This is a genomic window from Streptomyces guryensis, assembly GCF_021261325.1.
Classification (GTDB): domain Bacteria; phylum Actinomycetota; class Actinomycetes; order Streptomycetales; family Streptomycetaceae; genus Streptomyces; species Streptomyces guryensis.
Genome location: NZ_JAJSBI010000024.1, coordinates 56,242 through 112,815 on the forward strand (window position 1 = coordinate 56,242; position 56,574 = coordinate 112,815).

General features: G+C 70.5%; 53 protein-coding genes and 2 pseudogenes (1 of these 55 only partly in view). 26 read left to right on the forward strand and 29 right to left on the reverse strand.

Annotated elements, in window-relative coordinates; translation table 11 throughout:
- Positions 1-40: 40 nt before the first annotated feature.
- From LJ657_RS35665 to LJ657_RS35690, 6 genes are all read left to right on the forward strand, one after another.
- Positions 41-1,852, forward strand: a complete 1,812-nt coding sequence (locus LJ657_RS35665; protein ID WP_232653061.1) for a phosphatidylglycerol lysyltransferase domain-containing protein — start codon at positions 41-43, stop codon at positions 1,850-1,852.
- Positions 1,853-1,968: 116 nt separating this feature from the next.
- A complete protein-coding gene (folP, locus tag LJ657_RS35670) occupies positions 1,969-2,865 on the forward strand; it encodes a dihydropteroate synthase (protein WP_232653062.1) in 897 nt (298 codons plus the stop codon).
- A complete protein-coding gene (locus LJ657_RS35675) occupies positions 2,862-3,365 on the forward strand; it encodes a nuclear transport factor 2 family protein (RefSeq protein ID WP_232653063.1) in 504 nt (167 codons plus the stop codon). Before folP ends, LJ657_RS35675 begins: the two co-directional genes overlap by 4 nt.
- Positions 3,366-3,613: 248 nt before the next feature.
- Complete coding sequence (gene folB / locus LJ657_RS35680; RefSeq protein ID WP_232653064.1) at positions 3,614-3,973, forward strand: dihydroneopterin aldolase; 360 nt, start codon at positions 3,614-3,616, stop codon at positions 3,971-3,973.
- Positions 3,970-4,581 (forward strand): 2-amino-4-hydroxy-6-hydroxymethyldihydropteridine diphosphokinase, encoded by a 612-nt coding sequence (gene folK, locus LJ657_RS35685; protein WP_232653065.1) that lies wholly within the window; start codon positions 3,970-3,972, stop codon positions 4,579-4,581. The genes folB and folK overlap by 4 nt, the downstream gene beginning before the upstream one ends.
- A gap of 68 nt (positions 4,582-4,649) precedes the next feature.
- Positions 4,650-5,135 carry a DUF3180 domain-containing protein gene (locus tag LJ657_RS35690; protein WP_232653066.1) on the forward strand — a complete coding sequence of 162 codons (486 nt, stop codon included), beginning with the start codon at positions 4,650-4,652 and terminating at the stop codon, positions 5,133-5,135.
- Between the two features lie 201 nt (positions 5,136-5,336).
- On the opposite strand, the gene folE is transcribed toward LJ657_RS35690, so the two are convergent.
- The 6 genes from folE to dacB all read right to left on the reverse strand — a co-directional run bounded on the left by folE (position 5,337) and on the right by dacB (position 13,108).
- Complete coding sequence (gene folE, locus LJ657_RS35695) at positions 5,337-5,942, reverse strand: GTP cyclohydrolase I FolE (RefSeq protein WP_232653067.1); 606 nt, start codon at positions 5,940-5,942, stop codon at positions 5,337-5,339.
- 143 nt (positions 5,943-6,085) lie between these two features.
- Positions 6,086-8,125, reverse strand: a complete 2,040-nt coding sequence (gene ftsH / locus LJ657_RS35700; RefSeq protein ID WP_232653068.1) for an ATP-dependent zinc metalloprotease FtsH — start codon at positions 8,123-8,125, stop codon at positions 6,086-6,088.
- Positions 8,126-8,319: 194 nt separating this feature from the next.
- Entirely contained in the window at positions 8,320-8,880 is a 561-nt protein-coding gene (hpt, locus tag LJ657_RS35705; protein ID WP_030043337.1) for a hypoxanthine phosphoribosyltransferase, read from the reverse strand.
- Between the two features lie 54 nt (positions 8,881-8,934).
- Entirely contained in the window at positions 8,935-9,978 is a 1,044-nt protein-coding gene (gene tilS / locus LJ657_RS35710; protein WP_232653069.1) for a tRNA lysidine(34) synthetase TilS, read from the reverse strand.
- A 192-nt stretch (positions 9,979-10,170) separates the two neighbouring features.
- Positions 10,171-11,310 carry an Rv3626c family coenzyme F420 biosynthesis-associated protein gene (locus tag LJ657_RS35715; RefSeq protein ID WP_232653070.1) on the reverse strand — a complete coding sequence of 380 codons (1,140 nt, stop codon included), beginning with the start codon at positions 11,308-11,310 and terminating at the stop codon, positions 10,171-10,173.
- A 169-nt stretch (positions 11,311-11,479) separates the two neighbouring features.
- The gene (gene dacB, locus LJ657_RS35720; protein WP_232653071.1) at positions 11,480-13,108 is read right to left on the reverse strand and encodes a D-alanyl-D-alanine carboxypeptidase/D-alanyl-D-alanine endopeptidase; all 1,629 of its coding nucleotides are present in this window, start codon (positions 13,106-13,108) and stop codon (positions 11,480-11,482) included.
- Between the two features lie 79 nt (positions 13,109-13,187).
- On the opposite strand from dacB, the gene LJ657_RS35725 reads away from it, so the two are divergent.
- Entirely contained in the window at positions 13,188-13,679 is a 492-nt protein-coding gene (locus LJ657_RS35725) for an inorganic diphosphatase (RefSeq protein ID WP_030942583.1), read from the forward strand.
- 104 nt (positions 13,680-13,783) lie between these two features.
- Complete coding sequence (locus LJ657_RS35730; protein WP_232653072.1) at positions 13,784-15,454, forward strand: threonine/serine exporter family protein; 1,671 nt, start codon at positions 13,784-13,786, stop codon at positions 15,452-15,454.
- Positions 15,455-15,543: 89 nt separating this feature from the next.
- On the opposite strand, the gene LJ657_RS35735 is transcribed toward LJ657_RS35730, so the two are convergent.
- Positions 15,544-16,422, reverse strand: coding sequence for a DedA family protein (locus tag LJ657_RS35735; RefSeq protein WP_232653073.1), 879 nt, complete (start codon positions 16,420-16,422; stop codon positions 15,544-15,546).
- A gap of 183 nt (positions 16,423-16,605) precedes the next feature.
- Positions 16,606-17,388, reverse strand: coding sequence for a MerR family transcriptional regulator (locus LJ657_RS35740; protein WP_232653074.1), 783 nt, complete (start codon positions 17,386-17,388; stop codon positions 16,606-16,608).
- Between the two features lie 356 nt (positions 17,389-17,744).
- Between LJ657_RS35740 and gad the strand changes: the two genes are divergently transcribed.
- The gene (gad, locus tag LJ657_RS35745) at positions 17,745-19,145 is read left to right on the forward strand and encodes a glutamate decarboxylase (protein ID WP_232653075.1); all 1,401 of its coding nucleotides are present in this window, start codon (positions 17,745-17,747) and stop codon (positions 19,143-19,145) included.
- A gap of 146 nt (positions 19,146-19,291) precedes the next feature.
- Here the strand turns inward: gad and LJ657_RS35750 are convergent, their stop codons facing one another.
- The 4 genes from LJ657_RS35750 to LJ657_RS35765 all read right to left on the reverse strand — a co-directional run bounded on the left by LJ657_RS35750 (position 19,292) and on the right by LJ657_RS35765 (position 23,014).
- Positions 19,292-19,933 (reverse strand): PadR family transcriptional regulator, encoded by a 642-nt coding sequence (locus LJ657_RS35750; RefSeq protein ID WP_232653076.1) that lies wholly within the window; start codon positions 19,931-19,933, stop codon positions 19,292-19,294.
- A gap of 24 nt (positions 19,934-19,957) precedes the next feature.
- Positions 19,958-20,497: a DinB family protein gene (locus tag LJ657_RS35755; RefSeq protein WP_232653077.1), complete on the reverse strand. Its 540-nt coding sequence runs from the start codon at positions 20,495-20,497 to the stop codon at positions 19,958-19,960.
- Positions 20,498-20,601: 104 nt separating this feature from the next.
- Positions 20,602-22,065 (reverse strand): aldehyde dehydrogenase family protein, encoded by a 1,464-nt coding sequence (locus tag LJ657_RS35760; RefSeq protein ID WP_232653078.1) that lies wholly within the window; start codon positions 22,063-22,065, stop codon positions 20,602-20,604.
- A 112-nt stretch (positions 22,066-22,177) separates the two neighbouring features.
- Positions 22,178-23,014: a Sco1979 family transcriptional regulator gene (locus tag LJ657_RS35765; protein WP_505016527.1), complete on the reverse strand. Its 837-nt coding sequence runs from the start codon at positions 23,012-23,014 to the stop codon at positions 22,178-22,180.
- 343 nt (positions 23,015-23,357) lie between these two features.
- On the opposite strand from LJ657_RS35765, the gene LJ657_RS35770 reads away from it, so the two are divergent.
- Positions 23,358-23,852, forward strand: a complete 495-nt coding sequence (locus LJ657_RS35770) for an ATP-binding protein (protein WP_232653079.1) — start codon at positions 23,358-23,360, stop codon at positions 23,850-23,852.
- Between the two features lie 93 nt (positions 23,853-23,945).
- Here the strand turns inward: LJ657_RS35770 and LJ657_RS35775 are convergent, their stop codons facing one another.
- Positions 23,946-24,164 carry a DUF397 domain-containing protein gene (locus tag LJ657_RS35775; protein ID WP_232653152.1) on the reverse strand — a complete coding sequence of 73 codons (219 nt, stop codon included), beginning with the start codon at positions 24,162-24,164 and terminating at the stop codon, positions 23,946-23,948.
- Positions 24,165-24,464: 300 nt separating this feature from the next.
- Positions 24,465-24,647, reverse strand: coding sequence for a 30S ribosomal protein S18 (gene rpsR / locus LJ657_RS35780; RefSeq protein ID WP_232653080.1), 183 nt, complete (start codon positions 24,645-24,647; stop codon positions 24,465-24,467).
- Here rpsR and LJ657_RS35785 point away from each other — a divergent pair.
- From LJ657_RS35785 to LJ657_RS35800, 4 genes and pseudogenes are all read left to right on the forward strand, one after another.
- Positions 24,619-24,786: pseudogene (locus LJ657_RS35785) on the forward strand (large ribosomal subunit protein bL28); the annotation flags it as partial. The gene rpsR and the pseudogene LJ657_RS35785 sit on opposite strands and share 29 nt — an antisense overlap.
- Positions 24,786-25,090, forward strand: a pseudogene (rpsN, locus tag LJ657_RS35790) (30S ribosomal protein S14). The pseudogenes LJ657_RS35785 and rpsN, both read left to right, overlap by 1 nt.
- Positions 25,091-25,237: 147 nt before the next feature.
- Positions 25,238-25,753 (forward strand): hypothetical protein, encoded by a 516-nt coding sequence (locus LJ657_RS35795; protein ID WP_232653081.1) that lies wholly within the window; start codon positions 25,238-25,240, stop codon positions 25,751-25,753.
- 107 nt (positions 25,754-25,860) lie between these two features.
- A complete protein-coding gene (locus LJ657_RS35800; RefSeq protein WP_232653082.1) occupies positions 25,861-26,385 on the forward strand; it encodes a DUF4232 domain-containing protein in 525 nt (174 codons plus the stop codon).
- Between the two features lie 133 nt (positions 26,386-26,518).
- On the opposite strand, the gene LJ657_RS35805 is transcribed toward LJ657_RS35800, so the two are convergent.
- Both LJ657_RS35805 and LJ657_RS35810 read right to left on the reverse strand, forming a co-directional pair.
- The gene (locus tag LJ657_RS35805) at positions 26,519-27,676 is read right to left on the reverse strand and encodes a DUF2786 domain-containing protein (protein WP_232653083.1); all 1,158 of its coding nucleotides are present in this window, start codon (positions 27,674-27,676) and stop codon (positions 26,519-26,521) included.
- 144 nt (positions 27,677-27,820) lie between these two features.
- Positions 27,821-28,768, reverse strand: coding sequence for a S41 family peptidase (locus LJ657_RS35810; RefSeq protein ID WP_232653084.1), 948 nt, complete (start codon positions 28,766-28,768; stop codon positions 27,821-27,823).
- 111 nt (positions 28,769-28,879) lie between these two features.
- Here LJ657_RS35810 and LJ657_RS35815 point away from each other — a divergent pair, with 111 nt between their 5' ends.
- The 3 genes from LJ657_RS35815 to LJ657_RS35825 all read left to right on the forward strand — a co-directional run bounded on the left by LJ657_RS35815 (position 28,880) and on the right by LJ657_RS35825 (position 32,053).
- Positions 28,880-29,506, forward strand: a complete 627-nt coding sequence (locus LJ657_RS35815; RefSeq protein ID WP_232653085.1) for a LysE family translocator — start codon at positions 28,880-28,882, stop codon at positions 29,504-29,506.
- A 72-nt stretch (positions 29,507-29,578) separates the two neighbouring features.
- A complete protein-coding gene (locus LJ657_RS35820) occupies positions 29,579-30,313 on the forward strand; it encodes a Clp protease N-terminal domain-containing protein (RefSeq protein ID WP_232653086.1) in 735 nt (244 codons plus the stop codon).
- Positions 30,314-30,361: 48 nt separating this feature from the next.
- Positions 30,362-32,053, forward strand: coding sequence for a bifunctional 3'-5' exonuclease/DNA polymerase (locus LJ657_RS35825; protein WP_232653087.1), 1,692 nt, complete (start codon positions 30,362-30,364; stop codon positions 32,051-32,053).
- A gap of 229 nt (positions 32,054-32,282) precedes the next feature.
- Here the strand turns inward: LJ657_RS35825 and LJ657_RS35830 are convergent, their stop codons facing one another.
- The 4 genes from LJ657_RS35830 to LJ657_RS35845 all read right to left on the reverse strand — a co-directional run bounded on the left by LJ657_RS35830 (position 32,283) and on the right by LJ657_RS35845 (position 37,639).
- On the reverse strand, positions 32,283-35,378 hold the full coding sequence (locus LJ657_RS35830; RefSeq protein WP_372488016.1) for an AfsR/SARP family transcriptional regulator: 3,096 nt from the start codon (positions 35,376-35,378) through the stop codon (positions 32,283-32,285).
- Between the two features lie 346 nt (positions 35,379-35,724).
- Positions 35,725-36,627, reverse strand: coding sequence for a glycosyltransferase family 2 protein (locus LJ657_RS35835; protein ID WP_372488017.1), 903 nt, complete (start codon positions 36,625-36,627; stop codon positions 35,725-35,727).
- 88 nt (positions 36,628-36,715) lie between these two features.
- Positions 36,716-37,153, reverse strand: coding sequence for a DUF3052 domain-containing protein (locus LJ657_RS35840; RefSeq protein WP_232653088.1), 438 nt, complete (start codon positions 37,151-37,153; stop codon positions 36,716-36,718).
- Between the two features lie 288 nt (positions 37,154-37,441).
- Complete coding sequence (locus tag LJ657_RS35845) at positions 37,442-37,639, reverse strand: hypothetical protein (RefSeq protein WP_232653089.1); 198 nt, start codon at positions 37,637-37,639, stop codon at positions 37,442-37,444.
- Between the two features lie 516 nt (positions 37,640-38,155).
- Here LJ657_RS35845 and LJ657_RS35850 point away from each other — a divergent pair.
- The 3 genes from LJ657_RS35850 (at position 38,156) to LJ657_RS35860 (ending at position 41,020) form a co-directional block, all read left to right on the forward strand.
- Complete coding sequence (locus tag LJ657_RS35850) at positions 38,156-39,085, forward strand: ABC transporter ATP-binding protein (protein ID WP_232653090.1); 930 nt, start codon at positions 38,156-38,158, stop codon at positions 39,083-39,085.
- Positions 39,082-40,320 (forward strand): ABC transporter permease, encoded by a 1,239-nt coding sequence (locus tag LJ657_RS35855; RefSeq protein ID WP_232653091.1) that lies wholly within the window; start codon positions 39,082-39,084, stop codon positions 40,318-40,320. Before LJ657_RS35850 ends, LJ657_RS35855 begins: the two co-directional genes overlap by 4 nt.
- Positions 40,321-40,603: 283 nt before the next feature.
- Positions 40,604-41,020, forward strand: coding sequence for a hypothetical protein (locus LJ657_RS35860; protein WP_232653092.1), 417 nt, complete (start codon positions 40,604-40,606; stop codon positions 41,018-41,020).
- Here the strand turns inward: LJ657_RS35860 and LJ657_RS35865 are convergent.
- The 5 genes from LJ657_RS35865 to LJ657_RS35885 are packed head-to-tail and all read right to left on the reverse strand — an operon-like array spanning position 40,962 to position 44,801.
- On the reverse strand, positions 40,962-42,227 hold the full coding sequence (locus LJ657_RS35865) for an MFS transporter (RefSeq protein ID WP_269787297.1): 1,266 nt from the start codon (positions 42,225-42,227) through the stop codon (positions 40,962-40,964). The genes LJ657_RS35860 and LJ657_RS35865 overlap by 59 nt on opposite strands.
- 40 nt (positions 42,228-42,267) lie before the next feature.
- Entirely contained in the window at positions 42,268-43,617 is a 1,350-nt protein-coding gene (locus tag LJ657_RS35870) for a condensation domain-containing protein (protein WP_232653093.1), read from the reverse strand.
- Positions 43,583-43,846 (reverse strand): acyl carrier protein, encoded by a 264-nt coding sequence (locus tag LJ657_RS35875; protein ID WP_232653094.1) that lies wholly within the window; start codon positions 43,844-43,846, stop codon positions 43,583-43,585. The genes LJ657_RS35870 and LJ657_RS35875 overlap by 35 nt, the downstream gene beginning before the upstream one ends.
- A 35-nt stretch (positions 43,847-43,881) precedes the next feature.
- The gene (locus LJ657_RS35880; protein ID WP_232653095.1) at positions 43,882-44,532 is read right to left on the reverse strand and encodes an O-methyltransferase; all 651 of its coding nucleotides are present in this window, start codon (positions 44,530-44,532) and stop codon (positions 43,882-43,884) included.
- Positions 44,533-44,585: 53 nt separating this feature from the next.
- Complete coding sequence (locus LJ657_RS35885; protein ID WP_232653096.1) at positions 44,586-44,801, reverse strand: hypothetical protein; 216 nt, start codon at positions 44,799-44,801, stop codon at positions 44,586-44,588.
- 68 nt (positions 44,802-44,869) lie between these two features.
- Between LJ657_RS35885 and LJ657_RS35890 the strand changes: the two genes are divergently transcribed.
- The 6 genes from LJ657_RS35890 to gatA all read left to right on the forward strand — a co-directional run bounded on the left by LJ657_RS35890 (position 44,870) and on the right by gatA (position 53,477).
- Positions 44,870-45,691: a thioesterase II family protein gene (locus tag LJ657_RS35890; protein WP_232653097.1), complete on the forward strand. Its 822-nt coding sequence runs from the start codon at positions 44,870-44,872 to the stop codon at positions 45,689-45,691.
- Between the two features lie 484 nt (positions 45,692-46,175).
- Positions 46,176-49,178, forward strand: a complete 3,003-nt coding sequence (locus LJ657_RS35895) for a non-ribosomal peptide synthetase (RefSeq protein ID WP_232653098.1) — start codon at positions 46,176-46,178, stop codon at positions 49,176-49,178.
- 33 nt (positions 49,179-49,211) lie between these two features.
- Positions 49,212-50,240, forward strand: coding sequence for a class I SAM-dependent methyltransferase (locus tag LJ657_RS35900; RefSeq protein ID WP_232653099.1), 1,029 nt, complete (start codon positions 49,212-49,214; stop codon positions 50,238-50,240).
- A 196-nt stretch (positions 50,241-50,436) separates the two neighbouring features.
- The gene (locus LJ657_RS35905) at positions 50,437-50,970 is read left to right on the forward strand and encodes a 4'-phosphopantetheinyl transferase family protein (protein ID WP_232653100.1); all 534 of its coding nucleotides are present in this window, start codon (positions 50,437-50,439) and stop codon (positions 50,968-50,970) included.
- An 821-nt stretch (positions 50,971-51,791) separates the two neighbouring features.
- Positions 51,792-51,965: an Asp-tRNA(Asn)/Glu-tRNA(Gln) amidotransferase subunit GatC gene (locus LJ657_RS35910; protein ID WP_232653101.1), complete on the forward strand. Its 174-nt coding sequence runs from the start codon at positions 51,792-51,794 to the stop codon at positions 51,963-51,965.
- A gap of 6 nt (positions 51,966-51,971) precedes the next feature.
- Positions 51,972-53,477, forward strand: a complete 1,506-nt coding sequence (gene gatA / locus LJ657_RS35915; protein ID WP_232653102.1) for an Asp-tRNA(Asn)/Glu-tRNA(Gln) amidotransferase subunit GatA — start codon at positions 51,972-51,974, stop codon at positions 53,475-53,477.
- Positions 53,478-53,562: 85 nt separating this feature from the next.
- On the opposite strand, the gene LJ657_RS35920 is transcribed toward gatA, so the two are convergent.
- The 4 genes from LJ657_RS35920 to LJ657_RS35935 form a co-directional block, all read right to left on the reverse strand.
- The gene (locus LJ657_RS35920) at positions 53,563-54,225 is read right to left on the reverse strand and encodes a YczE/YyaS/YitT family protein (RefSeq protein WP_232653103.1); all 663 of its coding nucleotides are present in this window, start codon (positions 54,223-54,225) and stop codon (positions 53,563-53,565) included.
- Positions 54,226-54,295: 70 nt separating this feature from the next.
- On the reverse strand, positions 54,296-55,612 hold the full coding sequence (locus LJ657_RS35925) for an Nramp family divalent metal transporter (RefSeq protein WP_232653104.1): 1,317 nt from the start codon (positions 55,610-55,612) through the stop codon (positions 54,296-54,298).
- Between the two features lie 11 nt (positions 55,613-55,623).
- Positions 55,624-56,340: a M24 family metallopeptidase gene (locus LJ657_RS35930; RefSeq protein ID WP_232653105.1), complete on the reverse strand. Its 717-nt coding sequence runs from the start codon at positions 56,338-56,340 to the stop codon at positions 55,624-55,626.
- Between the two features lie 2 nt (positions 56,341-56,342).
- Positions 56,343-56,574: the 3' end of a ketopantoate reductase family protein gene (locus LJ657_RS35935; protein WP_232653106.1), read on the reverse strand. It continues 716 nt past the right edge of the window; the window shows 232 of its 948 coding nt (coding positions 717-948); the start codon falls outside the window, past its right edge; it ends in the stop codon at positions 56,343-56,345.

Below are 56,574 nucleotides of genomic sequence, written 5' to 3' on the forward strand. Positions count from 1 at the left end.
AGAACTACGGGATGCGATGTCTGTCAGGACAGATGAGGAAATGTCGGGTGGGGTTCCCTCCCGAACACGTAGCGCGCGGCGCGTATTCCGTGGTCCGCGCCCCGAGGCCGTACCCGTCCTCGTCGCCAGAGCCTGCGCAGTCGTAGGCGTTCTGGACATCGCCGCGGGCGTCTTCCCGCGCTTCAGGCACAGCCGTATGCACACGATCGCCGAGGTGCTGCCCGGGTCGTTCGGCCCGTTCGCGGCCGCGCTCTCGCTCAGCGCCGGCATCCTGCTGCTGCTGCTCGCACACGGCCTGAGGCGCGGCAAACGCCGGGCGTGGCGCGCCGCGGTGGCGCTGCTCCCGGCGGGCGCGGTGGCGCAGTTCACATACCGCCACTCCCTCCTCGGAGTGATCATCTCGCTGGCGCTGCTCGCACCCCTGCTGCGCCATCGCGACCAGTTCGCGGCGCTGCCCGACCCGCGCAGCCGGTGGCGCGCGCTGGCCAACTTCGTCCTCATGGGCGCGGGTTCCCTGACCCTCGGGCTGATCATCGTCAGCGTCCACCCGAACCGGATGGTCGGCGACCCGAGCCTGGCCGACCGCATCACGCATGTGCTGTACGGCCTGTTCGGCTTCGAGGGCCCGGTCGAGTACCAGGGCAACACCTCGTGGACGGTCGGCTTCTCACTGGGCGCCCTCGGCCTGCTGACGGCGGTCACCACGATCTACCTGGCCTTCCGGCCCGAGCACCCGGCCGCGCGCCTCACGGAGGAGGACGAGGCACGCCTGCGTTCCCTGCTGGAGAAGCACGGCCGCCGTGACTCCCTCGGCCACTTCGCGCTGCGCCGCGACAAGGCGGTCGTGTTCTCGCCCAGCGGCAAGGCGGCGGTGACGTACCGGGTCGTGTCCGGCGTGATGCTCGCCAGCGGTGACCCCGTCGGCGACGTCGAGGCCTGGCCGGGCGCCATCGAGCGGTTCATGGACGAGGCCAGGGCGCACTCCTGGACGCCGGCCGTCATGGGCTGCTCGGAGACGGGCGGCGAGGTGTGGACCCGCGAGACCGGCCTCGACGCCCTGGAACTGGGCGACGAGGCGGTGGTGGACGTAGCGGATTTCTCCCTCGCCGGCCGCGCGATGCGCAACGTGCGCCAGATGGTCAAGCGCATCGAGCGCGCCGGTTACGAAACCCGGGTACGACGTATTCGTGATCTCGGCGAGGCCGAGCTGGAGCGGATCCGCAACGCCGCCGAGGACTGGCGCGGCACCGACACCGAGCGCGGGTTCTCCATGGCGCTGGGCCGCATCGGCGACGCCGCCGACGGCGACTGCCTGATCGCCACCGCCCACAAGGCGGACGACCAGCCCGGGGAGTACGGCGACCTGAAGGCGATCCTGCACTTCGTCCCGTGGGGCACCGACGGCGCCTCCCTGGACCTGATGCGCCGCGACCGCTCGGCCGACCCCGGCATGAACGAACTCCTCATCGTCGCGGCCCTCCAGGCGGCACCGAAACTCGGCATCGCGCGCGTGTCGCTCAACTTCGCGATGTTCCGCTCGGCACTCGCGCGTGGCGAGAAGATCGGCGCGGGCCCGGTGCTGCGAGCCTGGCGCGGCCTCCTGGTCTTCCTCTCCCGCTGGTTCCAGATCGAGTCCCTGTACAAGTTCAACGCGAAGTTCCAGCCCCGCTGGGAGCCCCGCTTCGTCGTCTACCGCGCACCGGCCGACCTGCCGCGCATCGGCTTCGCCGCCATGCAGGCGGAGGGCTTCGTCAACCTCGCCCTGCCGCTGCCGCGCTTCCTGCGCCGCCGCAGGACCACCCCGCGCGTGTGCACCCACTCCGTCGCGGAGCGCGACGTACGCGCGGCGTGAGCGCCTGACCGGGACACCATGCAGGACAGGCCCGGGCGGAAGCCCCCTCCGGCTGGAGGGGGCTTCCGCCCGGGCCGCGGCGTCTCCCGGCCACGGCCGGGGCCTACGCTGAACGTATGAGCAAGCAGAGCGGACGCGGGCGCGTCGCGGGCCTTCCGGAGTGGGACCGGTGCGCGGTCATGGGAGTGGTGAACGTCACGCCCGATTCCTTCTCCGACGGCGGCCGCTTCTTCGACACCACCAACGCCGTCAAACACGGCCTCGACCTGGTCGCCGAGGGCGCGGACCTGGTCGACGTCGGCGGCGAGTCCACCCGGCCCGGCGCCACCCGCGTCGACGAGGCCGAGGAGCTCAAGCGCGTCATCCCGGTCGTCCGCGGCCTCGCCTCCGAGGGCGTCACCGTCTCCGTCGACACCATGCGCGCCTCCGTCGCCGAACGGGCCCTCGCCGCCGGCGCCGCCCTCGTCAACGACGTCAGCGGCGGCCTCGCCGACCCCGAGATGATCCCGGCGGTGGCAGCGGCCGGCGCCCCCTTCGTCGTCATGCACTGGCGCGGCTTCCTGGAGGGCGGCAACGTCAAGGGCGCGTACGACGACGTCGTCGCCGAGGTCGTCGACGAACTGCACGCGCGCGTGGAGGCCGTCCTGGCCGGCGGCATCACCGCCGACCGCATCGTCGTCGACCCCGGTCTCGGCTTCTCCAAGGACGCCGAGCACGACCTGGTCCTGCTCGCCCACCTCGACCGCCTGCTCGCCCTCGGCCACCCCGTGCTCGTCGCCGCCTCCCGCAAACGGTTCCTCGGCCGCGTCCTGGCCGGACCGGAGGGCGCGCCCCCGCCCGCGCGCGAGCGCGACGCCGCCACGGCCGCCGTCTCCGCACTCGCCGCGCACGCCGGAGCGTGGGCGGTGCGCGTGCACGAGGTGCGCGCAACGGCGGACGCCGTACAGGTCGCGCGCGCCGTCGAGGGCGCACGCGCTACCGAAGGCGCACGCGCTGCCGAAGGAGCCCGGTGAGCGCCCCCCACACCGACGTCGAGCAGGTGGAGGCCGCCAACGCCGCCTTCTACGAGGCCATGGAGCGCGGCGACTTCGAGGACCTGTCCGCACTCTGGCTCGCCCCGTCCGACCTCGGCGTCGACGAGGAGTACCACGACCCGGCCGACACCGGCGTGATCTCCTGCGTGCACCCCGGCTGGCCCGTGCTCACCGGCCGCGGCGAGGTCCTGAGGTCGTACGCGCTGATCATGGCGAACACCGACTACATCCAGTTCTTCCTCACCGATGTGCATGTCTCCGTCACCGGGGACACCGCCCTGGTGAACTGCACCGAGAACATCCTCAGCGGCGGCCCCGCCCCCACGGGCAGCGAGGAACTCGGCCCTCTCGTCGGCCAGCTGGTGGTCGCCACGAACGTGTTCCGCCGCACCCCGGAGGGCTGGAAACTCTGGTCCCACCACGCCTCCCCGGTGCTGACCCAAAACGACGAGGGCGAGGACGAGGACACACCCTCCTGAGTGGGTAGGCGCCTCCTTGAGGACCAAGAAGTGGTTGGAATCACGGACCCCTGGGTAGGGGCGGCTACCAACCCGTGAGCCGCCGGGTTCCCCAGGGGAAACACGCGATGAACCCTCCTGGTCCCGGCATGGCCCGCGCCCCCGTGGCCCGGTCCTGTCAGTGCCCGCAGGTAGATTCGTTCGAGGCCGGTGTGCCGCCCGCACACGGCATCGACCGGCCGTCACCGACGATTGCAGGAGTGATTCGCGTGGATCGTGTCGCGCTGCGCGGCCTCAAGGCCCGCGGGCACCACGGGGTGTTCCCCAAGGAGCGCGAGGAGGGCCAGACCTTCATCGTGGACCTCGCCCTCGGCCTGGACACCCGCCCGGCCGCCGCCGACGACGACCTGGCGAAGACCGTGCATTACGGCATCGTGGCGGAGGAGGTCGTGGCGGTCGTCGAGGGCGAGCCCGTCGACCTCATCGAGACGCTCGCCGAGCGCATCGCCCAGGCCTGTCTGAAGCACGACGGGGTCCAGGAAGTCGAGGTCTGCGTCCACAAACCGGACGCCCCGATCACGGTCCCCTTCGACGACGTGACCGTCACCATCACCCGGAGCCGAGTATGACCGCGTCCTTCGCCGCGGGTCCGAGCGACCCGACCGTACAGCCGGTACCCGCCTCCGTCGTGGCACAGGTGGACGCCGCCGACACGACGCTCCACAACCCGAAACGGGCGGTGATCTCCCTCGGCGCGAACCTGGGCAACCGCCTGGAGACCCTCCAGGGCGCCATCGACGCCCTGGAGGACACCCCGGGCGTCCGCATCAAGGCGGTGTCCGGGGTGTACGAGACGGAGCCGTGGGGCGTCGAGCCCGGCAGCCAGCCCGCGTACTTCAACGCGGTCGTCGTCCTGAAGACCACTCTGCCGCCGTCCTCACTGCTGGAGCGGGCCCATGCCGTCGAGGAGGCGTTCCATCGGGTGCGGGACGAGCGCTGGGGCGCGCGCACGCTCGACGTCGACATCGTCTCGTACGCGGACGTCATCGACGACGACCCACACCTCACGCTGCCGCACCCGCGCGCGCACGAGCGTGCCTTCGTCCTCGCCCCCTGGCACGACATGGAACCCGAGGCGCAGCTGCCCGGGCGCGGCGCGGTCGCCGTTCTCCTCGACGCCGTCACCCGCGACGGCGTGACACCGCGCAAGGACCTGGAACTCCACCTGCCCGACTAGTCGTTAAGGTCAGGACGACCACTGTCCGCGGGACGGTCCGCAGGACCCGGGGGAGCTGAAGGGACACCGTGAGAGAGCTGCGCATCAGGGTGCTGGCCGGCGTTTTCGTCGTGGCCGGAATCCTGTCCTGGGCGGGCGCCCGCCTCTGGAACTCGATCGGGACCCTCCCCAGCGTCCCCCTCGCCGCCCCCATCGTCCTCGCCCTGATCGCGGTGGTGCTGACGGCCACGGCGCTCTCCCTGCGCGGCCGTTTCAAGGCCCAGCGCGAGCGCCTCCCCGAGGCCAAGGGCGTCGACCCGCTGATGGCGGCCCGCGCGGTCGTCTTCGGTCAGGCCAGCGCCCTGGTCGCCGCCCTGGTCGCCGGCATGTACGGCGGCACGGGCGTCTTCCTCCTGGAGCTCCTCGACATCCCGGCCCGCCGTGACCAGGCCATCTACGCCGGCTTCGCGGTCGTGGCGGGCATCGCGGTGATAGTGGCGGCCATCTTCCTGGAGCGGGTGTGCCGGCTCCCGGAGGACGACGAGAACAACAACGGGGCGGCGTCGGCGGCCTGACCCTGACGTGGGCGCCGTCTCGATGTCTCGGTGAACCACCCGCGGAAATCGGTGCCGCATGTGATGCGCGTCGCCGCCCGCGTATTGCCGCATGGCGTCGGCGAGGTACGACGAAGCCACCCGCACTCGAAAGCCCGGCACGTCTCGCGAGGCACCCGGAAGGGCGGGGCACTGGCTCCAGTCGAGCGGGCGGCAATCGGGTTATCGAGCCATGATCAGGCTCATTGCCTCATTGCGGGTAGCAGGATCGCGCAGCTGGCCACGCACGGCCGACGTTATGGTCTTCGCCCCGGGCTTCCGGACACCCCGCATCGACATACACATGTGCTCGCACTCGACGACGACGATGACCCCACGCGGTTCCAGGATCTGCATGAGCGAGTCGGCGATCTGCGTGGTGAGTCGTTCCTGCACCTGAGGCCGACGAGCGTAGACGTCCACGAGCCGGGCCAGCTTCGAGAGACCCGTGATCTTGCCGTCAATGGACGGAATGTACCCAACATGGGCAACTCCGACAAATGGCACGAGATGGTGTTCACAGCTGCTGAGGACTTCGATGTCCTTCACGAGCACCATCTCGTCGTGCCCGAGGTCGAACGTCGTCGTCAGCACGTCCTCGGGCTTCTGCCACAGGCCCCCGAAAATCTCCCGGTACGCCCGCGCCACCCGCGCAGGTGTCTCCCGCAGGCCCTCCCGGTCAGGGTCCTCGCCTACCGCGATCAGCAGTTCGCGTACGGCGTTCTCGGCGCGCTTCTCGTCGAACTCACCGATCGGGCCCTCGCCGTTCAGCGTCACGGGGTCGGTCATGTGGTGCCTCGTTCCTGTGCGGGTCACGCGTGCGGGCCACGCGCCTCGTCTGCGATCTGGCTGAAATGCCGCACCCCCCAGGCTAGAACCTGGGGGGCGCGGCATTCATTCCGGGCCTGGTGCGGCCGTCGGGAGAGCGGTGATCAGCTCTCCGGGCGGTCCTCCGGGGCCGTCTCGATCGCCGGGGCGGACTCCGCCGCCGTCGACTTGGCGGTGCTGATCGCCGGGGTCGCGCCGTTGGCGCCGTTCGTCAGTGCGAGTTCCTTCGGGGAGAGCACCGGCGGACGGGTGGACGGCGTGCGGCGGGAGGAGCCGGTCCAGGCGGGCCTGGCGGGGCGCTTGACGATGGCGGAGAAGACCTCGGCGATCTCCTCCTTGCCCAGCGTCTCCTTCTCCAGCAGCTGCAGCACGAGGTTGTCGAGGACGTCGCGGTTCTCGACCAGGATCTCCCAGGCCTCGTTGTGCGCGTTCTCGATGAGCTTCTTGACTTCCTCGTCCACCAGCGCGGCGACCTCTTCCGAGTAGTCGCGCTGGTGAGCCATCTCACGTCCGAGGAACGGCTCGGTGTTGTCGCCGCCGAACTTGATGGCGCCCAGGCGCTCGGTCATGCCGTACTGCGTGACCATCGCGCGGGCCGTGGCGGTGGCCTTCTCGATGTCGTTCGCGGCGCCCGTGGTGGGGTCGTGGAAGACCAGTTCCTCGGCCGCCCGGCCACCCAGCATGTAGGCGAGCTGGTCCAGCATCTCGTTGCGGGTGGTCGAGTACTTGTCCTCGTCCGGCAGCACCATCGTGTAGCCGAGGGCACGGCCTCGCGACAGGATCGTGATCTTGTGGACCGGGTCGGAGTTGGGGGAAGCCGCCGCGACCAGGGCGTGGCCGCCCTCGTGGTACGCGGTGATCTTCTTCTCCTTGTCCGACATGATCCGGGTCCGCTTCTGCGGGCCCGCGACCACGCGGTCGATCGCCTCGTCCAGCATGGAGTTGTCGATCAGCTTCTTGTCGCTGCGGGCCGTGAGCAGTGCGGCCTCGTTGAGGACGTTGCTCAGGTCGGCACCGGTGAAGCCCGGGGTGCGGCGGGCGACGGCCGAGAGGTCGACGTCCGGGGCGACCGGCTTGCCCTTCTGGTGGACCTTGAGGATCTCCAGACGGCCCTGCAGGTCCGGCGGGTCGACCGCGATCTGGCGGTCGAAACGGCCCGGGCGCAGCAGCGCCGGGTCGAGGATGTCCGGCCGGTTCGTCGCGGCGATGAGAATCACACCGCCCTTGACGTCGAAGCCGTCCATCTCGACGAGCAGCTGGTTCAGCGTCTGCTCGCGCTCGTCGTGACCGCCGCCGAGGCCGGCACCACGGTGGCGGCCGACCGCGTCGATCTCGTCGACGAAGACGATCGCCGGGGCGTTCGCCTTGGCCTGCTCGAACAGGTCGCGGACCCGGGAGGCACCGACACCGACGAACATCTCGACGAAATCGGAACCGGAGATCGAGTAGAAGGGGACCCCTGCCTCGCCGGCCACGGCACGCGCGAGCAGCGTCTTGCCGGTACCGGGACGGCCGTAGAGGAGCACGCCCTTGGGGATCTTGGCGCCGACGGCCTGGAACTTCGCCGGCTCCTGCAGGAACTCCTTGATCTCGTGGAGCTCCTCGACGGCCTCGTCACAGCCCGCGACGTCCGAGAACGTCGTCTTGGGGGTGTCCTTGGTGATGAGCTTGGCCTTTGACTTGCCGAAGTTCATGACCCGGGAGCCGCCGCCCTGCATCTGATTCATCAGGAACAGGAAGACGACCACGATCAGGACGAAGGGGAGCAGGGAGAGCAGGATGCCCAGGAAGGGGTTCTGCTTGGACGGCGACACGGTGTAGCCGTCCGGGATCTGCTTGTCCTGGTACTTGGTCTGCAGCGTGTTGGCGAGGTTCACGCCCTGGTCGCCGATGTAGCTCGCCTCGATCTTCGAGCTGCCCTCGACCTTTTCGCCGTTCTTGAGCTGGACCTTGATGGTCTGCTCGTCACCGGTGGTCAGCTTGGCCGACTCCACCTTGTTGTCGTTGATCGCTGCCACGACCTGGCCGGTGTCCACCGTCTTGTAGCCGCCGGACGAGCCGACGACCTGCATCAACACGACCACGGCAAGGACGGCCAGCACGATCCACATGACCGGCCCACGGAAGTATCGCTTCACGTCCATCCATACGGAGCGGTGTCGCCCCGTCCCTCCTGCCACAGTGAGTTTGATAAGACAGTTCTTCTGACGGTACCCCAGCATTGTGGCCCGAAGCCGCACGGAGCCGCTCGGACGGCTGTCGTTCCCGTCTCTGCATGCTCCAACGGCGCGAGACCCGCTGGGGTTCCCGATCGTCCTACAAAGACGGCCCTGCTGGCTCAGCCGCCGTAGACGTGGGGCGCGAGCGTACCGACGAACGGGAGGTTGCGGTACTTCTCGGCGTAGTCGAGGCCGTAGCCCACGACGAACTCGTTCGGGATGTCGAAGCCCACCCATTCGACGTCGATGGCGACCTTGGCGGCGTCCGGCTTGCGCAGCAGTGTGCACACCTTGAGCGACTCGGGCTCGCGGGAGCCGAGGTTGGACAGCAGCCAGGACAGGGTCAGGCCGGAGTCGATGATGTCCTCGACGATGAGGACGTGCTTGCCCTTGATGTCGGTGTCGAGGTCCTTGAGGATCCGCACCACACCGGAGGACTGGGTGCCCGCGCCGTACGACGACACGGCCATCCAGTCCATGGTGACGGGGGTGGACAGCGCTCGGGCGAGGTCGGCCATGACCATCACCGCGCCCTTGAGGACGCCGACGATGAGCAGGTCCTTGCCCGCGTACTCCGCGTCGATCTTCGCGGCCAGCTCCACCAGCTTCGCGTCGATCTCTTCCTTGGTGATGAGCACCTCTTTGAGGTCGGTGCCCATGTCTTTCGCGTCCACCCGCATCACTTTCGGTCGTCCCACCGCGGCCGCCCATCACCCCCCAAAGGGGGCAAGGTTTCAGCCTTGCCGAATCACCAGTCTGCCACCCTGGCGCTGGGCGACGACTTTGCCCGGGAGATTGATGACTCCCTGGCCGCGCCAGCCGGTGATCAGCCGGTCGACTTCCTCGATGTGGCGGGCGAAGAGGGAACCGGCGGGAGCCCCGGCCTCGATGGCCGCGCGGCGCAGGATGCGGCGGCGCACGGCGGGCGGCAGGGCGTAGAGCTTGGCGCACTCCAGGAGGCCCGCGCCGTCGCGTACGGAGGCTTCGGCCTGCCCGGCCCAGGAGTCGAGGGCGTCGGCGTCGTCGCGGGAGAGCTGGGCGGTGCGGGCGAGTGCCTCGACGACGCCCTTGCCGAGCGCCTTCTCCAGGGCGGGAAGGCCCTCGTGGCGCAGCCGGGAGCGGGTGTACGCGGGATCCGCGTTGTGGGGGTCGTCCCAGACGGGGAGCGACTGGACCATGCAGGCCTTGCGGGCGGTCTGCCGGTCGAGCTGGAGGAACGGGCGGCGGTAACGGCCGTCGGCCCCCGAGACCGCGGCCATTCCGGACAGGGAGCGGATGCCCGAGCCGCGGGCGAGGCCCAGCAGGACCGTCTCGGCCTGGTCGTCGCGGGTGTGGCCGAGCAGGACCGCGGCGGCGCCGTGGCGGACGGCCGCGGCGTCGAGGGCGGTGTACCGGGCGTCGCGGGCGGCGGCTTCGGGTCCCCCTTCGCGGCCCACGGTCACGGCGACGGAGTCCACCGGGTCGAAGCCCAGTTCGCGTAGGCGCAGGGCGACTTCGTCGGCCCGAAGGTCGGAACCGGGCTGCAGCCCGTGGTCGACGGTGATGCCGCCGGCCCGGATGCCCAGCTTGGGGGCCTCGAAGGCGAGGGCGGAGGCGAGGGCCATCGAGTCGGCGCCGCCGGAGCACGCCACGAGCACGAGCGGCGGCGAGGGGCGCTCGTGCGGGGTCGGTCGCGAGAGCCCGGGGGCCTCGGAGGTGGTCCGGTGGTCGTTGAGGATGTCGTGGAGGACGCGGCGGACCGCCAGGCGTATCGCCGCGACCGCAGGATGGGGACCCATGTCCGGTTCCCTTCATGAAGTTTTCGGGGGGTGAGCCCGAGTTCGGTCACTCAGAGTGTGTAGATGGTGACAGAACCGGGCCGTTCCCCGAGCATCGCACGCCTACCCATGGCTCACGGTCCCTCGGACGGGTGATTGGAGGGGCGTTCGCCTGCCGTCGGCCGGATTCGTTTCACGACCTTCCCACGGGGTTCACGACTCACTCTTGCGGTGCACCCGCGCGACCCAGTCCGCCGGTTTGGCGATCTCCGCCTTGGTGGGCAGGGTGTTGGGGGAGGTCCACACTCGGTTGAAGCCGTCCATGCCGACCTGGTCCACGACGGCCCGTACGAAGCGTTCGCCGTCGCGGTACTGCCTGAGTTTGGCATCCAGACCCAGCAGCTTGCGCAGGGCCATGTCCAGTCGGGAGGCGCCCTTCGCCCGGCGCTGCTGGAACTTCTCGCGGATCTCGGAGACGGACGGCACGACGGCCGGGCCAACCCCGTCCATCACGAAGTCCGCGTGGCCCTCCAGGAGCGACATTACGGCGGTGAGGCGGCCGAGGATCTCGCGCTGCGCCGGGGTCTGCACGATCTCGACGAAGGACCGCCCGCCGTCGTCCTCCTCGCCCTCGGGGCGACCGCCGGCAAGCGACTGGGCCGCCTCCCGGATGCGCTCAAGGACGGTCATGGGGTCCACTTCGGTCTCCCCCAAGAACGACTGGATTTCGCCCTCGAGGTGGTCGCGCAGCCACGGCACCGCGCTGAACTGGGTGCGGTGTGTCTCCTCGTGCAGGCAGACCCAGAGGCGGAAGTCGTGGGGCTGTACGTCGAGTTCGCGCTCCACGTGCACGATGTTCGGGGCGACGAGGAGCAGTCGGCCGCCGCCACTCGGTGGATCAGAGGGGCTCCCCGCGGGAAGTTCACGGGTGGCCGGCGCGAAGGTCTCGTACTGGCCCAGCACGCGGGAGGCCAGGAACGACAGCAGCATGCCCAGTTCCACGCCGGTGACCTTGCCGCCGACCGCGCCGAGGACCGCGCCCCCGGGGGTGTTGCCGCGCCGCTCCTGCATCTTCTCCAGCAGCGGCTTGAGGATCTCCCGGAAGCCCGCGACGTTCGCCCGGACCCAGCCGGGGCGGTCGACGACGAGGATCGGGGTGTCGTGGGTCTCCTCCGTGCCCATCCGGGTGAAGCCCCTGACGTGCTCCTCCGAGGCCTTGGCATGCCGGCGCAGTTCCGCGACGACGGCCCGGGCCTCGTCGCGGCTCACGTCGGGGCCCGGCCGCACGAGCCGGGTCGCGGTCGCGACCGCGAGATTCCAGTCGACCATCTCGGCACCACCGATGCTCGTCATGCGTCAACGGTACGTGAGCGTTCCCACTTGGGGCAGGCCGCGGAGGTCGGCTGCAGCGTGCGGCGGCTGTGGCTGCGCCCGGGGGTGGAGGCCGTGCCCACCCGTTCCGCCCCAGCGGAACGACTGCCCACGGCGGTAACAGCGGTAGCGTCAGGCCGACGGCAAGGCATCAGCTGCAGCCGCACGCCGCCAGTGCCGTGGCCGTCCGGTCCAGTGCCGACTGGGCTTCCAGGGCATTGGTCGTGTTCGAGGCCAGGAAGGCGAAAGCCAGCAGTCGGCCGTCCTGGTCGACGACCGTTCCGGCCAGGGTGTTCACGCCCGTCAGGGTGCCCGTCTTCGCTCGTACGACTCCTGCCGCTCCGCCTGTGTAGCGGCTGGTCAGGGTGCCGGTGAAGCCGGCCACCGGCAGGCCCGTCAGGACCGGGCGCAGTTCGGGCTGGGAGGGGTCGCCGGCCTTCACCAGCAGGGCGGTGAGCAGGTCGGCGGTGAGTCTGTCGTCCCGGTCGAGGCCGCTGCCGTCGTGGAACTCGGCGCCCTTGAGCGGGAGTTCGAGCTTCTGCAGGGCGCCGGCGATCGCGGACGCACCGCCGTCGAAGCTCACGGGCTTCCCCGATGCGGCGGCCGTCTGGCGGGCCAGGGCCTCCGCGATGTCGTTGTCGCTGTTGGTCAGCATGCGCTCGACCAGGGACGAGAGCGGGGGCGACGACACTGCGGCGAGGTTCTCGGCGCGGGTCGTCGCCTTGGACGGGCCGGGGGACGTGGTCCTGACGCCGTGGGCCTCCAGGAACGAGGCGAACTTGCGGGCCGCGTCCGCCGCCGGGTCCGGCACGCGGTCGACGGGGCCGCTGGTCGAGTCGTCCGTACGGCCCTCGTCGGCCATCAGGGCGCTCACGGGCGCGAGGTTGGGGTTGACGCCGATGGAGTGCAGTTCGGGCCCTGCGTACAGGGTGGTGTCGTAGGACAGCGTGACCTCCTTGATGCCGCGCTTCTTCAGGGCGGCCGCCGTCTTCTCGGCCAGGTCCGGCAGGCTCGCCCAGCCGTCGGCCTCCCCGTGCGCCGTCAGGGTCGGGTCGCCGCCGCCGACCAGGATGAGCTCCTTGGTGTCCGGTTCCAGGGCGGTGCGGGTGGTCAGGCGGTGGTCGGCGCCGAGCGTCGACAGCGCGGCGACCGCGGTGGCGATCTTCGTCACGGAGGCGGGGGTCTGCGCGATGTCGGCGCCCGAGCCGTAGAGGCGCCTGCCGGTGGCGACGTCGACGACCGCGGCGGTGTGCCGGGTGCCGAGCGCCGTGTCCTGCAGCAGGGGGCCAAGGACGCCGGAGAGGGCCGGGCCGGCCGGGGCCGACTTGACGGTGCTCATGGCGCCGCCCAGGCCGGTCAGGACGGATGCGGCGCTGGGGGCGGGGCGCGGTCCCCCGGCCGCCGTATCGCCTGAATCGGATGTATCCGGATTACGTCCGTGATCTGCGCCACCCGTGCGGTCCAGGGCGGCTGCACGGTCCGCCTCGGCCGTACGCTGACCGGTGGAGTCCCAGGGGCCGGCGGCGGTCGCCACGGCGACGGCCAGCGTCACACCGGCGGTGGCGGCGCCCGCGGTGTACTGCCAGGTCCTGACGGTCTTCGGCCATCTGATGCGGGTCGGCCGCACCCGTGCGAGCTGCGGTTTCGCAGCGTCCGCGGCTCGTTCGAGCTTCGGACGCACGGCTTGGGCGGCCCGTGCCAGACGCGGTCGGACGGCGTTCGCGGCCCGCACCACATGCGGCCTCGCGGCCCGCCAAGGCCTCAGCTCTGGCACGACCACCAGCCCCTTTCGCGATCACACACCTGCGTGAGGGACACTTAACCACCAGAACTATGTGTTGATCATGGAGGAGCCACCGGTGGAGTTCGACGTCACGATCGAGATCCCGAAGGGTTCGCGGAACAAGTACGAGGTGGACCACGAGACCGGTCGGATCCGCCTGGACCGTCGACTCTTCACCTCGACCGCCTACCCGACCGACTACGGCTTTGTCGAGAACACTCTCGGCGAGGACGGCGACCCGCTGGACGCGCTGGTCATCCTGGACGAGCCGACCTTCCCGGGCTGCTTGATCAAGTGCCGTGCGATCGGCATGTTCCGGATGACGGACGAGGCCGGCGGCGACGACAAGCTGCTGTGCGTGCCGGCGACGGACCCGCGCGTCGAGCACCTGCGCGACATCCACCACGTCTCCGAGTTCGACCGCCTGGAGATCCAGCACTTCTTCGAGGTCTACAAGGACCTGGAGCCCGGCAAGTCCGTCGAGGGCGCCAACTGGGTGGGCCGGGTCGACGCCGAGATCGAGATCGAGCGGTCGTACAAGCGCTTCAAGGAGTCAGGCGGCCACTGAGGCCTGAGTCGTCCAACGGGCCGTACGCGCACGCGTGCGGCCCGTTCGTGTTTCTGTGCGCATACTGGCCTAGCTGCACGCGTCGTACAGGGAGCGTTACTCAAGTGACGGAGGCGGAGGACCGCAAGCCGCAGTCGGACGAGGCCAGGGGCACGTTCGATCCAGAGATCACCTCGGAGTTCGCCATTCCGGCGGGGTTCGCCGCCCCCAGGGTCGTCGTCGAGCCCGAGACCACGTCCGAGTTCGCCGTCCCCGACGGACTGGACGTGCCGCAGGCGCCGAGCGCCGAGCCCGAGGGGTCGGCGTTCAGCACGCCGAGCACCTACAGCACCCAGCACGCTCCGGCCGCGTTCACGCCGGCGACCGGCATACCGGTGGTCAGCCTCACCAAGGACGTGCCCTGGCAGGACCGGATGCGCACCATGCTGCGGATGCCGGTGGCCGAGCGGCCCGCCCCGGAGCCGGGGCCGAAGGCGGAGGAGGGCGGTCCGGCCGTCCCGCGCGTCCTCGACCTGACCCTGCGCATCGGCGAGTTGCTGCTCGCGGGCGGCGAGGGCGCGGAGGACGTGGAGGCCGCGATGTTCGCGGTCTGCCGGTCCTACGGCCTCGACCGCTGCGAGCCGAACGTCACCTTCACCCTGCTGTCGATCTCGTACCAGCCGTCCCTGGTCGACGACCCGGTGACGGCTTCGCGTACCGTGCGCCGCCGGGCCACCGACTACACGCGGCTGGCGGCCGTGTTCCAGCTGGTGGACGACCTCAGCGACCCGGAGACCCACCTCTCGCTGGAGGAGGCCTACCGGCGGCTCGCCGAGATCCGCCGCAACCGGCACCCGTACCCGGGGTGGGTGCTGACCGGGGCGAGCGGACTGCTCGCCGGGGCGGCCTCCGTGCTCGTCGGCGGTGACTGGGCCGTCTTCATCGCGGCGATGCTCGGCGCGATGCTCGGCGACCGGCTGGCCTGGCTGTGCGCCGGGCGCGGACTGCCGGAGTTCTACCAGTTCACGGTCGCCGCGATGCCTCCGGCGGCCATCGGGGTCGCGCTCACCGCCGCGCACGTCGACGTCAAGGCGTCCGCGGTCATCACCGGTGGGCTGTTCGCGCTGCTGCCGGGGCGCGCGCTGGTGGCGGGCGTGCAGGACGGGCTGACCGGGTTCTACATCACCGCGTCGGCGCGGCTGCTGGAGGTCATGTACCTGTTCGTCGGCATCGTCGTGGGTGTGCTGGTGGTGCTGTATTTCGGGGTGAACCTGGACGCCAAGCTCAACCCCGACGCGGCCGTGCACATCGCCTCACGGCCCGGCTGGCAGATCGGGGCGTCGATGCTGCTGTCGCTGACGTTCGCCGTGCTGCTGCAGCAGGAGCGGGCCACCGTGCTCTGGGTGACGCTGAACGGTGGTGTCGCGTGGTCGGTGTACGGCGCGCTGCACTACTCCGGCAAGATCTCGCCGGTTGCCTCCACGGCTGTCGCGGCCGGGCTGGTGGGGTTGTTCGGGCAGTTGTTGTCGCGGTACCGGTTCGCTTCCGCGTTGCCGTACACGACGGCGGCGATCGGGCCCCTGCTGCCGGGGTCGGCCACTTACTTCGGGCTGTTGTCGATTGCGAAGAACCAAGTCGACAAGGGGTTGGTGTCGTTGGCCACGGCGGCGTCGTTGGCCATGGCCATTGCCATCGGGGTCAATCTGGGGTCGGAGATCTCGCGGTTGTTCCTGCGGGTGCCCGGCGGGGCTTCTGCGGCGGGGCGGCGGGCTGCGAAGCGGACGCGTGGGTTCTGAGCGCCTGACGGCCCGGGGCCTCGTGCGAGGCTGCGAGTGCAGGTCGGTTGTGGTTGATCGCGCAGTTCCCCGCGCCCCTGTAGGGCGCTTCAGTAACCCTGGTTGTACGGGTACTGCTGGTTCTGCTGGTCGTCGTACTGGCCCTGGTGGTACGGCTGCTGCTGTGGGTACTGCTGGGCGTAGTTCTGGTCCGGATAGTACGGCTGCTGCTGTTGGGGCTGCTGATACTGCTGGTGGTGGTAGCCCTGGTCGTCGGTGGGCGGGATGCGGCGGAGCTGGGTCGTCGCGTCGTCGATGGCGGGGGGCTGCTGCCGGTGCTGGGCCGGGGCGGGCGGCTGGGGGGTCTTCCTGGCCTTGGAGCGGGCGCGCAGGAACTCGATGATGATCGGGATCACCGAGACGAGGACGATCAGGATGAGGATCGCTTCGATGTTCTTGTTGACGAAGTCGATCTTGCCGAGCCAGGAGCCGAGCAGGGTGACGCCGGCGCCCCACAGGACGCCGCCGATGACGTTGAAGGTCAGGAACGAGCGGTACTTCATGCCGCTGACGCCGGCGATGATCGGCGTGAACGTGCGCACCACGGGTACGAAGCGGGCCAGGACCAGGGACTTGGGGCCGTACTTCTCGAAGAACTCGTGGGCCTTGACCACGTTCTCCTGCTTGAAGAGGCGGGAGTCGGGGCGGTTGAAGAGCGACGGGCCGACCTTCTTGCCGAACATGTAGCCGACCTGGTCGCCCAGGACCGCGGCGAGGCAGATCAGGGCGATGGCGGCCCAGAGCGGGAAGTTCAGCTGGTGGGTCGTGATCAGCAGGCCGGTGGTGAAGAGCAACGAGTCGCCCGGCAGGAAGAAGCCGATGAGCAGGCCCGACTCCGCGAAGACGACGAGGAGCAGGCCCCAGATGCCGAAGTTGTCCAGAAGGTAGTTCGGATCCAGCCAGCTCGGTCCGAGGGCAAGCGTCGTCACGGTTCCGGGCTCCTGAGGGGGTGGAGGAAGGTACGGCGTCCCTGTGCGGGCGCCCCAAAGCTATCAACGCAAGGTGTCCGCCCCAGGTTCCACCGGTGTCTCCAGGATGCACTGTGCGCCCGCCGTCACAAACCTGTGAGGCCCTGGCCCGGGAGTGGTCCCCCGGGCCAGGGCCTCACTGGTTTACGAGCTGTGGCGGGACGCGTTCGCCCGGATGGCGTCCCTGAGGTGTTCGGCGAGGCCCGGGTGCATGGCGTCGTAGAACGCCTTGAACCGCTCGTCGGAGACGTACATGTCCCCGAAGCACCGGTGCATCTCGTACGGGACCTCGAAGAAGTACCTGGTGACGTGCTGCCGGTGTTCCTCGGCCAGGTCCATGGCGGCCTCACCGGCGGGCTGCTCCCCTGCGGCCACCAGCTCGGCGTACCGCCGGCCCCAGTCGTCGACCTCGGCCTGGATGCGTTTCCAGTCCTCCTTGGTGTAGGTGGCGGCGCGGCGCTGCGACTCGACGTACGCATCGGTGCCGCCCCAGCGCTGTTCGGCCTCCTCGGCGTACTGCTCGGGGTCCTTGTCGCCGAAGACCTCGAACCGCTCCTCGGGGGTGAGGTTGATGCCCATCTTGCGTGCCTCCATGGCGTGCTCCACGGCCGCTGCCATCTTCTGCAGCTTCTCGATCCGGGCGGTCAGCAGCTCGTGCTGGCGGCGCAGGTGCGCGCGCGGGTCCGCGGCCGGGTCGTCGAGCAGGGCGGCGACCTCGTCGAGCGGGAAGCCGAGCTCCCGGTAGAACAGGATCTGCTGCAGCCGGTCGAGATCGGCCTCGCTGTAGCGCCGGTGGCCCGCGTGGCTGCGCTCGCTCGGGGCGAGCAGGCCGATGTCGTCGTAGTGGTGCAGCGTGCGCACCGTGACGCCGGCGAAGCCCGCGACCTGCCCCACGGAGTAGCCGTCCTGTCCTGCCGAGTGGCTCACTTCGTCCGCTCCCTTCTCGGTACGCACTCCACGGTGAGTCCTCACGTCGCGTGAGGTGCAAGCCGGATTCCTGGGCGGACCCCTCCGGATGTTTCGTCCGTCATGCCCGCTTATGGTGGGCCTGTGGCTCATGGCACCGCGCGGGCGTCTGCCGCCCCGGCCGCTCCCGCACGCGTTGTCGCCCATGATCCTCCCCGCTCTCGTCGTGGGCGCGGGCCTGCTGTTAGTCCTCTTACCGGCCGTTCACCCGGCGCCCGGTGTCGCCGCGGGCGTCCTGGGCATTCCGGATGCGACTGCGCGGCGGTGGAACTCCGGTCCGCCGGCACCCGTTCCCGAGAAGACACGAGGAGACGTCCATGCCGCTCCACAAAGGTCCCGAGAAGCCCGACGAGCGCCCGCTGTCGGTCAACCCCTTCTACGGGGAGGCCAATCCGGTCGGCGGCATGACCGAGGCGCCGCCCAAGCACCGGCTCCCGGATGCTCCCCTGCCGCCGATGACGGCGTACCAGCTGGTGCACGACGAGCTGATGCTGGACGGCAATGCACGGCTGAACCTGGCCACTTTCGTCACCACCTGGATGGAGCCGCAGGCCGGCGTCCTGATGGCGGAGTGCCGGGACAAGAACATGATCGACAAGGACGAGTACCCGCGCACCGCCGAGCTGGAGCGGCGCTGTGTGGCGATGCTCGCCGACCTGTGGAACGCGCCGGATCCGTCGGCGGCGGTGGGCTGTTCGACGACCGGTTCGAGCGAGGCGTGCATGCTCGCCGGGATGGCGCTCAAGCGGCGCTGGAGCAAGCGGAACCCCGCACCGGGCGCCCGCCCCAACCTCGTCATGGGCGTCAACGTCCAGGTCTGCTGGGACAAGTTCTGCAACTTCTGGGAGGTGGAGCCCCGTCTGGTCCCCATGGAGGGCGAGCGCTTCCACCTCGACCCGGAGGCCGCGGCCGCCCTCTGCGACGAGAACACCATCGGGGTCGTCGGCATCCTCGGCTCCACCTTCGACGGCTCGTACGAGCCCATCGCCGACCTGTGTGCGGCGCTCGACGCCCTCCAGGAGCGCACCGGGCTGGACATCCCGGTGCACGTCGACGCCGCGTCCGGCGGCATGGTCGCGCCCTTCCTCGACGAGGACCTGGTGTGGGACTTCCGCCTCCCGCGCGTGGCGTCCATCAACACCTCGGGGCACAAGTACGGGCTGGTCTACCCGGGCGTCGGCTGGGCGCTGTGGCGCGACAAGGAGGCGCTGCCCGAGGAACTCGTCTTCCGGGTCAACTACCTGGGCGGCGACATGCCGACCTTCGCCCTCAACTTCTCGCGCCCCGGCGCCCAGGTGGTCGCCCAGTACTACACGTTCCTGCGGCTGGGCCGGGAGGGCTACCGGGCCGTGCAGCAGACCACCCGGGACGTGGCCACGGGCATCGCCGAACGGGTGGAGGCGCTCGACGACTTCCGGCTCCTGACCAGGGGCGACGAGCTGCCCGTCTTCGCCTTCACCACCGCGCCGGGCGTGGAGTCGTACGACGTCTTCGACGTGTCCCGGCGGATGCGCGAGAGCGGCTGGCTGCTGCCCGCGTACACCTTCCCGCCGAACCGGGAGGACCTGTCCGTGCTGCGGGTGGTGTGCCGCAACGGCTTCTCCGCCGACCTCGCCGACCTGTTCGTGGAGGACCTGACCCGCCTGCTCCCGGAACTGCGCCGCCAGCCGCACCCCCTGACCAGGGACAAGGAGGCGGCCACCGGCTTCCACCACTAGGGCCGGTCCGGCACACCAGTCGGCTTCGCGGGCCCTGGCGCACCAGCTGCCCAGGCGCGCGAACCTCCGTACGGGGCCTGAACCCTGAGGGGACCGCCAACCTGAACCCTGAGGGGACCGCCAAGAGGACACGAGTCAAGGGCACCTCAGCGCGCGTCCCCCGGATGCCGCTCCCCGGTCGCGTACGGGTTCTCCTCGCCCTCGGCGAGGACGCCGACGAACGGTGCGCCCTCCCCCGCGAACGTGTAGGCCCCGCTCTCGATCCGGCCGATCAGCCCCTGGGTCCACTCGGCCTCGGCGTCGGCCGTGTGGACCCAGAGGTTCATGATCTCGCCGATGTGGCCGAGCTGTTCGGGGCCGTCGTCCGGGATGTAGTGCTCGGTCACGGCCCCCCGCCACTCCTCGATCCGCCGGATCCGCTCCTTCAGGAGCGCCACCGCCTCGCCGCGCGGCAGCTCGACGATGAAGCCGATGGACGCCGACTTGACGTCCATCTTCTGGTCGTACGAGGTCAGCGCCTCACGCAGCAGCCGGAAGAACTCCCCGGTGCCCCGGTCGGTGATCTCGTACTCCGTGCGCGGCGGGCCGCCGGCCGTGGACGGTGCGATCTCGTGCGCGTGCAGCAGCCCTTGCTTCGCCATCTGTTTCAGGGCGTGGTAGATCGAGCCGGGCTTGGCGTTGGACCACTCGTGCGCGCCCCAGTACTCCAGGTCGCCCCGCACCTGGTAGCCGTGGGCCCGCCCGTGCTGGCGGACCGCGCCCAGCACGAGGAGACGGATCGCGGACATGCCGCCCAGCCTATTGTCAATGGCTCAGCCGGCTTGCTCCAGGGCGACCAGTTCGAACGCCGTCTTCCCGTCGAGGGACTCGCGGATGATGTCGGCGTGGCCCGCGTGCCGGGCCGTCTCGCGGATCAGGTGCAGACAGAGCCAGCGCACCGAGACACGGCCCTCCGGCGGGAACCAGGGGTCGTTCGGGAGCGGGAAGGTGTCGTCGAGGCTCGGCACGGAGCGGATGTACGCCTCCGTCTCGGCGGCGACCCTCTCCCAGTACGCGAGCTGGGACCCGACGGTCTCGCCGTCGACGAGCTGGAAGGTCTCGTGCCAGTTGGTCTCGTCCCGCTTGACGGCCGCCGGCTCCTGCTTGGCGCGGGCGATCCATCCCTGCTCGACCTCGGCGACATGCTTGAGGAGACCGGAGAGGGACAGCTCGCTCGCACTGGGCTTGCTCGCGGCCTGCTCCTCGGTCAGCCCGAGCAGCGCCCGGCGGATGCCACCGCGCTGCTCCTCGATGAACGCGAGCAGCGCCCCGCGCTCGTCGCCCTGCGCCTCTGCCGGTACGTGCGTGACCATGACGTCGCCCTTCGTCGGATCGGGGCCTCGGGAGGCCTCCTGACACCGATGAAGTTACGGGGCGTTCAGGTCAGGTTCTGTCCTCGATCGAGAGGGGGCGGCGGTCAGAACGGGAACCCGCTCCGCCCGTGCTGCACCGAGATCCACTTCAGCGTGGTGAAGGAGTCGACGGTCGTCTCGCCGTTCAGTCGGCCGAGGCCGGAGCTCTTCTCTCCGCCGAAGGGGACGAGGGGCTCGTCGTGGACGGTGCCGTCGTTCACATGGAACATGCCGGTGTCGATCTGCTTGGCGAAGGAGACGCCCCGCTCGATGTCGCCCGTGTGGACGGCGCCGCTCAGGCCGTACGACGTGTCGTTGACGAGGCGTACGGCCTCCTCCTCGCCGTCGAAGGGGATGAGGAAGGCGACCGGGCCGAAGACCTCCTGCCGCAGCAGGGCCGAGTCTGCGGGGACCCCGGTGAGGACGGAGGGCCGGACCAGGTTCTCGGTGGTCGTGCCGTGTACCAGGGCGGTCGCGCCCTCGGCGATGGCCTGCTCGACGGTGGCCGAAAGGGAGTCCGCCTGCGAGGAGTTGATCACCGGGCCGATGACGGTCCCCGGGTCTCTCGGGTCGCCGACCTTCAGGGTCCTGACCTTGGCGACGAACTTCTCCGTGAACTCGTCGGCGATCGTACGGTCGACCAGAACACGGTTGGCGGCCATGCAGACCTGGCCCTGGTGGACGTACCGGCTGAAGACCGCGGCGTCGACCGCGTAGTCGATGTCGGCGTCGTCGAGGACCACGATCGCGCTGTTGCCGCCGAGTTCGAGGACCGAGCGCTTGAAGTGCGAGGCGCAGACGGTGGCCACATGGCGGCCGACCTTGTCGGAGCCGGTGAAGGAGATGACCTTGGGGACCGGGTGCTCGATGAAGGCGTCGCCGATCTCGGCGATGTCCGTGATGACGACGTTGAGCAGACCGCCGGGCAGTCCGGCGTCCTCGAAGATCTTCGCGACCAGGGAGCCGCCGGTGATCGGGGTGTTCTGGTGCGGCTTCAGCACCACACCGTTGCCCAGCGCGAGGGCCGGGGCGACCGACTTGATGGAGAGCAGGAAGGGGAAGTTGAAGGGGCTGATGACGCCCACGACGCCGACCGGAACGCGGTAGAGGCGGTTCTCCTTGCCGTCCACCGGCGACGGAAGGATCTTGCCCTCGGGGCGCAGCGCCCACTGGATCGACTCGCGCAGGAACTCCTTGGCGAGATGGAGCTCGAAGCCGGCCTTCAGGTAGGTGCCGCCGAGCTCGGCGATGATCACCTCGGTGATCTCCTGCTCGCGCTCCTCGATCAGCCGGAGGGCCTTCTCCAGGACCGCCCGGCGCGCGTACGGATTGGTGGCGGCCCACTGCTTCTGGGCACCGGCCGCCGCCCGGTACGCCTCGTCGACCTCGTCGACCGTGGCTATGGTGATCGACGCCAGCTTCTCGCCGTCGTACGGGTTGAAGTCGATGATGTCCCAGGAGCCGGTGCCCGGGCGCCACTCACCGTCGATGTACTGCTGGGCCAGGTCGGTGAAGTAGGACGACGACATGTGATCCCCAAATCACTAGCAGACACACGATCAACGTGACGGTCTGATCACACGTCATCGTACGGGCGCGCCAGGAGAGTTGGGGACTCTGAGCGAACTTATGGGGAGAACCCTAGGAGAGTTGAAGGAGACCGCGCAGAAGATCGCGGCTTTCGTCCGGTCCGGGGCTGTCCTGCTGGAGTTCCTTGAGCGCCCTCTCGTACTGGATGACGTCCTCGTGCTTGTCCAGGTAGAGAGCGCTGGTGAGCTGCTCCAGATAGACGACGTCCGACAGGTCGGACTCCGAGAAGCTGAGGATCGTGAACGCGCCGCTCTCGCCCGAGTGACCACCGAAGCTGAACGGCATGATCTGCAGCCGCACGTTGGGGCGTTCGGAGACCGCGATCAGATGCTGGAGCTGGCCCCGCATCACCTCGCGGTCGCCGTAGGGGCGGCGCAGCGCGGCCTCGTCCAGGACGATGTGGAAGTCGGGGCCGCCCGCGGAGACGAGGTGCTTCTGCCGCTCCAGACGCAGCTCCACGCGTTTGTCGATGTCGGCCTTGCTCGCACCCTTCATACCGCGCCGTACGACTGCACGTGCGTACGCCTCGGTCTGCAGCAGGCCGTGCACGAACTGCACCTCGTACGCCCGGATCAGGTGCGCCGCGCCCTCCAGGCCCACATAGGTGGGGAACCAGGTCGGCAGGACGTCCGAGTAACTGTGCCACCAGCCCGCGACGTTGGCCTCCCGGGCGAGGGAGAGCAGCGAGGTGCGCTCCTGCTCGTCCGTGATGCCGTACAGAGTCAACAGGTCCTCGACATCACGTGTCTTGAAGCTCACCCGGCCCAACTCCATGCGGCTGATCTTCGATTCGGAGGCGCGGATCGAGTAGCCCGCCGCCTCGCGCGTGATGCCGCGCGCCTCACGCAGTCGCCTGAGTTGCGAGCCGAGCAGCATGCGCCGCACCACCGATCCGGGCTCTCCCACGCTCACGTTCGCCAGCCTCCCCAACGCCTTCAGGGGCCGAAGTCTGCCACTAAATCACTCCGAGCAGTACTCGTCCGATTACAGAGAAGCAAAGAACCCAAAGATTCTGCACAGGAAGGGGGAAGGAGTTGGCAAGCAGTGGGAGAGAAGATGGCGGAAAAAATGGCCAACAAGCGGTACGGGAGGGTCCAATTCGGTCGCGTGCACGTGCATCTGCACCTTGCATCTGCACCGCGCATCCAAGACCATGGTCTCGCGCAACCGCTGCATCGCAACGACCGCGAATTCCTCGGGAGTGCCTCGCATGGGGACGAATGGATCGACCATGCTCGAGCCGTTACGGCAGGGCCTTCCGCCGCTGGATCCCGCGGCCGTGTCCAACGCCGCCTCCTGCGCTCTGCCCGCCCGCTACGAAGCGGTGCGCGAGGCAAGGCGGTTCACCCGCAGAACGCTCGACCAGTGGGACATCGGCGATCGCTTCGACGACGTCTGCCTGGTGGTGTCCGAGCTGGTCACCAACTCGCTGCGGCACGGCCTGCCGACCGGCAGCCTGTGCACCGCGGAGCAGACCCCGCCCGTGCGGCTGCACCTGATGCGCTGGACGGAGCGGCTGGTGTGCGCGGTGCGCGACCCGAGCCACGCGACCCCGGCACCGCGCGAGGCGGACGACTTCTCGGCGGAGTCGGGCCGCGGCCTGTTCCTCGTCGACTCCTTCGCCGACAGCTGGGGCTGGCACCCGATGGCGGGCACGCTCGGCGGCAAGGTCGTCTGGGCGCTGTTCCAGCTGCCGCACCCACCCCGGCCGTCGACCGCCGAATAGCGCACCCCGGCGCCGTCCGACGCCGGGGTTCTACGCGCGTTACTGCACGCAAGGCACTGATTGCCCCGATTTGAACCCCGGGGCGACCGGGCGTCAGCCCACTATCAGGTGGTCGAACTCGCCGTCCTTGATGCCCAGCAGCATCGCCTCGATCTCCGCACGCGTGTAGACGAGCGCCGGACCTTCGGGGAAGCGCGAGTTGCGGACGGCCACGTCCCCGCCGGGCAGCCGGGCGAACTCCACGCAGGAGCCCTGCGAGTTGCTGTGCCGGCTCTTCTGCCAGGCCACCCCGTTCAACTCCGTGGCTGCCATGCCGTTGTACACGTCGTGGTCCACAGGTCGCTCCCGGTGGTGCGGTGGCTTTGGGGCCAGTGATGCAGTGGTCAACTGGTCCGGATCATAGCTGTGTTCACGTGCGGATGCATGAGCAGATGCACGTGCACGCGGGGTGGTTCTGTGGTTACAGGTGTGACGTACGGGGTGCTGCATCCGTTCCAGCGGATGCCCGAGGGTCCATACAGCGTGCGTCGGGTCGAACCCCACGCACTGGAAGAGACGCGTACCGCGGCCTTCTTGTTCCAACCTCCAACCAACCGGCCTGTGGGGGAAGCCTCAGCGGCCCGTGTACGGCAGGAGTGCCATCTCCCGGGCGTTCTTGATCGCTCGAGCGAGCAGCCGCTGCTGCTGGGCCGTGACGCGGGTGACCCGGCGGCTGCGGATCTTGCCTCGCTCGGAGATGAACTTCCGCAGCAGATCGGTGTCCTTGCGGACCTCCCGCCGTTTCGACCCCAACATCCAGAGCAAGCGGTACCGGCTGCCGGGCGAGGGCCGGTACGTACGGCTGCGGCTGAGCACGAAGGGGATCAGGGCCGTCGACGCGATCGGCGTCGAGGCGGCCGTGGCGCGGATCCGTGCCCGGGGGGTGCGGGTCTGATGGCGAAGCAGAGCAAGATCGCGAAGAACGAGCGGCGCAGGCGATCGTCGCCCGGTACGCCGAGCGGCGCGCCGAGCTGAAGGAGATCATCCGGCGGCCGTCGTCGACGGAGGCGGAACGGATCGCCGCCCGGCGGGAGTTGCGGCGCCAGCCTCGCGACGCGAGCGCGACGCGCGTACGCAACCGGGACCAGGTGGACGGGCGGCCGCGAGGGTACTTCCGGGCGTTCGGGCTGTCGCGGGTCTCGCTGCGGGGGCAGGCGCATGCCGGTTACCTGCCGGGGGTGCGCAAGTCGTCCTGGTGAGCGCGGGTGGGTCCGGTGAATCTCACAGCCGCTCCTCATGGGGTGGACGGCCGTCCCTGGTAGCTTGCTGCGGGCGCTCGGGCCGTACCGGCCCGGCCCACCGGCTACGGCTTGCCACTGCTCGTTGCTACTGCTTGGGAGCTACCAGTGACTTCGGCGTCCTTCATGCGTCCGGCCCGCACGATGTCTCGCCGGCACCTGCGGATCGCGGCCGCCGCCGCGGGGCTGGCGGGCGCGCTCGTGCTCACCGCGTGCAGCAGCGGCGACTCCAAGGACGGCTCCTCGTCCAGCCCCGCCGCCTCCAGCGCGGGCACGGGCGGCGGCAACGGCGGGACGACGAGCGCGTCCGACAGCCTGCAGGGCAGCTGGCTCGCCACGACCGGCGGCAAGGCCGTCGCCCTGGTGATCAACGGCAAGCAGGCCGGGCTCTTCTCGACCGGCGGGGCCGTGTGCAGCGGGACCGCGGGCAAGGAGGCCGGGATGCAGATGATCCACCTCACCTGCACGAAGGGCGGCAAGGAGCGGGCGACGGGGATGGTCGACTCCGTGTCCAGGAACTCGCTGAAGATCACCTGGTCGGGCAGTGCCGGCAAGGAGACGTACACCAAGTCGGAGGGCGGGACCCTGCCGTCGGGGCTGCCGACAGCGGGCCTCGGTCAGTAGTCCGAGGGCAGGGCGGGCAACCGCCGCACGGGTTCGTGCGTGATGATCGATGCACGCCAGCACCGGCATCACGCCGCCGAGCACCAGCAGAGCACCAGAGGATCCACATGCGCGCCACCCAGATCGCCGTCGCCGCTCTCGCCGCGGCGCTCCTGCTGACCGCCTGCGACAGCGGCGGCGGTGACAGCGGCTCCACGAACAAGAACAAGGCCGGCGGCGGCTGCACGCTCGACACCGTCGGCGTGCAGGTCGCGGCGAGCGCCGCCCCGTCCGCCGGGGACTCCGGCAACGTCACCGTCACGCTCACCAACCGCGGCGCCAAGTGCACCCTGAACGGGTTCCCGGGCGTCGCCCTGCAGGCGGGCGGCGCGTCGGACGCCGTCCCCGCCGACAAGGCCGCGAAGGCCCAGAAGCTCGACCTCGCCAAGGGGGCGACGGCCTCCTTCACGATCAGCTACGTCCGGGGCAAGGCGGGCGGTCAGAAGAGCCTTCCGGTGAAGACGGCGAAGTTCACCCTGCCCGGGGCGACCGCCGGTCACAGCTTCACGTGGTCGTACGGCGAAGTCGCCCTCAAGGGCGGCGCGGGCGGGCCGAACGCTTCGGTGAGTCCGTTCCAGCAGGCCGGCGACTGACGCTCCGCGGGATGTGCCGCGAAGGGTGGTCGAACGTCTGCGGCCGTCGTGGCTTGTCGCGCCCGCGTGGCGGAGCCGCACATCGACGGAGCGCGCTCCCCTGATGGGGCGCTGCCCCTGGCATCGGGACGCCTCACGGAAGCCGCGGCCGGGTCCCCACCCGGGCGCGGTCCGCTGCCCGGGCTCCCTCCGTCCAGCCCGCCTCGTCGGTCACGCCGCGCAGGCGGGTCGTGGTCGTGTCGGGGAACATGCGGTCCGTGTGGGTCGTGACCGCGACCTCTCGGGAGGCCAGGACCGGGAGCAGGTCGTCGGTCACCTGTGTCTCGGCGGCCGCCGCGAGGCGCGTGCCTATCCGGTGGGCGTAGGCCGCGAGGAAGGACTGGCGGAAGGTCTTGGTGCGCTTGCGGCCGCCCGCGCGCTGGGCGGTCTCCGCCTTCGTCATCGCCGTCGTGGCCTGCACGAGGAGCGAGGTGTGGAGGAGCTCGACGGCTTCCAGGTCGGCCTCGAAGCCGACGACGGTCGAGAAGCCCAGCGGCTCGTTCCACACGGCCCGGCAGTGGTTCGCGGTGGCGACCGCGTCCAGCAGCACGGCCTTGGCCTGCTCGTACGGTGCCTCCACGCCGATACGGCAGGCGCCGGGGGCGTCGGGGGACGGCGCCCGGGCCGCGAGCAGCGCCTCGTCGATGCTGTGCCGGGCCATCAGCTCCTGCGCCTTGGCGGACAGCGCCTCCGCCTCGTCGGGGAACCCGGTCGCCTCCGCCTTGGCGAGCAGCGCGCGGATACGGGTGAGCATGCGCGAGCCGGATCTCGGGTCGGCTCCGGAGCCGGAATCGGGCCGCCGGATGGGCTCGTCGAGGGGGTCGAGGGTCGGCAGGCGCAGCAGCAGGCGGTACAGCTCCAGGACGGCGGTCGCGTGCGAGAAGCGGTCGGGGCGGGGTGCTGTGCCGGTGGCCTCGGCCGCTTCGGCCGCCTCGGCGGTGAGCTCGGCCAGCTGCGCGGTCCAGCGGGGGCCGCGCGGGCCGTCGTACGGCGTCTGCGCCCGGATCAGCGCCGCCGCCAGGCGTACGTGTACGTCGTCCAGCTCGCGTCGCACGATCCGGACGACGTCGGCGGGCTGCCAGCCGCGCCGCCAGGCCGTCGCCACGAACTCCTGGCCGCGGCGCGCGAGTTCGGCGTCCGCCGCCGGGTCCGCGGCCAGCAGGGACGCGCCCGTGTCGAGGGCGGTGTCGGTCTCGGCGTAAAGGGCGGCCTGGAAGGCGCGTTCGACGGTGCTGGACGTAGTGCTGCTCACTCGTCGATCGTGCCACGCGGCACTGACAGTCGGGTCAGCCGCGGATCGGAGCCTGCGTACGAGCACGGGTCGGATCAGCACGCGTCGTCATGGGAGCCCCGCCGGCGGTCCCCCCTGCCCGACGGGGACGTCCCCGGCCTGGGTTCAGGCACCGGCCCCGAGGGCCAGCGCGCGGTCGAGGGCGTCGGAGGCCGGGCAGGGGATGTCCGGGAGGACGCCGATGCCTTCCCAGTTGGTGCCGGAGACCGGGTTGACCGCACGGGCGACCGGAATGGTGGCCTCCAGGTTCGGGTGGACCGTCCAGCCCTCGCGCGGGTGGGCGCCGCCGCGGGTGGTCTCCCCCACGACGGTCGCGCGGCCCAGCTGCTGGAGGTCGTAGGCCAGTTCCTCGGCAGCCGAGAAGGTGCGGGGACCGGTGAGGACGTGGACCGGCTTGGTGCCGCCGAAGCGGGCGCCGGGGACGTGCGGCAGGGTCCAGGACTGGTCGTGGCGGTCGCCCACGCGCGCGTACATGGTGTTGAGGTGGGTGCGCTCGTCCAGGAGGTAGCTGCAGACGAAGGCGACCGTGTCCGGGTCGCCGCCGCCGTTGCCCCGCAGGTCCAGGATGAGCGCTTCGGCTCGGGCGACCAGGGTGAGCGCGGCGGCCAGCGGCTCGGCCGACCAGGGCAGCGGGAAGAGGAAGGGGCCCAGTTCGAGGAGCGCAGTGCCGCCCGCCAGCAGCTCGACCCGGGGCACGCCGCCCAGGGAGGCCTCGAACTCGCGGCGCATCGCGGCCGCCGCGGCCTCGCCCTGGCCCTGCGGCACCTGCTCGGGGTGGTACTTGAGGCGCAGGTGCGGATCGCCGTTGACGGACTGCAGATCCGCGGTGACCAGGTCGCCGAGCTCCTCCGCGCTCCCCACGTCGTACGCCCCCTCCGCCAGGCGCCGGCGCAGCAGCACGGCCAGCTGCTCGGCGGCCTCGGGGAAGACGTAGTGCTCGGTGAGGAGCCGGGCCGTCTCGTCGACGACCGCGGGAACGTCGGTCACGGGGACCGGAGTCGGGGCAGCGGCAGGAGCCGAGGAGGAACTCGTCGTCAGCGTGGTCGTGGTCATGGCAGGTGAGTCAATCACCGTCCCCAGACGCCTCACATGGGGTTTCCCAGGACTCGTCTCACCCATCGAAATTCGTTCGCTTCTCTCCTCTGACGGTTCAAGCATGGACAGATGGTGGACATGTCTTCGTATGCGGCATTCCTTGTCGCCGCCTTCGTGCTCTGCGTCACTCCCGGCCCCGACATGATGTTCATCGTGGCGATGGGCGGACGGGGTGGGCCCAGGACCGGGGTGCTGGCCGCGTTCGGCGTGGCCTGCGCGATGTTCGTGCACACGGTCGCCGCGGCGCTCGGTCTGTCGGCGCTGTTCCTGGCCCTGCCGACGCTGTATCACGCGCTGCGCTGGGCGGGCGCGGCCTATCTGCTGTACCTCGCGGTCAAGGCCTTCCGGGACCGGGCGGTACCGGTCGAGGAGGGTGCGGCGGCGGGGCCCGGGCGGCGGCGCGCCTTCTGGCAGGGTGCGGTCACCAATCTGCTCAACCCCAAGGTGATCCTCTTCAACGTCGCCTTCCTGCCGCAGTTCGTGAACCCCGGACTGGGGCACGTGGGCGAGCAGTTCCTGGTCTTCGGGCTGACGATCACCGTGATGGGGTTCGGCGTGGACGGCTCGATCGGACTGCTCTCCGGCAAGCTCTCCTCGCTGCTGCGCCGGAGCCGGCGGGTGGCGCGCGGGCTGGACATCTTCAGCGGGACGGTGTTCACGGGGCTGGCGGTGCGGCTGGCGGCGTCACCGAAATAGGCACGCCGCGTGACGGCCCCCAAGTGTCAACCCGAGGTTGACACGCACCTCATGTCAACCTACGGTTGACACATGTCGACGAACCCGAACTTCACGCCATCCGTGCGTCTCGACGAACTCATCGCGGCCATCAAGAAGGTCCACGCCGAACCTCTGGAACAGCTCCAGGACGCGGTGATCGCGGCCGACCACCTCGGCGAGGTGGCGGACCATCTGATCGGTCACTTCGTGGACCAGGCGCGCCGCTCGGGCGCCTCCTGGACGGACATCGGCAAGAGCATGGGGGTCACCCGGCAGGCGGCGCAGAAGCGCTTCGTGCCCAAGGAGTCCACCGACCTGGACCCGAACCAGGGCTTCGGCCGTTACACCCCGCGCGCCCGCAACGTGGTGATGGCCGCCCACAACGAGGCGCTCGCGGCCCGCAACACCGAGGGCCGCCCCGAGCACCTGGTCCTCGGCCTGCTGGCCGAACCGGACGGCCTCGCGGCCAAGGCGATCACGGCTCAGGGCATCCCCCTCGACACCGTGCGCCAGGCGGCGGCCGCCGCCCTCCCGCCCGCCGCCGACGAGGTCCCGGAGCTCGTCCCCTACGGCTCCGACGCCAAGAAGGTCCTGGAGCTCACCTTCCGCGAGGCCCTCCGCCTCGGCCACAACTACATCGGCACCGAGCACATCCTGCTGGCCCTGCTGGAGTTCGAGAACGGCGAGGGAGTGCTGGCCGGCCTCGGCCTCGACAAGGCGACGGTGGAGGCCGAGCTCGCCAAGGCGCTCGCGCAGTACCTGCAGGTGCCCCGCGAGGAGGGCTGACGGCCTTGCGGGAGGCCACTGTCAGACCCCCCTGCCACACTCGCAACCATGACCGACCGCTGGGCGCTCGCTCCGGCCGAGGACGGTGGCGTGGAGACCGCCCCCCTCGGTCCGGACGGGCTGCTCGCCGGGCCGGTCCTGTGGGAGCCCGACCTCGCCACGGCCGTGCGGGGGCGGCCCGAGGTCGCGCGGTGGGTGTGGCGGTCCACGGCCGAGGTGTATCCGCGTCTGCTCGCCACGGGGGTGCGAGTGGAGCGGTGCTACGACATCGAGGACGCCGAGACCCTCCTGCTGGGCCACGAGGGGCGGTACGGCGAGCCCCGTTCGGCGGCCGCTGCTCTGGCCCGGCTCCGCGGCGGCCCCGTACCGCCCGACCCGCCCCTGCGCTCCGCCGAACCCGGCGCCCAGTCCCCGCTGTTCGAACCGCAGACCGTCCCCCTGCCGCTGCCCGACCTCGTCGAGGTCTATGCCGAGCAGCAGCGCCGGCACGACGCCACCGCGCACCCCGACCGGATGCGGCTGCTGACCGCGGCCGAGTCGGCGGGGATGCTGGTGGCCACCGAGATGAACCGCGCGGGGCTGCCCTGGAGCGCCGAGGTACACCGCCGGGTGCTGCACGAACTGCTCGGCGAGCGGTATGCGGGCGGTGGCGAGCCCCGCCGTCTCGCCGAACTCGCGGACGAGGTGTCCGCCGCGTTCGGGCGGCGCGTCCGGCCCGATCTGCCCGCGGACGTCATCAAGGCCTTCGCACAGGCCGGCATCAAGGTGAAGTCCACCCGGCGCTGGGAGATCGAGTCCGTCGACCATCCGGCCGTGAAGCCGCTGGTCGAGTACAAGAAGCTGTACCGCATCTGGGTCGCCCACGGCTGGTCCTGGCTGCAGGACTGGGTGCGTGACGGGCGGTTCCGGCCCGAGTTCCTCGCGGGCGGGACCGTCACCGGCAGATGGGTCACCCACGGCGGCGGCGCCCTCCAGATCCCCAAGGTGATCCGGCGTGCCGTCGTCGCCGACCCCGGCTGGCGGCTCGTCGTCGCGGACGCCGACCAGATGGAGCCGCGGGTGCTGGCCGCCATCTCCCGCGACCCGGGGCTGATGGAGGTGGCCGGGCGCGAGAGCGACCTCTACCAGTCCGTCTCCGACCGGGCCTTCTCCGGCGACCGCGCCCAGGCCAAGCTCGCGGTCCTCGGCGCGGTCTACGGCCAGACCTCCGGCGACGGCCTGAAGAACCTCGCCGCGCTCAGACGCCGCTTCCCCAAGGCGGTCGCGTACGTCGACGACGCGGCGCGCGCGGGTGAGGAGGGGCGGCTCGTACGGACCTGGCTGGGGCGGACCTGTCCCCCGGCGGCGGGGACCGGCGGGGACGCCACGGAGGAGGCGGGCCTTCCGCAGGACGAACCGGCCGAGACCCCCGTCGGGGCGGAGTGGGCGCCGGGTTACGCCTCCACCAACACCCGGGCCCGCGGCCGCTTCGCCCGCAACTTCGTCGTCCAGGGGAGCGCCGCCGACTGGGCCCTGCTGATGCTCGCCGCACTGCGGCAGACCTGCGCCGCCATGGCGGCCGAGCTGGTCTTCTTCCAGCACGACGAAGTGATCGTGCACTGTCCCGAGCGGGAGGCGGAAGCTGTGGTGACGGCGATCCGGGAGGCGGCTGAGCTGGCGGGACGGCTGACGTTCGGGGAGACGCCGGTGCGGTTTCCGTTCACCACGGCGGTGGTGGAGTGTTATGCGGATGCGAAGTGAGCGGTGACCGGTGCTGGTGCTGGGGGGAGGGGGGGTTCGCTTGCCCGCGCCTGCGGAGTGCCGCCTGCGCCCACCCGTGCCGCCCTAGGCGGCACGATTGCCCGCAGCTACGTCAGGCACGGCCGACCGCTCGGATGGGAACCGCCCCCACCGCACGACTGCCCCTGGCTACGGCAGGCACGGCCGACCCCTCGGAGGGGAACCGCCCCCACCGCACGACTGCCCCTGGCTACGGCGGCGTCTCGGCCAGCAGTTCCCTCAGCTCGGCCACCACCGCCTTCTCGTCTGTGCCGTCCAGTGCGTCGAGTGCCGCGCGCCACTGGTCGTACGCCCTCCCGGCGCGGCCCCGCTCCCGCAGCAGGAGGCCGTGCTGGTGGCGGGCGAGACCGCCCGTGTAGCGGTCGGCGCGGGCGTCCGCGCGGCGGAGCAGCTCGGCGCACTCGGCGCCGGCCCGTTCCGTACGGCCGAGCAGCCGCAGTGCCCGCACCAGCCCGAGCCGGGTCTGGGACTCGCCGTGCCAGTCGCCGTGGCCGCCGAGGATGCGCAGGCTCTCCTCGAAGTGCGGTACGGCGGCGGCCGGTTCACCGAGGGTGAGGTGGGCGTAGCCGATGTTGCAGTGCGCGGAGTGCTGCACGATGACGGCGCCGATCTCGTCGCCGATGGCGAGCGACCGCCGGTGCTGCTCGATCGCGGCCCGCGGGTCGGTGTGCTCGTACAGGTTGCCGAGGTGGCTGTGGGTCACGGCCTCGCCGTGGGGGTCGTTCAGCTGTCGCGAGTACTCCAGGCTCTGGCGCAGGGCGCGGCCGGACTCCTCGTAGCGGCCGAGCCCTTCGAGCAGCAGGCCGCGGTTGTTGAGGCAGCGGCGTATCCAGGAGGTGTGGTCGAGCCGCCGCCAGATCGTCAGCGCCAGGTCACTGAGGGCGAGGGCCTCGCTCTGCCGACCGGTCAGGAAGTGCAGCCCGGCGAGGTCGCCCAGCGCGTACGCCTCGGCGGCCTCGTCACCGAGCCGCCGGGCAAGGCGCAGCGCGGCCCTGCCGAGCACCTCCATCTCGGCGACGCGGCCACTGCGCAGCACATACGGGAAGAAGAGGCGGATCAGCGTCGAGAGGCGGGCGGCTTGGAGGGCCTGTGCGTCGGAGTCGGAGCGCGGGTGGGAGTCGTCGGCGTACCGCTGGACCAGGGTGACGATGTTCACCAGTTCCGTGTCGCCCCAGGCGAAGGCCTGTCCGGCGGACTCGAAGGTGGGGAGGGCGGCGACGTGGGCCGCGTGGTCCGGCGGCTGGGCCGCGGTCGGGCGGCGGCGGTCGTCCCGGTCGAGGCCGGGTTCGACGATCGCGGTGAGACTGCGCTCGGCGACGGCCGCGTACCAGGGGAGGGCGGCGTCCAGGTCACTGGCGCCCCCGGCCAGTTCGCGGGCGAAGTCGCGAACCAGGTCGTGGGGGGCGTAGCGGCCGTACGCCGTCTCCTCCAGGAGGGCCACGTCGACGAGCCGGTCCAGCGCGGCCTCGGCGCGGTGCTCGTCGGTGCCGACCAGGTGGGCGAGGAGCGGGGCGCCGTACGCGGGCAGGTCGAGCGCGCCGATCCCGCGCAGCACGAGGGCGGCGTCCCGGTCGGCCTCGCGCTCCGAGGCGGCGAGCGCGTCGTGGGCGACGGCCAGGGAGCGGCGGACGCTCAGGTCGTCGTACTCCAGGTGGTGCAACCGGCCTTCCGTGGCGGCGAGTTGACCGGCGAGCACGTCCGGGGTGAGCGCCTGGCGCGCGGCCAGGCGGGCGGCGACGATGCGCAGCGCGAGCGGCAGGCGGCCGGTGAGTTCGACGAGGGGGTGGGCCGCGTCGAGGGCGTCGCGGCCGGAGACCGCTCGCAGCAGTTCGGCGCTCTCCTCGCCGCTCAGAGGGGTGAGCGGGAAGCGGCGGGCACCGTCGAGGGCGGTCAGCGGCGAACGGCTGGTGACGATCACGGCGCAGCCGGCGCCGGCCGGCAGCAGCGGGCGTACCTGAGCGGCGTGCGCGGCGCCGTCCAGGAGCAGCAGGGTGCGGGTCGGGGCGAGCAGGGAGCGCAGCAACGCGGCGGCCGCGTCCGGGAGTTCGGGGATGAGGCGGGGCTCGGTGCCCAGGTCCCGGAGCAGGGCGGCGAGGGCCTGGGCGGGCGGGAGGGGTGTCATGCCCGGGGTGGCGCCGTGCAGGTTGATGTACAGCTGACCGTCGGGGAAACGTTCCTTCAGAGTGTGGGCGACCTGTAGCGCGAGGGCGCTCTTTCCCACGCCTGCCATGCCGCTGATGACCGCCACCGCAGGCGTTCGACCGGGCTCAAGGGTGGTGCGGAGGTCGCCGAGCGTGGGCGTCCGGCCGGTGAAGTGGGCGGGCGGCGGGGGCAGTTGGGCAGGGCGGGGCGGCTGCGGAAGGGCAGGCGCGCAGTCGTCCGGGCCGCCGGACGCGGTGTCGTCCTCGCGGGGGGCGCCGGGGATCTGGGTGGTGGCGAGCACCTCGACGTGCGCCTCCTGCACCGCCTGGCCCGGTTCGACGCCCAGTTCCTCCACCAGGCGGGCGCGCAGATCCCGGTGGACGGCCAGCGCCTCGGCCTGGCGGCCGGTGCGGTGCAGGGTGAGCATCAGCTGGCGGTGGTACGCCTCCCGCAGCGGGTGCTCGGCGGTCAGTGCGGCCAACTCGGGCACGAGACCGTCCAGTCGGGCACCTTCGACGGCCAGCTCGGCGTCGTAGCGCCACTCCAGAAGCAGCAGCCGCGCCTCCTTCAGGCGCTGGACGAAGGCGTATCCGCCCAGTTCGGCGGGGAGCCCGCTGAGCGGGGTACCGCGCCACAGTGCCAGCGCGGACGTGCACTCGCGCACGACCCGCTCCCAGTTGCGGGCGGCGAACGCGCCGCGTGCCGTGGCGAGATGGCGCTCGAAGACATGGACGTCCAGTTCGCCCTGTTCGACCCGCAGCACATAACCGGGCGGCACCGCGCGCAGCCGCTCGGGGTCGTCGAGCAGCCTGCGCAGCCGGGCCACGTGGTTGTGCAGCGAGGCCTGTGCGGAGGCGGGCGGCGCCCCGCCCCACAGCGCGTCCTTGAGCGACTCGACGGAGACGACACGACCGCCTTCGAGGAGCAGGGCGGCGAGCAGGGTGCGGACCTTGGGGCTGCCGATGGCCTTGACGTCGACGTCACCGAAGGCATCCGCGCCGTCGCCGGAGGCATCCGACCCGCCGCCGAGGGCATCCGACCCGCCGCCGAAGGCACCGAAGTCGCCGGCCTCGCCCTGGACGTCGTAGAGAACCGGCGGCCCCAGCAGTCCGAACCGCAGCTCGCGCCGCCTCACGCCGCCCACTGCCTTCCTGTGTCCTTGGCGGGTTTCCGCCCTCGTCACGGCGATTTCCCGCCACCTGTGCCACGGCGGTCGCCGCCGGAATCCGTTACGGCGGCGGCCATCCGGCGACGCCGACCGGCGGCTTCGCGCCAGTCGGCCGAGGCCGGAACGGAGAACCGTTGGCCACATGTTAGCGATCCGTTGGTGCCACCTGATGTGATCACTTCATCGGATCTGGCCCGGGGGTGCGCGCGTAGAACGCGTAACTCGGGGGAGTGACGCCGCCGTGGCCGGATCCGTGGGACGCCAGAGGGTCCCGGCCGGCGGAGGTGAACGCCCGGGACCCTCGTCCCCTCCCCGGCTCTGTTCAGATGACGGGCGGCCGTCCCAGCCGCGAGAGCCGCCACACGGTCCGCCATCGCATGGGCCGCCGCTCGCCGGCCGGTTCTCGGAGGCCCTCCACGAACCCGCCGAACCAGGCACGCAGCCCGGCCCGCGACCGGGTCCGCACGAGGGTGAGCAGCGTCCAGATCGCCAGGTGCACGGGGATGAGCAGCAGCGGAAGGCGACGGCGGACGAGCCACACCCGGTTCCGGGCGTTCACCCGGTAGTAGATGGCGTGCCGGGCAGGCGAGGTCTTCGGATGCTGGAGCAGCAGTTCGGGCGCGTACAGGATCCGCCAGCCGGCGTCGGCGGCCCGCCAGGCCAGGTCGGTCTCCTCGTGGGCGAAGAAGAACTCGGCGGGCCAGTCGCCGATCTCGTCGAGCATGGCGGTCCTGAAGCCGTGCCCGCCGCCCAGGAACCCGGTGACGTAACCGCCCCGCATCGGGTCGGAGGCGCCGACCCGCGGCACGTGCCGCTGCTGTGTCTCGCCGTGCTCGTCCGCGATGCGGAAGCCGACGATCCCGAGCTTCGGGTCGGCTGCGAACAGGTCCCGTACCCGCCGCAGCACATCGGCGTCGACGAGCAGCCCGTCGTCGTCCAGTTCCACGACGACGTCGACGTCCCCGAACTCCCGCAGCCTGGCCAGCGCCTGGTTCCGGCCGCCCGGGCAGCCGAGGTTCTCGTCGAGTTCCAGGAGGGTGACCTCGCCGGGCAGCGCCAGTCGCTCACCGAAGTCCGGCAGCGGGCAGCCGTTGCCGACGATCACGATCCGCGTGGGCGCCAGGTCCTGCTTGGCCACCGACTCCAGCAGGGCGTCGACCTCGGCGGGCCTGTTTCCCATGGTCACCACGGCGACAGCGATCCGCAGCGCTCCCAGGTCCTGCATGCCCTTCACCCCATCACGGCCGCCGGCAATCCCGGCCGCGATGCTAGCCGTTCACGGTAGGGACTTTCCGAGTACGCCGATTCTTGGGTCAGGCGTGGCGGGACGTACGACGGTTCTCCCTGCGCCGTACGAACTTCAGCCCCGACCAGTCCTCCCCCAGCGCGGCGACCTTCACGTCGACCACGCCGAGCGGCAGGAAGAGGTCCCGCAGATCGTTCTCGGCGATGTCACTGACGTGGCCGGCGGCCTTGCGGGGCCAGGCGATCCAGAGCATGGCGTGATCGGCGAGAGCGGTGACCAGACCGGGGGCGTCGGCGGCCAGGGCGGCGTGGGTGCGGTAGAAGGCGAGGGTGATGTCGGCGTCGCGGGGGCCGTCCGCGGTGAGCTCCGTCCCGTCGGGCAGGCCGGGGATGTCGAACGGATCCGGAGCGTGCAGAAGTGCCACCCGGTGGCCCGTCCTGACACCGATCTTCCTGGCGAGCGGGGTTCCGGAGTACCCACCGCCCGCACCACCGGATCCACCCATCGCCCGCCTCCGCAGTCCCTGTCACCCCGGCCGGCCTCCATCGTGCCGGACGAAGCCGTCAGCCGGCCGGTGCCGAGGCATGGGTCGTGACGAGTTCCCGGTACGGGTCGCAGCCGGCCCCGGGTTGGGGGGGGGCCGCGTCGACCAGGGTGCCGTTGCCGAGCATCACACCAGGCTGTCGCGCACGCTCTTGAAGTCGGCCTCATCGCGCCCGGACGGGAACGCGACGACGGCCGGCCGGGTGGGGTGCTTCATGGCGGTCCAGCCGTGGACCGGAGTCGCGGACGGTCATACCGGCCGCCCCTTGCGGGCCCGCGACATCCGGATCGGATCCGGTCCCGGTCGTTCCCGGACTGCCGCCAGGTACATCCGGTCGCCGGGATGCGCGCCGCGAGCGGCCGGGTACGCGCTGCGGGCGGCCGGGTACGCGCTGCGGGCGGCGGTGAGAGCGGCGTCGGCCACCGTGGGCGAGGTGGGCTCAGTCATGCCGTCATCGCGGCATCCAATTTCCTGGTTGGCGGTAGTTGCTGTTCGTACGTGGATCATTTGTCAACAGTGGCCGATATCCATAGGGTGAGACGGAGCGTCGGCCTGACCAGCCGTACCATTTCCATGCCAGTCGAGCCGTTCAAGGCTCAATGAACGGGGGTTCATCATTTACTTCGTCACGCCGTCACCGCCTGAGCGGGACTGAGCAACTCTCACTGACGCGATCTCCACGTGGCAGCCCTTTTGCCGCCACGCCGAAAAGCGCTGCCCGAAAAGATTTGGCTGAAGCTTCTGCCTGAAGGGACGAGTCGTGGCGCGCCCGCCCGTCATGCCCCCGGAAGAAAAAGCCGAGCTCGTCCCCGGTGTTCCGTCGGGGAAACCCACGGCCTCTCAGGCTGCCGCGGACATCCAGCGCCTGGAATACCGCGAAGCACTTACACGCGTCGAATGACGTCACTGGACGCCGACGACGCTGAAGCGCCCGGAAAACGGAAACCGACAGGAAAGCAGAACATGCACGACACTCCGGGCCTCGGCATACGGGCCCTGACGAAGCGTTACGGGGACCAGGTGGCCCTCGACGAGATGTCCTTCGAGGTGAGACCGGGAGAAATCTTCGGTTTCGTCGGCAGCAACGGCGCGGGCAAGACCACCACGATGCGTATCGCGGTCGGCGTCCTGACCAGCGACGGCGGCGCGGTGCACTGGCAGGGCCGGCCCGTGGACGCCGCGTCCCGCGCCCGGTTCGGATACATGCCGGAGGAACGCGGCCTCTATCCGAAGATGACCGTGGCGAAGCAACTCGTCTACCTCGCCCGGCTGCACGGCCTGTCCCGCGCCGACGCCGTCGACGCCATGCGGATGTGGACGGAGCGGCTGGACGTGGCCCGGTACCGCGAGCGCCAGGTGGACTCCCTCAGCCTCGGCAACCAGCAGCGTGTCCAGCTGGCCGCCGCCCTCGTCCACGACCCGCAGGTGCTGCTGCTCGACGAGCCGTTCTCCGGCCTCGACCCGCTGGCCGTCGACACCATGAGCGCCGTACTGCGGGAGCGGGCGGAGCAGGGAGCCCCGGTCCTCTTCTCCAGCCACCAACTCGACCTGGTGGAGCGGCTCTGCGACCGGATCGGCATCGTCCGCGCCGGCTCGATGGTGGCCTGCGGCACGGCCGAGGAGCTGCGGGCGCCCGGCGGCGAGGACCTGTACATGGAGATCGACGGCGCACCGCGGGACTGGGCCCGCTCGCTGAGCGGCGTCGACTCGTTCCGCACCAAGGGCCGGGGCACCGTGCTGCGGCTCACGGACGACTGCGACGAGAGAGAGCTCCTACGGCAGGTCGCCGCGCTGGGCAGGCTGCGCGCCTTCCGGCGTGAACAGGCCACCCTCACCGAGCTGTTCCGCGCCTACGTCACCGACCCCGACGAGTCGACGGAGGCCGCCGCATGAGCGAGGGAACCAGCACGAAGAGGGCCGGGGCGGTCCCGTCCGCGAGGGCCGCCGTATGGCTCGTCACGAAACGGGAGACGGCCGCGCGGGTCGCCAACCGCGCCTACGTGATCGGCACGCTGGTCAACGTCGGGGTGATCCTGGGCCTGCTGTACTTCCTCGCCCCGTCCACGCCGGACGACCACGGCACCACCGGCACCGCGACCGTCGCCGTCACCGGCGTACCGGTCGGCGCCGTCGCCCGCGGACCGGCCGGGAAGGACGCCACCCGATGGCGCCCGGCCGCCGACGAGAACGCGGCACGCCGCCAGGTCACCGGCAAGAAGGCCGACGCCGCGCTGGTGGTCGACGGCTCACGGGTCCGGATGCTGGTCCGCACCGACACCCCGGGGCAGGTCCGCGCCACGGTCGTGGCCTCGGTCCGCCAGTGGGCGACCACCCGCGCGCTCCATGCGCAGCACGTCGACACGGACCGTCTGACCCATGAGGTCACCGCCGCGCTCCCCCGCACCGAGACGGTCGACCGGACCGGCCACACTCCCCCCGACACGCACGGCGGTGCCGAACTGGGCGCCGCGATCGGCATCGTCACGATCCTCTTCTTCCAGCTCTTCGGCTACTGGATGATGGTCGCCCAGGGGGTCGTCGAGGAGAAGTCCACCCGCGTCGTCGAGGTGCTGCTGGCCACGCTCACGCCGTTGCGGCTGATGGTCGGCAAGGTCGCGGGCATCGGCGCGGCCGCCGTGCTCCAGACCGCCGTGTTCGGTGTCACGGCCGTCCTGGCCGTGCGGTTCGGCCATGCGCTGCCCGCGCGGTTCCCGGCCACACCCGCGACGCTCGCCGCCCTCGGCTGGTTCGTCCTGGGCTTCGCCTTCTTCGCCTTCCTCTTCGCCGCGGCGGGCTCCCTCGTCTCACGCGCGGAGGACGTGTCCTCGGCGGTCATGCCGGTACTCATGGCCACCCTGGTCCCCTTCGGCGTCGCCATCGCCGCGGCGCAGGACCTGAACGCCGGCTGGGTCCAGGTCGTCAGGTACATCCCGCCGTTCTCCATGCTGATCATGCCGCTGCAGGTCAGCGTGCACGAGGCAGGCTGGCTCCCCAACCTCCTGGCAGCCCTCCTGATGCTGACAGCGGCAACCGCCCTGGCGACCCTCTCCGCCCGCGTCTACCGACGCTCGATCCTGCGGATGGGAGCGACGGTGCGCTGGCGGGAGGCACTGACACCGACGGGGTGATCGGCACGGCCGCCCACTCGGGTCCGGGCCTGCGAGTGAGCCCGAGGTCGCCGCGGCCGAGGCCCCACCGGGGCGCCGACTGCCGCCTTCGCTGCGGGAGTTCCTGCTCGTCACCAACGGATGGCGGGACGCGGGCGACTTCATCCACCGGCTGGCGAGCACCGCGGAGCAGGACTGGCTGCGGGACGCCGACGACCGCACCTGGATCGAGGTCCGGGAAGACCTCGCGGAGGACGAAGTCGAGGTCGACCGTGAACTGCAACGCAACGCAGGAGGACACCAGATGACCAGCCACAACGACAGCGAAGTCTGGGACCCGTTCGGGACATTGCACCGCGCGTTGTGGATCGGAGGCGGCCAATGGGCCGGAAAGTCGACCGTCGCCCGGCTGCTGGCCGTTCAATACGGCGTCACCGTCTATCACTACGACTACCACGACGCCCACGGTCACAACGATCGCCGGATCGCCCGCCGCGTCGCTCTCGGCGAGCCCACCACCGAGCCCGACATGGACGAGGCGTGGGTCCACACCGCCCCCGAAGAGATGGCCGCCCAGACCCTGGCCGGCCCGAACTCGTCGCGCCCATCATCGACTCACCGCGGGAGGAAGAGGCCGGCGCGGTACGGCTGGGGCGGCGTCGTCACGCTGCCTCCCCGAGCGGAACCTCCTCGGGGATGGCCGGCTGACGCCGCGGCATGAGGAGGGCCGTGCCCGCGGCGAGTGCGACGGTGACGCAGCAGAGGTTCAGCATCGCCACGACGCCCAGCGTCTCACTCAGCAGCGAGCCGACCACCATGCCCAGCAATGAGGCCGCCGCCTGAACGAATCCGCTGGTGGCGCTGACCCTGCCCAGTACCGCATCAGGGGTGTGGCGGGCCACGAACGTCCCGCTGGTGATGGTGAAGCAGACCATGGGCGTTCCGATGGTGAGAAACAGCACGGCGCTCCAGCCGATCACAGGGGTGTTGAACGTCGCCGCAAAGGTCACGGCGAGCGCCATCAGTGAGCCCACCAGGACGGTTCGGTCACTGAGCCTCCCGATGAGTGCGCGGCTGAGCGGCACCCCGAGCAGGAACCCGGCCCCGAAGGCCCCGAAGAGCAGCCCGAGAAGCTGCGGTGAGGCGTGCAGAACCTGGTTCATGTACGGCACGAGGCCGACGTTCACGGCCGAGGTGGCAGCCTGGAAGAGCGCGCCGGCCGCCAGCAGCGCGGCGAGCCAGGTGCTGTGCCGTACCTGCTCGGCTCCGGCACGGATGTCGCCGACCAGCCTGCGCACCTGTGCGCGCCCCGTCCCCGTTCTTCGGCTCGCCTCGGTACTCCGACTCTCCGCGGTTCGGGGCCGGTGCCGGATCAGGGACAGGCACAGTGCCGAGCACGCGTAGCTGATCGCGTCGAAGGCGACGACTGCCGTGAAACCCAGGCTGCCGTAGACGGCGCCCCCCAGCGGGCCGCCAACGAGCCGGATGGCGCCGACGATCAGGGCGCTCAGGGAGTTGGCCGAGTGCAGGTCGTCTCCGCGGCCGACCAGTCCGGGCAGCAGGGCGGCAGAGGCGGGGTTGAACAGCTGGCTCAGGGATGACTCCAGTACCAGCGCGACGTAGATCAGCCACACCTTGTCCGGGCTGTCCACCCACAGCATCAGCGAGACCGCCATCATGCGGACGAGGTCCGCGGTGACCATGACGCGCAGCCGGTTCCAGCGGTCGACCAGCGCACCGGCCACCGGGCCCAGGAGCAGCGCGGGAATCGTCCCCGCTGCCAGCGAGAACCCTGAGGCCATGGCGGAACCGGTCAGATCGAGGACGTAGTACGGGACCGAGAGCAGCAGGAACCAGTCGCCGAGGCTCGACAGCAATTGACCGGACGCGAGGAACCGGTAGTCCCGGATCCGCAGCACACTGAACAAGACTCTTCCTCCATGAGCGGGGCCAGGGCCGGCCTGGCGCTCACATCGCTTCGACGAGCACGGATTCCAGGGAGTTCTGAAGAGTTCCGAGTTCGGCCGCCGAGAACGCGGCCCGGTCTCCCATCATCATGAGGTGGTCCGCGCCGAAGACGGAGAGACCGAGGCTGAAGTACTGGGGGTCCTCACCGAGGTCCAGCACTTCGACGGCTGACTGCGCCCGCAACTCCCTCACCCGTGGCGTCTGCTGGTTCGGAGACGTCGTCGCCGGTGTCGCGGCCACGTCGTTGCGGGAGTTGACCAGGTACGGCAGGGCGGGGTCCAGCGGGAGGCCGGCCAGGGTGATGCTCTCCCTGTGACGCGACGGGTCGTGGTGACCGTTGCGGTAGGCGTGCAGGGCCGCCAGCGCCGTGCTTCGGCAGACCTCCCGGAAGTCGGCCGGCCGTACGTCGACGACCGCCGGAACGAGCTGGCTGAGGTTCGCCACGGAACAGCGCAGCTCCGGGCGCCCCCGGTTGCCGGCGGCGAGCAGCAACGCATACCGGTCCCGCTCGATGAGGCGGCCCAGCGCTGCGGCGAAGCCAGCCGTGATGACGGATGGCACGCTGGTCGCGTATCGGCGCGCCAAGGCGTCCGCTGCGGCCGCCACGGCCCGTGAACGCAGGGTGGCCGCGACGAACCCGTGGGGAGCGCCGGTGCCCGGCCGGGCCACCGGGCCGAACGCCGCGATCTCCCGCCACAGGTCCCGCAGCCGCTCGTCCGCGACACGGGCCTGTCGGCGGCCGGCCTCACTCGCCTCGAATTCCGCGATCTCACAGGGTTGCCAGGCGGCTGGGAAACCGGCCCGGGGATCGGCGCTCAGCCGGCGTATCCGCTCGTGGAGCAGAGACAGAGCCGCACCGTCCGCGGACAGGTGATGCACGTACAGGACGAGCCGCCTCGGCACGCCCCGATCCGTGATCACGGCAGCCCTCAACGGCAGGTCGTCCTCGCCGAACGACTCGCCTGACAGCGCCTCGATCACCCATGCCGCCATCTGTGACACCTCAGTGCCGTCCGCCTCGTACACGCGCACGGTGATCTGCCCGTCCCCGGTCACGATCGCCACGACACCGTCGTCCGCGTCGGATCGGTACCGCGTGCGCAGGCTGTCGTAGTGCTCGACCGCGAGGCCGATCGCCCGCAGTACGTCAGGCAGTGCGGCGGCCTCATCGAGCGGACCGTCGAAGCGCGCGTGACTGCCCTTCCTCTCCAGGAACCGCGCGCTCCGCTGGAGCATCAGGCCTTCCTGCTGCGCCCAGGTCGGCTCGTGGCGGCCGGCGTGGCAGCCCGAGAAGGCGACGGTGGACGACAGGGCGTCAGGTAGTCGGCCCACGACGGGAAAGGAGGTCACGATGCCTGCGCTCGCATTCGTCGACGATCTCGGACAGTGCGCGACTGCTGAACAGCAGCTCCACAGGGAAGTCGATCCCCAGACGCGACTCCACGCGGGTCATGAGCTCGACCGCGGACAGCGAGGTGCCACCCAGCGTGAAGAAGTCCTCTTCGCCGCTGCTGCCCTTTCCGAGCGCCTCAGACCACGCCTCCTCGACGGTGCCGCTGACCTCACCGGTATCGGGCACGGCTTCTCCTCTCCCGAATCCGGCCCCGCCCGCTCCTACTTGACACGTCCCTGAGCCCAGACGCGGTCGGCAGGCCCTTCGATGCGGTCGGCCAGGACACCGTCCATGTAGATCTCCTCCGGCTTGATGTCACCGGCCTCCACCGCCTCCGTCCACGCGCGGGTAGGGCCGACGCCCCAGGGCACCCACGGGGTGAGGTCGTCGACGACGATCAGGCTTCCCGGCCGACACAGCACTCGGCAGTGCTCGATGTCGGCCTTGGCCACGTCGTAGTCGTGTCCGCCGTCGACGAAGGCGAAGTCGAACAGGGCCTCGCCGTGCTCCGCGACGTACTTCGGCAGGGCGGTGCGCGAGTCCTCGGTGATCAGCCGGTGGCGGCCGGGGAACCGGCGGTCGATGAACTCCTTGCCGATCAGGGCCGCCTTGTTCTCCGGCAGGTCGAAGGACACCACCTCGACGCTGTCGGAGGCGGCCAGGAAGGCGTGGCTGGAGAAGCCGATGTTGAACCCGACCTCGACGACAGAGCGGACCTCGAACGTGTCGACCAGGTGCATGAGGTGCGCCAACTCCGGCACGCTCGCCGACAGTTCGGAGATCGATGTGCCGCTGTCCAGTACGTGGTCCCACAACTCCTTGGTGAAACCGCGGACGGTGTCGAACCAGCGAACCAGGTGGGTTTCTTCCATACCGATCTCCAAACCGTGAAGGAAAGCGAATGAATGACGGCGCGGACGGAAATTCAGATCCGATCATCACGGGCGGCAGAAAAAGACAGCCGAAGGCCAATTTCTCCAGGAACATAGAACGCGCTTTCAGTGACTGTCAACCGCCGACGAGCATCAGGAAAAAGGCGAACATTTTTGATGAATCCGATCCTCAGCCAGAGGATGAGCGGAAACCCGTTGACATCAATAATCACGCGGTGTGATGAGAGATCGTCGAAGCGCTTCGACACGCCTTCGACGACTCCGCCGACTTCGACCGACTTTTGCTAGCGACCCCTATGACCAGGAGAGCGGCAACGTGACCGAAGCATCGAGCCCTGCCGGCGCCTCCATCCCCACAGAGTCACTCGCGCGGCGCTTCCTTGTGCGCGAGGACTGTGACGCGTCGGCCCCATACGTCGTCTACGCCCTCGGTGACGCCGGCCACGGCGCGGCTGGCTGGCACGGGGTGACGCAGGCCCTCGATCCCGTGATCGCCCTGCGCGCGGTACGTCTTCCGGGCCGGGAGAACCGGCTGGCGGAGGCTCCCTGCGAGACGCTCGCGGCGCAGGTCGACGACCTCGCGGCCGGGATGTTCCCGCTCATCGCCGCGGATCGGCGGCCGTATCACGTGGTGGGCGTCTGCTCCGGCGCAGCCACGGCCCTGGAGGCGGTCCGCCGTATCGAGGCGTCGGGGCTACCCGGGCCCGAGTCCCTCATCGTCGTCGGCCAGTTGGCGCCCCAGGCGGTGCGGCCGTCCGCGTTCGGCCGTGGTGAACTGGGCCGAAACGAGCTCGGCAGCTGGCTGCTCGGCCGCGGCCGACTCCCGCCGGGTCCGTTCGGGGAGCGGCTGCTCGATCTGATGATCCCGGCATTGCGTGCCGACGTCCGCGCCTTCGAGTACCACGACCACACGGCGCTCCCGGCCGTCCGGTGTGACGTCGTGGCGGTCCACGGCACGGACGACGAGATCAGCGCCGAGGACGCCGCCGCCTGGGCGGCCGTCACCTCGGGAGCCACCCGCGTCTTCGCGCTGCCGGGGGGACACCATCTGCTCGAGTCCGCACCCCGCGAGCTGGCCCGGCTGCTCGAGTCCCTGTGCCCAGGAGACGCCCGGGCAGGACAGGCTGTTTTTTCCTAACCGCTTTCGAAGCGCTTCGATTATTTATCGCTCGTTGGACCCTCACCTTCGTATTCGTATATCCGTAGTCCCTCACCCACCGCACCGCGTTACGCGGCTCGGCGCTGAATTGCCGACCTGTTTTCTCGGAAGGAATGCCCGTGTCCACATTTCCTGGCGCTCGCATCAGCGGGATCGGCGCGTATCGGCCCGAGACGGTTGTCACCAATGCGGAAATATCCGGTCGCGCGAACGTGAGCGATGAGTGGATATCTTCGCGCAGCGGAGTAAAGGAACGGCGCCACGCCACGGATGAGGAATCACTCCCCACCATGGCCGCCCGGGCCGGACGCGCGGCGCTGGCGGACGCCGGGGTACGCCCGCAGGACGTGGATCTGCTGATCGTGGCGACCGCCACGCACCAGCGGCCGATGCCCGCCGTGGCCCCGCAGGCCGCCCACGCACTGGGATGCGAGCGGGCCGGGACGTTCGACCTCAACGCGGCGTGTGCGGGCTTCACCTACGCCCTGACCACGGCGAACAGCTCCGCAGCGGCTTCGAGCAGGGGCCGGACGGGCGCCCTCGGCGTACCGTTCCCCACGCGTACGAGGCGGAATTCGCCGTACACGACGCCGACGGCAGCACGGCCCACGCCGTCAGGCCGCGGGTGCAGGAGTTCGTCGACCGCCCCTTCCGCCTGGAAGAGCCCGCCGGCTGCGTCAGGGCGGGCTTCTTCAGGCTGTCTGCCGACGAGGGCGTCCTGGTGGTGGTCGCCCACCACATCGTCACCAACTTCCTGTCCCACGGCAGGATCGTCGAGGACCTGCTGACCCTCTACGGCGCGCTGCGCACCAGTGAGGAACCGTCCCTTCCGCCTCTCTCCTGCTCCTACGCGGACTTCGTCCTGGAGGAGATCCGCAACGCGGCGGCCCCGGACCCCACATGGCACGCCGACGCCGCGCCGCAGGGACCGGCCCCCGGGACAGTGGGCCTGCCCGGTCTCGTGCCCCGTCGGCGCCGGACCGGGACCGGCACCACGGAACTGGACCTTCCCGCCGATCTGCTGCCACGGCTGCGGGCGGCCGCACGCTCTGCGAATACGAGCCTGTTCCCCGTCCTTCTGACCGCTTATCAGGAGGTCCTGCACAGACATGCCGGCGAGCCGTCCGGCGGCGTCACGGTCGTCTGTCCCGTCACCTCCGCGCGGCGGCGCCGCTTCCCCGGCGCCGTGGGGTACTTCGTGAAGCCGCTGCTGGTGCGTGCGGCCGACCGGACCGAGCAGCCGCTCGCGCATGCGGTCCGGGACGCCCAGACCCTGGTGGAGTCGGCACGGGTGCGGCCTCAGCCGTCCCTGGCGCAGATCGCCGCCCGCCTCGGGGGCGGCGCCGGCGCCGGGCCGGTCGGACAGTTCGGCTTCGGCTACCAACGCACCACCACGCGCCTGCCGTTGCTCGACCTCTTCGCCTCAGGCGAGTCGCCGCGCAGGCTGGAACTCGGCGGTCTGACGCTCGGTGCCTACGACGTCCGGCACCAAGAGGGACAGTTCGACATCGCCGTCGAGGTGGTGGAGACCTCCACCACCTCAAAGCTCGTCGTACGCCACCGTCTCCACGTGTGCGGAGCGGACGGAGCGCGCACGCTCGCCGCGCACTTCGCGGCCATGCTGCGGGCGGTGCCCGACCACCTTCACACGCCGCTGCGGTCGGTCCCCATGCCGGTACCGGAGGAAGAGGCACTGCTGCGCTCCTGGTCGACCGGAGAAGTCGCCCCGGCACCCGGCCTGCAGGTCCACGAGCTCATCGCCGAACGTGCCGCACGGGATCCGTCCGCGCCCGCGGTCCGCGCCGCGGGCGCGGAGTGGAGCTACGCCGAGCTGCACCGGCGGGCGGAGCAGATCACGAAGTTCCTGCGTGGACGAGGGGTCCGGGCCGGAAGCCGGGTCGGCATCTGTCTGCCCCGGTGTCCCGAGCAGGTTTCCGTCATGCTCGGTGTCCTGCACGCCGGGGCCGCCTTCGTCCCCCTGGATCCCGCCTATCCGGCGGACCGGCTCTCGTACATGGCCCAGGACGCGGACGTGCACTGCGTCGTGGCGCGCCGGGACGCGGTGCCGGAGGGTGCCTTCCGGCCGGAGAAGCTGGCCTTCGAGGAGGAGTGGGCGCACGGGACCGGCCCGGCCGCTGCGGTGCCGACGGCGGCGGGCGGTGACGACGCGTACGTCATCTACACGTCGGGGTCGACGGGCCGCCCCAAGGGTGTCGCGGTGGGCCACGTCCCGCTCGCCCATCTGGCTCTGTGGCAGCGCCGCCACTTCGGGCTGCGCCCGCAGGACGTCGTCCTGCGCTTCGCTCCCGCGAGCTTCGACGCCTTTGTCTGGGAGGTGCTCCTCGCATTGACAGCCGGCGCCTCCCTGTACGTGCCGGATCCCGAGGTCGTGCTGGCGGGCTCCGGCCTGGCGGAGGCGATCCGCGCCGGAACGGTCACACATGCGGCGCTGCCCCCGTCCGTCCTGTCGGGGCTCGAACCGTCCCAGGTACCGAGCCTCGCGGACATCGTGGTGGCCGGGGAGGAGTGCGCGCCCGCGCTGGCCGCCTGCTGGGTCGCGGACGGCCGACGGGTGTCGAACGTCTACGGGCAGACCGAGACCACGATCGGCGCCACCCTCTACCGCGTCGAGGGCGACGAGCAGTTTCTGCCCGTCGGCCCTCCGAACCACAACGTGCGGGTCGAGGTCGTCGACAGCGAGCAGTCCGCCGTGCCCGTCGGGGTCCCAGGCGAGATCCTGGTGTCGGGGGCGACCGTGGCCGGCGGGTACCTCAACCAGCCGGAGCGCACGGCCCGTTCCTTCCTCCCGGCGACGGCGCAACGGGAACGCGGCTACCGTACGGGCGACCTGGGCTGCTGGACCGCCGAGGGAGAGCTGCGGTTCCTCGGACGGCGCGACAGCCAGGTCAAGGTGCGGGGCTTCCGCATCGAACCCGGCGAGGTCGAAGCCGTGCTCGCCACCCATTCCTCGGTCCGCGACGCCGCGGTGGTGGCCGTGGGCGAGGGGGGACACCGGCACCTCGTGGCCTTCGTCACCGGGCCCCGCGGGCAGGCCGTACCGGATGCCGCGGTGCTGCGCGGATGGCTGGCCCGCCGGTTGCCCTCCCACTTCGTGCCTTCGGACATCGTGCCGGTTGACGACATGCCCCGAACCCCCAACGGGAAGATCGACCGGACACGGCTGGCCACTGCCGCGCCCACCGAGGGGGCGACCCCCCGGTCCGCGACCTGGGCCACGGACCTGGAGGCTGCCGTGGCGTCCGTGTGGACGTCGCTGCTGCACCGCCCGGTCGGTCCCGACGACGACTTCTTCGCCCTGGGCGGCCACTCCCTGCTGGCCGTGGAGGCCGTGGGACTGCTCCAGGAAACCCTGGGCCACGAGGTCCCACTGCGGCTCGTCTTCACTCATCCCACCGCGGCCTCGCTGGCCGCGGAACTGCACGACGCACGGTCCGCCGCCACCTGAAGGCCTCTGGAACGAGATGATGGGAATCCAGACATGACCTCTGTTCAGACCCACTCGCCCGACCCCGCCACCTGGACGCGTGGCCCGGTCGCGGACATCTTCTCCTCCTACGTGGCGGCCACGGCCCTGTCGTCCGCACAGGAGCTGGGACTGCTCGACCGACTGGCGGAGACGGGCGCGGCACCGTTCGGGAACGGGGGCGACGAGCGACTCAACGACGAGGTCGTGCAGAGCGTGTACCGCGCCCTGCACTGGGCCGAGGTCGTGGAGATCAAGGACGAAGAGACCGTCGTCACCGGCCCCGCGTTCGACGCCGCTTTCGCGGCCCGTGGGTACTTCTACTGGCTGGTCCGTGGATGTGGCGAGGCGTTCTCCGAAGCGCCCCGCCTGGCCCTGGAGGAGGTCCGCAGCGGCGCCTTCTACCGGCGGGACATGCGGGCGGTGGCGATCGGCTCACGGCTCATCGGCGACGGCGAGGTCGAGGCGCTCTTCGACGAGATCCTCGCCCGTACCCCGGTCCGTAAGATCGCCGACCTCGGCTGCGGTTCCGGACAGCGGCTGGTCCGCGTGGCCGGCCGCCATCCCGAGGCCCGCTGCGTGGGTGTCGACATCTCCTCCGCCTCGGTCCGACTGGCCACGGACGCTGCCCGGGAGGCCGGACTCGGCGAGCGTATGACCGTCCACCAGGGCGACGTGCTCCGGCTGGAGCCCCGGCCCGAGTTCGCGGAGGTGGACACCGTCAGCTGCGTCTTCATGGGCCACGACTTCTGGCCGTACGACTCGTGCGTCGCGACCCTCGAACGACTGCGACGAGTGTTTCCCCGGGCCGAACGGCTGGTGCTGTGCGACGTGGTGCGCACACAGGAGGTCCCGCGGGCGGACACGCCCATCTTCCAGCTCGGGTTCGAGACGATCCACGCCCTGATGGGGGTATACCTGCCCGCCTTGGAGGAATGGCACAAGGCGTTCGCGGAAGCCGGCTGGCGATGCGACGCCGTGCACTCGACCACGACGCCGCCCAACGGATACCTCTTCGAGCTGTCGCCCGCGACCCGGAACTGAGATGCCGACAGAGGCAGCACTCACACCGCCGCGCACGGGTGACTGCCACCTCTGGGTGTTCCGAGCCGAGCGCCTTCCGCCCCGGCTCGCTGCCCGGGCCCGGTGGCCGGACGGTACGGCACACGAACCGAGCCGGCCCGACCCGCGGACCGCCTCCCGCGCGATTCAGCGTCTGCTGATCGCGCGGTACCTGGCCATGGACCCTCGGACCCTGCGCGTGGAACGCACGTGCACACGCTGCCGTGCCCCGCACGGCAGGCCCTTCGTCCGCAACGGAGTGGGACTCGACTTCTCCGTCACTCACGGCGGCACGGTGCTGGCCATCGCCTGCACCGTCGGAGGCACGGTGGGCCTCGATGTGGAGCCCCTCGACGACCGCTCGCACGCGGCGACGGCCCGCCGTGTACTGACCGCCCGGGAACACGGACTTCTGGAGCGGCAGCAGCGATCCGGGCTGCGGGGCGCCTTCCACCGGCTTTGGACGAAGAAGGAAGCGGTCGTCAAGCTGACGGGTCACGGTCTCGGCCTGGGGCTCGGCGGCTTCGACGTAAGCGCGCCGGACGGAGTCGTGCGCTGCCCGCACCCCGTGGCGGGGTGGCCGACGGAACCCATCCACGTACGCAATCTCGACATCGACGGCTCCCACGTGGCGGGACTCGCCCTCACCGGCACGCCACGGCGGCTCGTCCTGGCCGACGGCGACACCGCGCTCCGCCGATGGACGGCCTGACGAGGCGCGTTGAGCGTGACGCGGGCGTGATCAGGCGCATGCCCCAGGACCCGAGCCGGACTTGATGGGACCCGGCAGGACCGGACAGTCCCGCCGCAGCGATTCGTCCCGTCGAAGGCGGTCGCATTTCACCCGCCGCCCCAGGGTCACTGGCAGGCCACTGATGGAGCGTCACGCACGCCTGTCCACCGGTTGTCCACCGAAACCCATTGCGTATCCCTGACTCGCCCCTCCCAGATGAGCAAAAGCCCAGCTCAGAGGCTCAGGCCGGCCATACGGCCACGGAAACCGCTCCCCTTGCGCTCCCCACCCTTGGCAATGCGATGAACCGGACTACACAGCTCCATGGCGACACCGTGGTGGCACGGCCTGTCGAGATCACCCATACGAGACGATCACGGAAAGCGTGGCAGGCGTGCGTCCGACGAACCCCGCCTGCCCGTCCATGCCCCGCACACCCACCGCATCAGGCGAAGAGCAGCCGCTCGGTCACGCCATCGACCGGGCGGCGAGCACGACCAACTCGACCACGTCCCGCTTGAACTCGTACGAGCACCTCACCGCAGCCATCTGGACGCCTCCTCCACAGACTCGCGGACCCACACTCGCATTCTGGGCCCAGTGTCCGCCGAGCGAAGTATCCCGCGCCGGATCCGACCCAGCCCCTCGGGTGAAGCACCACGCCCTCTCAAGTGGGGACCACAGCCCACGCGATCTCGAACACCCTTACGATGAGGGTGAGTTGGGATCGTGCATCTAGGATGGGGGATCTGTCCGGCCCCCGGTCGGCCCACAGGAACTCACCCCCGAGGGATCGCTGAATGCCTGGCATCTCGCGCGAGGATGTCATCCACCTCGCCCGGCGCTCGCAGCTCGACCTGCGGAGCGATGAACTGGACCGCTTCACCGACCAGCTCAACACCATCATCGGCATGGTGTCCCGTGTCGCGGTTGTCACCACGAACGGCACAACACAGGACGACGGGGAGCAGTGACACACCATGGATTCCGCCACCGCTGATCTCCTTCGCTGGGATGCCTCACAGACGGCCGAGGCCATCGCCGCTGGAGACGTCTCCTCCGTCGAAGTCGTACAAGCCCATCTCGACCGGATCGATACAGTGGACGAGAAGGTGCACGCCTATCTCCACGTGGATGCCGAGGGCGCGCTGGAGGCTGCCCGTTCGGTGGACACCCGGCGTGTGGCGGGCGCCGAACTGGGCCCGCTGGCCGGTGTCCCACTCGCCCTCAAGGACGTCTTCACCACCCGCGGAATGCCAACCACCTGCGGTTCCCGCATGCTCGACGGCTGGATCCCGCCGTACGACGCGACGCTCACCAAGAGGCTGAAGGACGCCGGCGTCGTGATTGTGGGCAAGACCAACATGGACGAGTTCGCCATGGGGTCCTCGACCGAGAACAGTGCCTTCGGGCCGACCGGCAACCCATGGGACCTGACCCGCATCCCCGGAGGTTCGGGGGGCGGATCCGCAGCGGCGCTCGCCTCGTTCCAGGCTTCGCTGGCGATCGGCACCGACACCGGCGGGTCGATCCGGCTGCCCGCCGCACTGACCGGCACGGTGGGGGTGAAACCGACGTACGGCGCGGTCTCCCGTTATGGCCTGGTGGCCTACTCCTCGTCCCTCGACCAGGGCGGCCCGTGCGCCCGTACCGTCCTCGACGCCGCCCTGCTGCACGAGGTGATCGCAGGGCACGACCCGCTGGACGCCACCTCGATCGACGCCCCGGTCCCCGCCGTGGTCGAGGCCGCCAGGCGGCACGACATCCGCGGGATGCGGGTCGGCGTGGTGAAGGAGCTGGGCGGCGAGGGGTACCAGGCAGGCGTGATGCAGCGGTTCGACGAGTCCGTGGAACTGCTGCGCGAACTGGGCGCCGAGGTGGTCGAGGTCGCCTGCCCCTCCTTCACCTATGCGCTGGCGGCGTACTACCTGATCGCGCCCAGCGAGGCGTCCTCGAACCTGGCCCGCTTCGACGCCATGCGGTACGGGATGCGCGTCGGCGACGACGGAGAGCGCTCCGCCGAACAGGTCATGGCCCTCACGCGGGAAGCGGGCTTCGGTCCCGAGGTCAAACGCCGCATCATGCTGGGTACGTACGCGCTGAGTTCCGGCTACTACGACGCGTACTACGGCTCCGCGCAGAAGGTCCGCACCCTGATCGTGCGGGACTTCGACGCCGCGTTCTCCGACGTGGACGTGCTGGTCTCGCCCACCACGCCGACCACCGCGTTCCCGATCGGTGAGCGTGTCGACGATCCGATGGCGATGTATCTGGCGGACCTGTGCACGATTCCGTCGAACCTGGCAGGTAACGCGGTCATGTCCCTGCCCTGCGGTTTGGCGCCGGAGGACGACCTCCCGGTGGGGTTGCAGATCATCGCCCCGGCGATGGCCGACGACCGGCTCTACAGGGTCGGCGCGACCCTGGAGCAGGCGCTGACCGATCGGTGGGGTCAGCGCCTGCTCGACCGGGCCACTGCGCTGTGACGCACCGAGCACCTGGGCGCGACCGCAGGCGCTGATGCCCTGCCCGGCAGCGGGTCCGCCCCGCGGCGTGCTGCCGGGCTCGCGCTCAGGGCTTCTCCAGGCTGGGCATGCCCAGGTTGGGGATCCGCAGAACTCGGGCGTTGGCCCGCATGAAGGGCTGGATCATCGTGTCGACGACCGCCAGAAAGCAGACCGTTCCCACTCCCACCGGCCCGCCCATCAGGTAGCCGGATGCCAGCAGGACGCCCTCCATCGACATCTTCGCGGCCCAGAACGGCCAGCCCCACTTGTCGACCATGGCGATGGCCACCAAGTCCATCGCGCGGATGCCCACCCCGCTCATGATGATCAGCGACGAGGCGTAGGCACACAGAGTGGTGGCCATCAGCATGAGCACGACGTGCGGGAGGGGCAGGAGACGTCCGGGGTCGGCCAGCAGCAGGAGGTCGATGACGCTGCCACACAGGAAGAAGGTCACAAAGGGGAGGACCACGGGGCGGCGCCGATACCAGGCGGCCCACACGAGAATGCACAGCGCCGCGATGACGGCCTGGGCGATACCCACCGTCAGTGGCACATGCCTCAGCAGGCCCAGGGCGAACACGTCCAGCGGGTCCGTGCCCAGGTCGGAGTAGATGAAGAGATAGGCGCCGAACGAGAAGACCAGACAGCCGGCGAGGTACGTCACCAGGCGATGGCCCGTGCCGGAGGGGAGGCGGCTTCCGCCCACGATCGAGCTGATGAACACTGGCTTTGCCTTTCCACAGGGAGCCAACAGCGGGACTGGAACGGACGGGCGGTGGGGACGCTCCGCCGGGTCACGGGACGAAGGCGGTCACCACGAGGAAGATGTTCAGCAGCACGACGACACCCGCGAGCACGGCCGCGAGCACGGTGGTCGTCCTGGTGTTGACCAGCGGCCCCATCAGCCGGGCGTCACGGGTGAACCCGATCAGCGGGATCAGGACGAAGGGGATCCCGAAGGAGAGGATGAGCTGGGACCAGATCAGGGCCCGGGTCGGATCGACTCCGGCGGCCAGGACGACCAGCGCGGGTGCCACCGTGATCGCCCGGCGCAGTACGAGGGGCAGGGAGCGGCCGAGGAAACCGGCCATGACGACCTGGCCCGCGTATGTGCCGACCGAGGTGGAGGCCAGCCCCGAGGCCAGCAGTGCGAGAGCGAAGGCCAGCGCGGCCCCGCTGCCGAGCAGAGTGCCGAAGCCGGCGTGGATGCTCTCCAGGGTGTCGATCTCCAGCGGACCGGCGTGGAACATCTTGGCCGCGACGATCAGCATGGCCATGTTCGCCAGACCCGCGAAGGCCAGCGCCACGAAGACGTCGAGACGTACCTGCCACAGAAGTCGGCGACGGCCGACGCCGGCGTCGGAGGGTGTCGTCGTCTCCCGTGCGTGGCGCCCGGCGAGGTCCGAGTGGAGATGGACGACATGGGGCATCACCGTCGCGCCCACGATGCCACCGGCGATGAACAGGCCCTGTGCGTCGGGCAGGGAGGGGATCAGTCCGCCCGCGAAGTCTGCGGGACGTACCCCCGACCGCACCATGTTCCAGGCGAAGCCAGCCAGGATGCACGCGAGAGAGGCAGCGATCAGCGCCTCGAACTTCCGCTTACCGCGCGCCTCGAAGGCAAGAAGGACGAAGGAGAACACGGTGATCAGCACCCCGCCCGCCGTCAGTGGCAGGTCGAAGAGCAGCGCCAGCGCGATGGCCCCGCCGATCACCTCGGCCAAGTCCGTTGCCATGGCGACCAGTTCGGCCTGCACCCACATGCACCACACCGCGGGCCGCCGGTAGTGGTCCCGGCACAGCTCGGCGAGGTTCTGCCCGGTCGCCAGGCCGAGCTTGGCGGCGAGGACCTGCACCAGCATCCCCAGCAGATTGGCGGCGACCACGACCCAGAGCAGCCGGTATCCGAGGTCGGCACCGGCCACGAAGTTGGTGGCGAAGTTGCCGGGATCGACATAGGCGATGGCGGCAGCGAAGGCCGGACCGAGCATGACCAGGCCGCGGGCACGGCGCAGCACGACGGCGTACGGCCGGGGAGCGGTTCCTTCGGCGGAGTCGGTCCCCAGGGTGTTCGTCCCAGAGGTGCTCGCATCTGAGGTGTCCGTGCTCACCAGAGCCTCCTTCAACGGCTCAGCGTCAGCAACTGTTCGTAGAACCCGCCGAAGGTCCGTGCCCGGTCGACCAGGTGGATCTCCAGAATCCAGTGGCACCGACGGCCCGCGTCGTCGGTGGTGCGCAGCGGCCGGTGGTTGGCGGGCGCGATGTAGCTGTTGACGAGGTCGGCGTCGATCAGCTCATGCGGGAACTCGCCCACCAGATGGCCGCTGTGCGGACCCCCGAACGCCCATCCGGCGGCTTCGGCCAGCGAGACGACGTGCGCGTAGAGCTCCGAGCCGGTGATGTCGGGGTGCTTCTCGAAGTGCTCCCGGCCGGCCTGCCAGATTCCCGGCAGGTCGTCCCGCAGACGCAGCTTCTCGGGGTCGTCGCCCAGCACGTATGTACGCCCGAAGTCGGCTTCCCACTCGCTGAACACCGGGCCGAAGTCCAGGAAGACGATGTCCCCGGCGGCTATCCGGCGGTCCGGCGGGTTCTCGCGGTAGGGCTGGAGGGTGTTGGAGCCGGACCTCACGATGCGTTTGTGCCAGTGCTTGCCGGTGCCGAACAGTTCGGCGGCCAGGTCCCTGACCTCGTCGCTGACCTCGGACTCCCATCGGCCCGGTGCCACGATCCCCCGGTCGGTCACTTCGTCGAACAGCGCCACGGCCTTGCGCTCGGCCTCGATCAGGTTGAGCGCCCTGGTCTCTTCGTCAACGTCCGTGGGGACGACGGCCTCACTCATGATCACACCTCCATAGGACCGGTACGGTCTGCCCGGCTCAACGCCTGTTGGTATACGCATAGTTGGGTGTACGCGAGGCCGAGCAGCGGAGTGTCGACTCCGTGTTCGGCGCCTCGCTCGACCAGGTCGCCGAGGATGTGGTCGGCCTCCACGGGGCCTCCGCGCAGCAGGTCGCGGTAGAGCGAGGAGGCCGTGGTCGAGCCCGGTTCGGTGAGTGTCGCCCGCGCCCGGCGC

What these genes read in the sequence shown, in the direction of transcription:
- LJ657_RS35665 (WP_232653061.1), top strand. Translation starts at nt 41, where the DNA reads ATGTCGGGTGGGGTTCCCTCCCGAACACGTAGCGCGCGGCGCGTATTC.
- folP (WP_232653062.1), top strand. Translation starts at nt 1,969, where the DNA reads ATGAGCAAGCAGAGCGGACGCGGGCGCGTCGCGGGCCTTCCGGAGTGG.
- folK (WP_232653065.1), top strand. Translation starts at nt 3,970, where the DNA reads ATGACCGCGTCCTTCGCCGCGGGTCCGAGCGACCCGACCGTACAGCCG.
- folE (WP_232653067.1), bottom strand. Translation starts at nt 5,942, where the DNA reads ATGACCGACCCCGTGACGCTGAACGGCGAGGGCCCGATCGGTGAGTTC.
- ftsH (WP_232653068.1), bottom strand. Translation starts at nt 8,125, where the DNA reads ATGGACGTGAAGCGATACTTCCGTGGGCCGGTCATGTGGATCGTGCTG.
- hpt (WP_030043337.1), bottom strand. Translation starts at nt 8,880, where the DNA reads ATGCGGGTGGACGCGAAAGACATGGGCACCGACCTCAAAGAGGTGCTC.
- tilS (WP_232653069.1), bottom strand. Translation starts at nt 9,978, where the DNA reads ATGGGTCCCCATCCTGCGGTCGCGGCGATACGCCTGGCGGTCCGCCGC.
- LJ657_RS35715 (WP_232653070.1), bottom strand. Translation starts at nt 11,310, where the DNA reads ATGACGAGCATCGGTGGTGCCGAGATGGTCGACTGGAATCTCGCGGTC.
- gad (WP_232653075.1), top strand. Translation starts at nt 17,745, where the DNA reads ATGCCGCTCCACAAAGGTCCCGAGAAGCCCGACGAGCGCCCGCTGTCG.
- LJ657_RS35750 (WP_232653076.1), bottom strand. Translation starts at nt 19,933, where the DNA reads ATGTCCGCGATCCGTCTCCTCGTGCTGGGCGCGGTCCGCCAGCACGGG.
- LJ657_RS35755 (WP_232653077.1), bottom strand. Translation starts at nt 20,497, where the DNA reads ATGGTCACGCACGTACCGGCAGAGGCGCAGGGCGACGAGCGCGGGGCG.
- LJ657_RS35760 (WP_232653078.1), bottom strand. Translation starts at nt 22,065, where the DNA reads ATGTCGTCGTCCTACTTCACCGACCTGGCCCAGCAGTACATCGACGGT.
- LJ657_RS35770 (WP_232653079.1), top strand. Translation starts at nt 23,358, where the DNA reads ATGCTCGAGCCGTTACGGCAGGGCCTTCCGCCGCTGGATCCCGCGGCC.
- LJ657_RS35775 (WP_232653152.1), bottom strand. Translation starts at nt 24,164, where the DNA reads ATGGCAGCCACGGAGTTGAACGGGGTGGCCTGGCAGAAGAGCCGGCAC.
- rpsR (WP_232653080.1), bottom strand. Translation starts at nt 24,647, where the DNA reads ATGTTGGGGTCGAAACGGCGGGAGGTCCGCAAGGACACCGATCTGCTG.
- LJ657_RS35800 (WP_232653082.1), top strand. Translation starts at nt 25,861, where the DNA reads ATGCGCGCCACCCAGATCGCCGTCGCCGCTCTCGCCGCGGCGCTCCTG.
- LJ657_RS35810 (WP_232653084.1), bottom strand. Translation starts at nt 28,768, where the DNA reads ATGACCACGACCACGCTGACGACGAGTTCCTCCTCGGCTCCTGCCGCT.
- LJ657_RS35815 (WP_232653085.1), top strand. Translation starts at nt 28,880, where the DNA reads ATGGTGGACATGTCTTCGTATGCGGCATTCCTTGTCGCCGCCTTCGTG.
- LJ657_RS35820 (WP_232653086.1), top strand. Translation starts at nt 29,579, where the DNA reads ATGTCGACGAACCCGAACTTCACGCCATCCGTGCGTCTCGACGAACTC.
- LJ657_RS35825 (WP_232653087.1), top strand. Translation starts at nt 30,362, where the DNA reads ATGACCGACCGCTGGGCGCTCGCTCCGGCCGAGGACGGTGGCGTGGAG.
- LJ657_RS35835 (WP_372488017.1), bottom strand. Translation starts at nt 36,627, where the DNA reads ATGCAGGACCTGGGAGCGCTGCGGATCGCTGTCGCCGTGGTGACCATG.
- LJ657_RS35840 (WP_232653088.1), bottom strand. Translation starts at nt 37,153, where the DNA reads ATGGGTGGATCCGGTGGTGCGGGCGGTGGGTACTCCGGAACCCCGCTC.
- LJ657_RS35845 (WP_232653089.1), bottom strand. Translation starts at nt 37,639, where the DNA reads ATGACTGAGCCCACCTCGCCCACGGTGGCCGACGCCGCTCTCACCGCC.
- LJ657_RS35850 (WP_232653090.1), top strand. Translation starts at nt 38,156, where the DNA reads ATGCACGACACTCCGGGCCTCGGCATACGGGCCCTGACGAAGCGTTAC.
- LJ657_RS35855 (WP_232653091.1), top strand. Translation starts at nt 39,082, where the DNA reads ATGAGCGAGGGAACCAGCACGAAGAGGGCCGGGGCGGTCCCGTCCGCG.
- LJ657_RS35860 (WP_232653092.1), top strand. Translation starts at nt 40,604, where the DNA reads ATGACCAGCCACAACGACAGCGAAGTCTGGGACCCGTTCGGGACATTG.
- LJ657_RS35880 (WP_232653095.1), bottom strand. Translation starts at nt 44,532, where the DNA reads ATGGAAGAAACCCACCTGGTTCGCTGGTTCGACACCGTCCGCGGTTTC.
- LJ657_RS35900 (WP_232653099.1), top strand. Translation starts at nt 49,212, where the DNA reads ATGACCTCTGTTCAGACCCACTCGCCCGACCCCGCCACCTGGACGCGT.
- LJ657_RS35905 (WP_232653100.1), top strand. Translation starts at nt 50,437, where the DNA reads ATGGACCCTCGGACCCTGCGCGTGGAACGCACGTGCACACGCTGCCGT.
- LJ657_RS35910 (WP_232653101.1), top strand. Translation starts at nt 51,792, where the DNA reads ATGCCTGGCATCTCGCGCGAGGATGTCATCCACCTCGCCCGGCGCTCG.
- gatA (WP_232653102.1), top strand. Translation starts at nt 51,972, where the DNA reads ATGGATTCCGCCACCGCTGATCTCCTTCGCTGGGATGCCTCACAGACG.
- LJ657_RS35930 (WP_232653105.1), bottom strand. Translation starts at nt 56,340, where the DNA reads ATGAGTGAGGCCGTCGTCCCCACGGACGTTGACGAAGAGACCAGGGCG.